This window comes from Streptomyces sp. NPDC001843, assembly GCF_042891955.1.
GTDB lineage: Bacteria > Actinomycetota > Actinomycetes > Streptomycetales > Streptomycetaceae > Streptomyces.
The window spans coordinates 1-53,621 of record NZ_JBIATQ010000011.1 but is presented as its reverse complement, the minus strand read 5'-3'; the positions used below and the strand labels follow the sequence as shown (position 1 = coordinate 53,621).

General features: G+C 71.7%; 56 protein-coding genes, 2 tRNA genes, 5 pseudogenes and 1 riboswitch (1 of these 64 running past the window's edge). Of the genes and pseudogenes, 30 read left to right on the top strand and 33 right to left on the bottom strand.

The window, feature by feature from the left end:
• From ACFYZQ_RS26445 to ACFYZQ_RS26415, 7 genes are all read left to right on the top strand, one after another.
• A protein-coding gene (locus ACFYZQ_RS26445) for a hypothetical protein (protein WP_389152418.1) crosses the window boundary here: on the top strand, positions 1-157 show its 3' portion. It extends 11 nt beyond the left edge of the window; 157 of the gene's 168 nt are visible here — the last part of the coding sequence; its start codon lies off the left edge, out of view; its stop codon occupies positions 155-157.
• Positions 141-926 (top strand): GntR family transcriptional regulator, encoded by a 786-nt coding sequence (locus tag ACFYZQ_RS26440; RefSeq protein ID WP_389152415.1) that lies wholly within the window; start codon positions 141-143, stop codon positions 924-926. The genes ACFYZQ_RS26445 and ACFYZQ_RS26440 overlap by 17 nt, the downstream gene beginning before the upstream one ends.
• Positions 927-1,138: 212 nt before the next feature.
• Complete coding sequence (locus ACFYZQ_RS26435; protein ID WP_389152412.1) at positions 1,139-2,452, top strand: ABC transporter substrate-binding protein; 1,314 nt, start codon at positions 1,139-1,141, stop codon at positions 2,450-2,452.
• Complete coding sequence (locus tag ACFYZQ_RS26430) at positions 2,449-3,429, top strand: carbohydrate ABC transporter permease (RefSeq protein WP_389152409.1); 981 nt, start codon at positions 2,449-2,451, stop codon at positions 3,427-3,429. The genes ACFYZQ_RS26435 and ACFYZQ_RS26430 overlap by 4 nt, the downstream gene beginning before the upstream one ends.
• Positions 3,426-4,319 (top strand): carbohydrate ABC transporter permease, encoded by an 894-nt coding sequence (locus ACFYZQ_RS26425; RefSeq protein ID WP_389152406.1) that lies wholly within the window; start codon positions 3,426-3,428, stop codon positions 4,317-4,319. Before ACFYZQ_RS26430 ends, ACFYZQ_RS26425 begins: the two co-directional genes overlap by 4 nt.
• A 27-nt stretch (positions 4,320-4,346) precedes the next feature.
• On the top strand, positions 4,347-5,669 hold the full coding sequence (locus ACFYZQ_RS26420; protein ID WP_389152403.1) for a glycoside hydrolase family 36 protein: 1,323 nt from the start codon (positions 4,347-4,349) through the stop codon (positions 5,667-5,669).
• Entirely contained in the window at positions 5,666-7,684 is a 2,019-nt protein-coding gene (locus ACFYZQ_RS26415; RefSeq protein WP_389152400.1) for a beta-galactosidase, read from the top strand. Before ACFYZQ_RS26420 ends, ACFYZQ_RS26415 begins: the two co-directional genes overlap by 4 nt.
• A 23-nt stretch (positions 7,685-7,707) precedes the next feature.
• Here ACFYZQ_RS26415 and ACFYZQ_RS26410 read toward each other — a convergent pair whose 3' ends face one another.
• Complete coding sequence (locus ACFYZQ_RS26410; protein WP_389152397.1) at positions 7,708-8,532, bottom strand: DUF427 domain-containing protein; 825 nt, start codon at positions 8,530-8,532, stop codon at positions 7,708-7,710.
• 55 nt (positions 8,533-8,587) lie between these two features.
• Positions 8,588-9,574 carry an aldo/keto reductase gene (locus tag ACFYZQ_RS26405; protein ID WP_389152394.1) on the bottom strand — a complete coding sequence of 329 codons (987 nt, stop codon included), beginning with the start codon at positions 9,572-9,574 and terminating at the stop codon, positions 8,588-8,590.
• Positions 9,575-9,788: 214 nt separating this feature from the next.
• On the opposite strand from ACFYZQ_RS26405, the gene ACFYZQ_RS26400 reads away from it, so the two are divergent.
• Positions 9,789-10,208 carry a cold shock domain-containing protein gene (locus ACFYZQ_RS26400; protein ID WP_389152391.1) on the top strand — a complete coding sequence of 140 codons (420 nt, stop codon included), beginning with the start codon at positions 9,789-9,791 and terminating at the stop codon, positions 10,206-10,208.
• On the opposite strand, the gene ACFYZQ_RS26395 is transcribed toward ACFYZQ_RS26400, so the two are convergent.
• Positions 10,205-10,630, bottom strand: coding sequence for a tetratricopeptide repeat protein (locus ACFYZQ_RS26395; protein WP_389152388.1), 426 nt, complete (start codon positions 10,628-10,630; stop codon positions 10,205-10,207). The two genes, ACFYZQ_RS26400 and ACFYZQ_RS26395, sit on opposite strands and share 4 nt — an antisense overlap.
• A 150-nt stretch (positions 10,631-10,780) precedes the next feature.
• On the opposite strand from ACFYZQ_RS26395, the gene ACFYZQ_RS26390 reads away from it, so the two are divergent.
• The 3 genes and pseudogenes from ACFYZQ_RS26390 to ACFYZQ_RS26380 all read left to right on the top strand — a co-directional run.
• Positions 10,781-11,593: an SAM-dependent methyltransferase gene (locus ACFYZQ_RS26390; RefSeq protein WP_389152385.1), complete on the top strand. Its 813-nt coding sequence runs from the start codon at positions 10,781-10,783 to the stop codon at positions 11,591-11,593.
• A gap of 84 nt (positions 11,594-11,677) precedes the next feature.
• Entirely contained in the window at positions 11,678-12,460 is a 783-nt protein-coding gene (locus tag ACFYZQ_RS26385; protein WP_389152382.1) for a class I SAM-dependent methyltransferase, read from the top strand.
• 178 nt (positions 12,461-12,638) lie between these two features.
• Positions 12,639-12,944 (top strand): annotated as a pseudogene (locus ACFYZQ_RS26380) (alpha/beta hydrolase); the annotation flags it as partial.
• A 103-nt stretch (positions 12,945-13,047) separates the two neighbouring features.
• Here the strand turns inward: ACFYZQ_RS26380 and ACFYZQ_RS26375 are convergent.
• The 5 genes and pseudogenes from ACFYZQ_RS26375 to ACFYZQ_RS26355 form a co-directional block, all read right to left on the bottom strand.
• Positions 13,048-13,755, bottom strand: coding sequence for a hypothetical protein (locus tag ACFYZQ_RS26375; RefSeq protein ID WP_389152379.1), 708 nt, complete (start codon positions 13,753-13,755; stop codon positions 13,048-13,050).
• 12 nt (positions 13,756-13,767) lie between these two features.
• A complete protein-coding gene (locus ACFYZQ_RS26370; RefSeq protein ID WP_389152376.1) occupies positions 13,768-14,127 on the bottom strand; it encodes a hypothetical protein in 360 nt (119 codons plus the stop codon).
• 88 nt (positions 14,128-14,215) lie between these two features.
• A pseudogene (locus tag ACFYZQ_RS26365) lies at positions 14,216-14,798 on the bottom strand (transposase family protein).
• A 95-nt stretch (positions 14,799-14,893) separates the two neighbouring features.
• Positions 14,894-14,987: pseudogene (locus tag ACFYZQ_RS26360) on the bottom strand (IS5/IS1182 family transposase); the annotation flags it as partial.
• A gap of 83 nt (positions 14,988-15,070) precedes the next feature.
• Positions 15,071-15,144, bottom strand: a tRNA-Pro gene (locus ACFYZQ_RS26355).
• A 104-nt stretch (positions 15,145-15,248) separates the two neighbouring features.
• Between ACFYZQ_RS26355 and ACFYZQ_RS26350 the strand changes: the two genes are divergently transcribed.
• From ACFYZQ_RS26350 to ACFYZQ_RS26340, 3 genes are all read left to right on the top strand, one after another.
• Entirely contained in the window at positions 15,249-15,740 is a 492-nt protein-coding gene (locus ACFYZQ_RS26350; protein WP_389152373.1) for a DUF309 domain-containing protein, read from the top strand.
• Positions 15,741-15,803: 63 nt separating this feature from the next.
• A complete protein-coding gene (cobF, locus tag ACFYZQ_RS26345; protein ID WP_389152370.1) occupies positions 15,804-16,577 on the top strand; it encodes a precorrin-6A synthase (deacetylating) in 774 nt (257 codons plus the stop codon).
• 51 nt (positions 16,578-16,628) lie between these two features.
• Entirely contained in the window at positions 16,629-17,069 is a 441-nt protein-coding gene (locus tag ACFYZQ_RS26340) for a hypothetical protein (RefSeq protein WP_389152367.1), read from the top strand.
• Here ACFYZQ_RS26340 and ACFYZQ_RS26335 read toward each other — a convergent pair.
• The gene (locus ACFYZQ_RS26335; RefSeq protein ID WP_389152364.1) at positions 17,056-17,844 is read right to left on the bottom strand and encodes a cobalt-precorrin-6A reductase; all 789 of its coding nucleotides are present in this window, start codon (positions 17,842-17,844) and stop codon (positions 17,056-17,058) included. The genes ACFYZQ_RS26340 and ACFYZQ_RS26335 overlap by 14 nt on opposite strands.
• Before the next feature lie 33 nt (positions 17,845-17,877).
• On the opposite strand from ACFYZQ_RS26335, the gene ACFYZQ_RS26330 reads away from it, so the two are divergent.
• Positions 17,878-18,675 (top strand): TIGR01458 family HAD-type hydrolase, encoded by a 798-nt coding sequence (locus ACFYZQ_RS26330; RefSeq protein ID WP_389152361.1) that lies wholly within the window; start codon positions 17,878-17,880, stop codon positions 18,673-18,675.
• Here ACFYZQ_RS26330 and ACFYZQ_RS26325 read toward each other — a convergent pair.
• Together ACFYZQ_RS26325 and ACFYZQ_RS26320 are read right to left on the bottom strand one after the other, a co-directional pair.
• The gene (locus ACFYZQ_RS26325; RefSeq protein WP_389152358.1) at positions 18,664-19,437 is read right to left on the bottom strand and encodes a sulfite exporter TauE/SafE family protein; all 774 of its coding nucleotides are present in this window, start codon (positions 19,435-19,437) and stop codon (positions 18,664-18,666) included. The genes ACFYZQ_RS26330 and ACFYZQ_RS26325 overlap by 12 nt on opposite strands.
• Positions 19,438-19,523: 86 nt before the next feature.
• Positions 19,524-20,711 (bottom strand): thiolase family protein, encoded by a 1,188-nt coding sequence (locus ACFYZQ_RS26320; RefSeq protein ID WP_389152355.1) that lies wholly within the window; start codon positions 20,709-20,711, stop codon positions 19,524-19,526.
• 134 nt (positions 20,712-20,845) lie between these two features.
• Between ACFYZQ_RS26320 and ACFYZQ_RS26315 the strand changes: the two genes are divergently transcribed.
• The 6 genes from ACFYZQ_RS26315 to ACFYZQ_RS26290 all read left to right on the top strand — a co-directional run bounded on the left by ACFYZQ_RS26315 (position 20,846) and on the right by ACFYZQ_RS26290 (position 23,790).
• Positions 20,846-21,658 (top strand): alpha/beta hydrolase, encoded by an 813-nt coding sequence (locus tag ACFYZQ_RS26315; protein WP_389152352.1) that lies wholly within the window; start codon positions 20,846-20,848, stop codon positions 21,656-21,658.
• Between the two features lie 77 nt (positions 21,659-21,735).
• On the top strand, positions 21,736-22,011 hold the full coding sequence (locus tag ACFYZQ_RS26310) for a WhiB family transcriptional regulator (RefSeq protein ID WP_389152349.1): 276 nt from the start codon (positions 21,736-21,738) through the stop codon (positions 22,009-22,011).
• Complete coding sequence (locus ACFYZQ_RS26305; RefSeq protein ID WP_389152346.1) at positions 22,008-22,493, top strand: Dps family protein; 486 nt, start codon at positions 22,008-22,010, stop codon at positions 22,491-22,493. The genes ACFYZQ_RS26310 and ACFYZQ_RS26305 overlap by 4 nt, the downstream gene beginning before the upstream one ends.
• Positions 22,494-22,545: 52 nt before the next feature.
• Positions 22,546-22,890 (top strand): DUF3140 domain-containing protein, encoded by a 345-nt coding sequence (locus ACFYZQ_RS26300; RefSeq protein WP_389152343.1) that lies wholly within the window; start codon positions 22,546-22,548, stop codon positions 22,888-22,890.
• Positions 22,891-22,892: 2 nt separating this feature from the next.
• The gene (locus ACFYZQ_RS26295) at positions 22,893-23,549 is read left to right on the top strand and encodes an endonuclease (protein WP_389152340.1); all 657 of its coding nucleotides are present in this window, start codon (positions 22,893-22,895) and stop codon (positions 23,547-23,549) included.
• Between the two features lie 49 nt (positions 23,550-23,598).
• Positions 23,599-23,790 (top strand): hypothetical protein, encoded by a 192-nt coding sequence (locus tag ACFYZQ_RS26290; protein WP_389152337.1) that lies wholly within the window; start codon positions 23,599-23,601, stop codon positions 23,788-23,790.
• A 48-nt stretch (positions 23,791-23,838) separates the two neighbouring features.
• Here the strand turns inward: ACFYZQ_RS26290 and ACFYZQ_RS26285 are convergent.
• Both ACFYZQ_RS26285 and ACFYZQ_RS26280 read right to left on the bottom strand, forming a co-directional pair.
• Positions 23,839-24,123: pseudogene (locus ACFYZQ_RS26285) on the bottom strand (LuxR C-terminal-related transcriptional regulator); the annotation flags it as partial.
• Positions 24,124-24,157: 34 nt separating this feature from the next.
• Positions 24,158-25,012, bottom strand: a complete 855-nt coding sequence (locus ACFYZQ_RS26280; protein ID WP_389152335.1) for a Cof-type HAD-IIB family hydrolase — start codon at positions 25,010-25,012, stop codon at positions 24,158-24,160.
• A gap of 181 nt (positions 25,013-25,193) precedes the next feature.
• Here ACFYZQ_RS26280 and ACFYZQ_RS26275 point away from each other — a divergent pair, with 181 nt between their 5' ends.
• Genes ACFYZQ_RS26275 through ACFYZQ_RS26265 form a run of 3 tightly spaced genes read left to right on the top strand, consistent with a single transcriptional unit; the run spans position 25,194 to position 28,352 of the window.
• Positions 25,194-26,597, top strand: coding sequence for a glutamine synthetase (locus tag ACFYZQ_RS26275; protein WP_389152332.1), 1,404 nt, complete (start codon positions 25,194-25,196; stop codon positions 26,595-26,597).
• A gap of 2 nt (positions 26,598-26,599) precedes the next feature.
• A complete protein-coding gene (locus tag ACFYZQ_RS26270; RefSeq protein WP_389152329.1) occupies positions 26,600-27,775 on the top strand; it encodes an amidohydrolase family protein in 1,176 nt (391 codons plus the stop codon).
• 40 nt (positions 27,776-27,815) lie between these two features.
• Positions 27,816-28,352 carry an NUDIX hydrolase family protein gene (locus ACFYZQ_RS26265; RefSeq protein ID WP_388805802.1) on the top strand — a complete coding sequence of 179 codons (537 nt, stop codon included), beginning with the start codon at positions 27,816-27,818 and terminating at the stop codon, positions 28,350-28,352.
• A 33-nt stretch (positions 28,353-28,385) separates the two neighbouring features.
• Here ACFYZQ_RS26265 and ACFYZQ_RS26260 read toward each other — a convergent pair whose 3' ends face one another.
• The gene (locus ACFYZQ_RS26260) at positions 28,386-30,212 is read right to left on the bottom strand and encodes an ABC transporter ATP-binding protein (protein WP_389152327.1); all 1,827 of its coding nucleotides are present in this window, start codon (positions 30,210-30,212) and stop codon (positions 28,386-28,388) included.
• 129 nt (positions 30,213-30,341) lie between these two features.
• Positions 30,342-30,415 (bottom strand) — tRNA-Pro (locus tag ACFYZQ_RS26255).
• A 136-nt stretch (positions 30,416-30,551) separates the two neighbouring features.
• Here ACFYZQ_RS26255 and ACFYZQ_RS26250 point away from each other — a divergent pair.
• Positions 30,552-31,259 carry a transketolase gene (locus ACFYZQ_RS26250; RefSeq protein WP_389152324.1) on the top strand — a complete coding sequence of 236 codons (708 nt, stop codon included), beginning with the start codon at positions 30,552-30,554 and terminating at the stop codon, positions 31,257-31,259.
• A 39-nt stretch (positions 31,260-31,298) separates the two neighbouring features.
• Entirely contained in the window at positions 31,299-32,219 is a 921-nt protein-coding gene (locus ACFYZQ_RS26245; protein ID WP_389152322.1) for a transketolase family protein, read from the top strand.
• Positions 32,220-32,257: 38 nt separating this feature from the next.
• Here the strand turns inward: ACFYZQ_RS26245 and ACFYZQ_RS26240 are convergent, their stop codons facing one another.
• From ACFYZQ_RS26240 to ACFYZQ_RS26195, 10 genes are all read right to left on the bottom strand, one after another.
• Positions 32,258-32,617 carry an MmcQ/YjbR family DNA-binding protein gene (locus tag ACFYZQ_RS26240; protein ID WP_389152319.1) on the bottom strand — a complete coding sequence of 120 codons (360 nt, stop codon included), beginning with the start codon at positions 32,615-32,617 and terminating at the stop codon, positions 32,258-32,260.
• Between the two features lie 40 nt (positions 32,618-32,657).
• Complete coding sequence (locus tag ACFYZQ_RS26235; protein WP_389152316.1) at positions 32,658-33,560, bottom strand: LysR family transcriptional regulator; 903 nt, start codon at positions 33,558-33,560, stop codon at positions 32,658-32,660.
• A gap of 30 nt (positions 33,561-33,590) precedes the next feature.
• Entirely contained in the window at positions 33,591-34,784 is a 1,194-nt protein-coding gene (locus ACFYZQ_RS26230) for a glycine C-acetyltransferase (RefSeq protein ID WP_389153074.1), read from the bottom strand.
• Positions 34,785-34,831: 47 nt separating this feature from the next.
• Complete coding sequence (gene tdh, locus ACFYZQ_RS26225) at positions 34,832-35,860, bottom strand: L-threonine 3-dehydrogenase (protein ID WP_389152313.1); 1,029 nt, start codon at positions 35,858-35,860, stop codon at positions 34,832-34,834.
• 146 nt (positions 35,861-36,006) lie between these two features.
• Positions 36,007-36,594, bottom strand: a complete 588-nt coding sequence (locus ACFYZQ_RS26220) for a GAF domain-containing protein (protein ID WP_389152310.1) — start codon at positions 36,592-36,594, stop codon at positions 36,007-36,009.
• The gene (locus tag ACFYZQ_RS26215) at positions 36,591-37,208 is read right to left on the bottom strand and encodes an ATP/GTP-binding protein (protein ID WP_389152307.1); all 618 of its coding nucleotides are present in this window, start codon (positions 37,206-37,208) and stop codon (positions 36,591-36,593) included. The genes ACFYZQ_RS26220 and ACFYZQ_RS26215 overlap by 4 nt, the downstream gene beginning before the upstream one ends.
• The gene (locus ACFYZQ_RS26210; RefSeq protein WP_389152304.1) at positions 37,186-37,563 is read right to left on the bottom strand and encodes a DUF742 domain-containing protein; all 378 of its coding nucleotides are present in this window, start codon (positions 37,561-37,563) and stop codon (positions 37,186-37,188) included. The genes ACFYZQ_RS26215 and ACFYZQ_RS26210 overlap by 23 nt, the downstream gene beginning before the upstream one ends.
• A complete protein-coding gene (locus tag ACFYZQ_RS26205; protein ID WP_388805836.1) occupies positions 37,560-37,994 on the bottom strand; it encodes a roadblock/LC7 domain-containing protein in 435 nt (144 codons plus the stop codon). The genes ACFYZQ_RS26210 and ACFYZQ_RS26205 overlap by 4 nt, the downstream gene beginning before the upstream one ends.
• A gap of 80 nt (positions 37,995-38,074) precedes the next feature.
• Entirely contained in the window at positions 38,075-39,937 is a 1,863-nt protein-coding gene (locus ACFYZQ_RS26200) for a sensor histidine kinase (RefSeq protein WP_389152301.1), read from the bottom strand.
• Between the two features lie 292 nt (positions 39,938-40,229).
• Positions 40,230-41,492, bottom strand: coding sequence for an MBL fold metallo-hydrolase (locus tag ACFYZQ_RS26195; RefSeq protein WP_389152298.1), 1,263 nt, complete (start codon positions 41,490-41,492; stop codon positions 40,230-40,232).
• A gap of 162 nt (positions 41,493-41,654) precedes the next feature.
• On the opposite strand from ACFYZQ_RS26195, the gene ACFYZQ_RS26190 reads away from it, so the two are divergent.
• Positions 41,655-42,833, top strand: a complete 1,179-nt coding sequence (locus ACFYZQ_RS26190; protein ID WP_389152295.1) for a Glu/Leu/Phe/Val dehydrogenase dimerization domain-containing protein — start codon at positions 41,655-41,657, stop codon at positions 42,831-42,833.
• 55 nt (positions 42,834-42,888) lie between these two features.
• Positions 42,889-43,503, top strand: a complete 615-nt coding sequence (locus ACFYZQ_RS26185; RefSeq protein WP_389152293.1) for a TetR family transcriptional regulator C-terminal domain-containing protein — start codon at positions 42,889-42,891, stop codon at positions 43,501-43,503.
• 44 nt (positions 43,504-43,547) lie between these two features.
• On the opposite strand, the gene ACFYZQ_RS26180 is transcribed toward ACFYZQ_RS26185, so the two are convergent.
• The 3 genes from ACFYZQ_RS26180 to ACFYZQ_RS26170 all read right to left on the bottom strand — a co-directional run bounded on the left by ACFYZQ_RS26180 (position 43,548) and on the right by ACFYZQ_RS26170 (position 47,988).
• A complete protein-coding gene (locus tag ACFYZQ_RS26180; RefSeq protein ID WP_389152290.1) occupies positions 43,548-44,333 on the bottom strand; it encodes an SGNH/GDSL hydrolase family protein in 786 nt (261 codons plus the stop codon).
• A 211-nt stretch (positions 44,334-44,544) separates the two neighbouring features.
• Complete coding sequence (locus ACFYZQ_RS26175) at positions 44,545-45,447, bottom strand: peptidoglycan DD-metalloendopeptidase family protein (RefSeq protein WP_389152287.1); 903 nt, start codon at positions 45,445-45,447, stop codon at positions 44,545-44,547.
• Positions 45,448-45,451: 4 nt separating this feature from the next.
• Positions 45,452-45,609, bottom strand: a riboswitch (cyclic di-AMP (ydaO/yuaA leader).
• A 306-nt stretch (positions 45,610-45,915) separates the two neighbouring features.
• Positions 45,916-47,988, bottom strand: coding sequence for an alpha-galactosidase (locus ACFYZQ_RS26170; RefSeq protein WP_389153071.1), 2,073 nt, complete (start codon positions 47,986-47,988; stop codon positions 45,916-45,918).
• A 171-nt stretch (positions 47,989-48,159) separates the two neighbouring features.
• Between ACFYZQ_RS26170 and ACFYZQ_RS26165 the strand changes: the two genes are divergently transcribed.
• The gene (locus ACFYZQ_RS26165) at positions 48,160-48,957 is read left to right on the top strand and encodes a tyrosine-protein phosphatase (protein ID WP_389152285.1); all 798 of its coding nucleotides are present in this window, start codon (positions 48,160-48,162) and stop codon (positions 48,955-48,957) included.
• A gap of 20 nt (positions 48,958-48,977) precedes the next feature.
• Here the strand turns inward: ACFYZQ_RS26165 and ACFYZQ_RS26160 are convergent, their stop codons facing one another.
• Together ACFYZQ_RS26160 and ACFYZQ_RS26155 are read right to left on the bottom strand one after the other, a co-directional pair.
• Positions 48,978-49,100 (bottom strand): DUF6126 family protein, encoded by a 123-nt coding sequence (locus tag ACFYZQ_RS26160; RefSeq protein WP_388805857.1) that lies wholly within the window; start codon positions 49,098-49,100, stop codon positions 48,978-48,980.
• Positions 49,097-49,720 carry a helix-turn-helix domain-containing protein gene (locus ACFYZQ_RS26155; RefSeq protein WP_389152282.1) on the bottom strand — a complete coding sequence of 208 codons (624 nt, stop codon included), beginning with the start codon at positions 49,718-49,720 and terminating at the stop codon, positions 49,097-49,099. Before ACFYZQ_RS26155 ends, ACFYZQ_RS26160 begins: the two co-directional genes overlap by 4 nt.
• 146 nt (positions 49,721-49,866) lie before the next feature.
• On the opposite strand from ACFYZQ_RS26155, the gene ACFYZQ_RS26150 reads away from it, so the two are divergent.
• Positions 49,867-50,154: a hypothetical protein gene (locus ACFYZQ_RS26150; protein WP_389152279.1), complete on the top strand. Its 288-nt coding sequence runs from the start codon at positions 49,867-49,869 to the stop codon at positions 50,152-50,154.
• 6 nt (positions 50,155-50,160) lie between these two features.
• Here the strand turns inward: ACFYZQ_RS26150 and ACFYZQ_RS26145 are convergent, their stop codons facing one another.
• From ACFYZQ_RS26145 to ACFYZQ_RS26135, 3 genes and pseudogenes are all read right to left on the bottom strand, one after another.
• Positions 50,161-51,543 carry an aspartate aminotransferase family protein gene (locus ACFYZQ_RS26145; RefSeq protein WP_389152276.1) on the bottom strand — a complete coding sequence of 461 codons (1,383 nt, stop codon included), beginning with the start codon at positions 51,541-51,543 and terminating at the stop codon, positions 50,161-50,163.
• Positions 51,543-53,450, bottom strand: coding sequence for a 1-deoxy-D-xylulose-5-phosphate synthase (gene dxs, locus ACFYZQ_RS26140; protein WP_389152273.1), 1,908 nt, complete (start codon positions 53,448-53,450; stop codon positions 51,543-51,545). Before dxs ends, ACFYZQ_RS26145 begins: the two co-directional genes overlap by 1 nt.
• A gap of 37 nt (positions 53,451-53,487) precedes the next feature.
• Positions 53,488-53,621 (bottom strand): annotated as a pseudogene (locus ACFYZQ_RS26135) (4-hydroxy-3-methylbut-2-en-1-yl diphosphate synthase); the annotation flags it as partial.

Sequence of the window (53,621 nt, the reverse complement as noted above, 5' to 3'; positions counted from 1 at the left end):
CGGCCGGTCGACCTGCCGCCCGGTCGGCGTGGACGTACTGCGCGTCACGACCGTACGCGAGGACCGCGAGGACGACGAGCGGCGGGTCGCCGCCCGCCGCCGGCCACCTCCGAACAGCCCTCACCGCAAGGAGGTGTCCGGTGCCCAGGACCGGTGACCGCGCCCGCTCCCTGACCGTCTCCCCGCTCGACTCCCTCGACTTCACCCTGGACCGGAGCAGTCCGGTGCCGCTGTACCACCAGCTCGCACAGCAGCTGGAGGCGGCGATCGGACACGGGGCGCTGGCACCGGGCAAGCTGCTGGGCAACGAGATCGACCTGTCCGTACGACTGGGCCTGTCCCGGCCGACCGTGCGGCAGGCGATCCAGTCCCTGGTGGACAAGGGGCTGCTGGTGCGCCGCCGGGGCGTCGGCACTCAGGTCGTGCACAGCCAGGTCAGACGACCCCTTGAGCTCAGCAGTCTCTACGACGACCTGGAGTCGGCCGGGCAGCGCCCGACGACGCGGGTCCTGCGCAACGAGCGCGTACCGGCGTCCGCCGACGTGGCCGCCGCGCTCGGCATGGCGCAGGGCGAGGAGGTCACGGTCCTGGAGCGGCTGCGCTACACGCACGGCCGGCCCGTGGCGTCGCTCTGCAACTACCTGCCCGCCGCGCTGATCGAACTCGACGACGCCCGGCTGGAGTCGACCGGCCTGTACCGGATGATGCGCTCCGCCGGGATCACCCTCCACGGCGCGCGGCAGACCGTCGGTGCGCGCGGCGCCACCGCCGAGGAGGCGGCCGGCCTCCAGGAGAAGGAGGGCGCGGCCCTGCTCACCATGCGGCGCACGGCGTACGACGACGCGGGCCGACCGGTCGAGTACGGAACCCACATCTACCGGGCATCGCGGTACACCTTCGACTTCCAGCTACTGGTCAGACCGTGACTGTCGCTTTGTGAACGATCCGGTTGGCGGTCGTGTCGATTACGTTTCGGGCAAGAGACGCACGAGACGGACGGAAGCTATTGACGCATGAGCGGATATGCGGCTGTTATTACGCCCACGATGTTCGGTCGAGTTGGTTTCTGATCGGTTTCGAGCACCTTTCGGAGGCCGGCTCTCCCCTTGTCCGAACCCCTGCCTTAACAGGAGCCGCCATGCGCCTCTCGCCCTCCGGTCTCGCCGTGCCGGGTCCCAGCCGCCGTTCCCTGCTCCGCGGAGCGGGCGGAGCCGCCCTCCTCGCCGGTGCCGGAATACCCCTGCTGTCCGCGTGCGGCAGCAGCGGCAGCTCGTCCGACCCCAAGACCGTCAGTCTGGGCTCCAACTCCTCGGACGCGGTGCCCAAGAAGGCGTTCGCCGAGATCTACGCCGCCTTCACGAAGAAGTCGGGCATCAAGGTCGACGTCAACACCAAGGACCACAACACCTTCCAGGAGCAGATCAACTCCTACCTGCAGGGCACGCCGGACGACGTGTTCACCTGGTTCGCCGGCTACCGCATGCAGTTCTTCGCGGCCAAGAAGCTCGCCTCGCCGATCGACGACGTGTGGGCGAAGATCGGGGACAACTTCCCCGACGCGATGAAGCAGCTCAGCAAGGGCGAGGACGGCAAGTACTACTTCGTTCCGCTGTACACGTACCCGTGGGCGCTCTTCTACCGCAAGAGCGTGTTCAAGCAGCACGGCTACGAAATCCCCACCACCTGGGACCAGTTGGTCGCCCTCTGCAAGAAGATGAAGAAGGACGGTCTGGTCCCGATCGCCTTCGGCGACAAGGACGCCTGGCCGGCGATGGGCACGTTCGACCAGATCAACTTCCGCCTCAACGGCTACGAGTTCCACAAGTCCCTGATGGCGGGCAAGGAGTCGTGGACCGACCCCAAGGTCAAGGCCGTCTTCGACCACTGGTCCGAGCTCCTCCCCTACCACCAGGATGGCTTCATGGGTCGCACCTGGCAGGACGCCGCCCAGAGCCTGGTCGCCAAGAAGACCGGCATGTACGTCATCGGCTCCTTCGTGGGGCAGCAGTTCACCAACAAGGCCGACGTCGAGGACCTCGACTTCTTCCCCTTCCCGGAGATCAACCCCGCGTACGGCCAGGACACCGTCGAGGCGCCCACCGACGGCTTCATGGTCAGCAAGTCCCCGAAGAACCACGACGGTGTCGTGAAGCTGATGGAGTTCCTGGGCACGCCGGAGGCCGAGCAGATCTACCTCAAGGCCGACTCCAGCGTGGTGGCCGCCTCCAGCAAGGCCGACACCTCCTCGTACACCGCGCTGCAGAAGAAGGCGTACAAGATGATCAGTGAGGCCAAGAGCCTCACCCAGTTCATGGACCGCGACTCCCGGCCGGACTTCACCTCGACGGTGATGCAGCCCGGACTCCAGAAGTTCCTCCAGAACCCCAAGGGAGTCGACAGCCTGCTGTCCTCCATCGACCGCCAGAAGAAGCAGATCTTCGCCTCCGCATGACCACCGACATCACTCCGAAGAGCCCGGAGGCGGCCCCCGTGCCGCCTCCGGGCCCCGCGCCTGTCAAGAAGCGGGTGCCGCAGGGCCACAAGCGCCTGCTGACCCGCCGTGACCGCGTCACGCTCGGCTTCATGGCCGGCGTGCCCACCCTCCTGCACGTGGCCCTCGTCTGGTTCACGGCCCTCGCCTCGATCGCCCTGGCCTTCACCAGCTGGGACGGCATCGGCTTCGACTCGATCAAGTGGGTCGGGCTGGACAACTTCAAACAGTTGTTCACCGACAACCCGCAGTTCTGGCCCGCCGTCCAGCACAACATCATCTGGTTCGTCGTGCTCATCCTGGTCCCGACGCCGATGGGCCTGTTCCTCGCGGTGCAGCTGGACAAGAAGATCCGCTTCAGCCGCGTCTACCAGACCGCGTACTTCCTGCCGGTCGTGGTGTCGCTGGCGGTCACCGGGTTCGTCTGGCAGCTCGTCTACAACCCCGACACGGGCCTGATCAACAGCCTGATCGGGGCCAACAAGCCGGGCCACTACATCGACTGGATCGGCGACCCGAAGCTCAACCTCTGGGCCGTCCTGATCGCCGCCTCCTGGCGGCACGCCGGCTACATGATGATCCTCTACCTGGCCGGTCTGAAGGGCGTCGACCCGTCCCTGCGCGAGGCCTCCTCGCTGGACGGCGCCAACGAGTGGCAGACGTTCAAGAACGTCATCTTCCCCACCCTGCGCCCGACCAACACGGTCGTCCTGGTCGTCACCATCATCGAGGCGCTGCGCGCCTTCGACCTGGTGTTCGTCTTCAACAAGGGCGCCCAGGGCACCGAGCTGCTGTCGATCCTGATCACCAACAACATCATCGGCGAGTCCAGCCGGATCGGATACGGCTCCGCGATCGCCGTCGTCCTGCTGGTCATCTCGCTCGCGGTCATCATCCCGTACCTGATCGCGACCTTCCGGAAGGAGCGGCGCGCATGAGCACCGTGAACGCCGCGGCGCCGCTGAAGCAGCGCACCCCCGTCCGCCCGGCCCGGGTGCTGCTGCACGTGTTCCTCGTCGTCACCTCGCTGGCCTGGCTGGCCCCGCTGCTGTGGGCGATCCTCGCGGCCCTGCGCCCGTACTCGGAGACCAGCGACAGGGGTTACGTCTCCTGGCCGCACAAGCTGAGCCTCGAGAACTTCAGGAACGCGTTCGAGCAGTCGGACATGATGCACTACTTCGGCAACACGCTGATCATCGCGGTTCCCGCCGTGCTGCTCACGCTGCTGCTGTCGTCGATGGTCGCGTTCTACGTCAGCCGTTTCGACTTCCGGCTGAACGTCTTCCTGCTACTGGTGTTCACGGCCGGCAACCTGCTGCCGCAGCAGGTCATCATCACCCCGCTGTACCGGATGTACCTGCTCATCGACCTGCCCGGCATCACGATGAGCGGCAAGCTGTACGACTCCGCGCTGGGCCTCGTGCTGATCCACGTGGCGTTCCAGTCCGGCTTCTGCGCGTTCGTGCTGAGCAACTACATGCGGATGCTGCCGCACGAGCTGACCGAGGCCGCCCTCGTCGACGGCGCGTCGGTGTGGCGGATGTACTGGCAGATCGTGCTGCCGCTGTGCAAGCCCGCGATGGCCGCCCTGGCGACGTTGCTGTCCATCTGGATCTACAACGACTTCTTCTGGGCCATCGTGCTGATCTCCACCGGCGAGAACATGCCGATCACCTCGGCGCTGAACAACCTCTCCGGGCAGTACTTCACCGACCCCAACCTGGTCGCCGCAGGCGCCCTGCTGACCGCGATCCCGACGCTGATCGTGTACTTCGTACTGCAACGGCAGTTCGTGAGCGGTCTGACGCTGGGCGCGAACAAGGGCTGAGCGCCCCCATTCGCCGAAAGAGATCCCGTGCATCACTCCTTCACCCCGGTCGCCTCGGTCCTCGTGGACCCGCGCCGCGCGCGCGTCCACGAGGAGGGCTGGCAGTCCTGGAGCCCCAGCGGCACCTACGCCCTCGACCAGGCGCCGTACCGCCCGACCGACGCCAACTGGGCGACCGTCTGCTACCGACCGGGCGTCACCGTGCCCGCGGGTGCCTTCCAGGGCGAGGGTCTGCTCGCCCTGGACCCCGGCGACGGCTCCCCGGTACGGCTGTGGGCGGCGGCCGACCCGACCCACGAGGTGCCGTCCGTCCGCCTCACCGTCACCGGCGACCGCGCCGAGGTGACGGCCGACGGCCCGGTGAAGGAGTGGACCGGCACGGACATCCCGTCGGTGCTGGGCGACTGGGCCGGGAGCCTCGGGCTGCCCGCCCCGCGCCCGGCGCCGACGGTGTGGTGCTCCTGGTACGAGTACTTCACGGAGGTCACCGAGGACGACATCCACGAGAACCTGCGCGCGATGGACACCCTCGACCTGCCGATCGACGTCGTGCAGATCGACGACGGCTACCAGCGCGCGCTGGGTGACTGGCTCACCCTCTCCGGACGGTTCCGCTCCCGCGAGGCCATCGCGGACGCGATCCGGGCCCGGGGCCGCCGGGCGGGCATCTGGACCGCGCCGTTCCTGGTGGACCCGGCGAGCGACCTGGCCGCGGAGCACCCCGACTGGCTGGTCCGCGACGCCGAAGGCGGACCGGCGCACGCCGGCCGCAACTGGGGCCACGACCTGTGCGTGCTGGACACCACCCACCCCGAGGCGGCCGCCTATCTGGACGACGTCTTCCGGACCCTGCGCGCCGAGGGCTACGACTACTTCAAGGTGGACTTCCTGTACGCGGGCGCGCTGGAGGGCGTGCGACACGGGGACCACGAGAACATGGACGCCCTGTCCGCCTACCGGGCGGGCATCGGCGTCATCCGGGAGGCCATCGGCCCGGACGCCTACCTGCTGGGCTGCGGCGCGCCGATCCTGCCCTCCCTCGGCCTGTTCGACGCGATGCGGGTCAGCCCCGACACGGCCCCGCACCGCCGCCCCGAGGCCGGTGACTACAGCCAGCCCGGACAGGACCCGGCCGAGTTCACCGGAGCCGCCCGCCAGTGGCAGCACGGCCGGCTCTGGGTCAACGACCCGGACTGCCTGATGGCCCGCCCGGCCGTGGAGACCCGTGAGCGCTGGGCCGCGCACGTGGCGGCCACCGGCGGTCTGATGGCCTCCAGCGACCGTCTGCTCTCCCTCGACCAGTGGGGCGTGGAGACCACGCGCCGCATCCTTTCCGGAGCCACCCGATGAAGCGCACCCTGTCCGTTCCCGGCATCGCCTACGGCGGCGACTACAACCCCGAGCAGTGGCCCGAGGAGGTGTGGGCCGAGGACGTGGCGCTGATGCGCGAGGCCGGGGTGAACATGGTCAGCGTCGGCATCTTCTCCTGGGCGCTGATGGAGCCCGCCGAGGGCGTGTTCGACTTCTCGCGCATGGACAAGATCCTCGGACTGCTGCACGAGAACGGCATCGCCGCCGACCTCGCCACGCCGACCGCGGCGCCGCCCGCCTGGTTCTTCCGCGCCCACCCGGAGGCCCTGCCGGTCGACCGGGACGGCCGCACGCTGTCGTACGGCAGCCGCCAGACGTTCTGCCCGTCCAGCCCGGCCTACCGCAGGGCGGCCCTGCGCATCGCGGACCAGTTGGCACGGCGGTACGCCGACCACCCGGCGGTGGCGATGTGGCACGTGCACAACGAGTACGGCTGCCACAACGCGGCCTGCTACTGCGACACCAGCGCGGAGGCCTTCCGCGGCTGGCTGCGGGCCCGGTACGGGACCCTGGACGCCCTCAACAACGCCTGGGGCACCACCTTCTGGAGCCAGTGGTACTACCACTGGGACGAGATCCTCCCGCCCCGCGCCACCGGCGCCGTGCCCAACCCCACGCACCAGCTGGACTGGCGCCGCTTCTGCTCCGACGAACTGCTGTCCCTGTACCGGGCGGAACGGGACGTGCTGAGCGTGGCGGCCCCGGACACACCCGCCACCACCAACTTCATGGTGAACTTCAGCTTCGAGGCGCTGGACTACTGGCGTTGGGCCCCGGAGCTGGACGTCGTCTCCAACGACCACTATCTGCAGTCCACGGACACCGAGTCGCACATCGACATCGCGCTGTGCGGCGACCTGATGCGCTCCCTCGCGGGCGGGCCGTGGTTCCTGATGGAGCACTCCACGGGCGCCGTGAACTGGCAGCCGGTCAACCGCGCCAAGGGCCCGGGCGAGCTCCGTCGCAACGCCCTCGCGCACGTGGCGCACGGCGCGGACGGCATCGCCTACTTCCAGTGGCGGGCGGCCAAGGCCGGCGCCGAGCAGTGGCACTCGGCGATGCTGCCGCACGCCGGCACCGACAGCCAGATCTGGCGGGACGTGGTGCGGCTCGGCGCCGACCTGAAGGCGCTGGCCGAAGTGCGTGGCAGCACGGGCACGGCCGAGGTCGCGATCGTCTGGGACTGGGACGCCCGCTGGGCCCTGGAGCTGCCCTCCCAGCCGAGCGGCGAGCTGCGTTACCTGGACCTGGTGCGCACCTGGTACGAGCCGCTGTGGCGGGCGGGGGTGGCCGTGGACTTCGTCCGCCCGGACGGGGACCTGTCCGCGTACCGTCTGGTGCTGGCGCCCGGCCTCTACCTGGTGGACGACGCGGGCGCCGCGAACCTCACCTCGTACGCGGAGCGCGGCGGCACCCTCGCCGTGGGCTTCCACAGCGGCATGGTGGACGAGAAATGCCATGTGCGGCTGGGCGGTTACCCCGGCGCGTTCCGTGAGGCGCTGGGCGTGCGCAGCGACGAGCCGTTCCCGCTGCTGCCCGGCGAGAAGGTGGGCCTGAGGGGGGAGGTGCCTCAGGAGGCCACCGGCACGCTGTGGTCGGAGCGGCTGCGCCTGGCGGGCGCCGAGGCGGTCGCCTCGTACGCGGACGGCCCCCTGGCGGGCGTACCGGCCGTGACCCGGCACGCGCGCGGCGCGGGCACCACCTGGTACGTGGCGACGCTCCCGGACCCGGACACCCTCGCCGGGCTCCTCGGCCGGATGCGCGCCGAGGCGGGCGTGGAGCCGGTCCGCTCGGTGCCGGCGGGCGTGGAGGTGGTCCGGCGGCGCGGCACCGACGCGGACTACGTGTTCCTGATCGACCACACCGGACAGGGCGCCGAGATCCCGGTCCCGGCGGGCGCCACCGAACTCCTCACCGGCAAGGAGACCACCGGCTCGGTCACACTGGCCCCGGGTGACATCGCGGTCGTACGGGAGCCCCGCGGGGACGTCTAGGGGAGGGGGCCGCAGGACGGCCCCTAGTGCCTGCCCGCCTCGGTTCTGTCGAAGAGGGCCCAGGTGAACAGGGTGACCGGACGCCGGCGGCGTTCGCCGTCCACCGTGATGTCGACGGCCTCGTTGTAGAAGGCCAGGAGTCCCCTGACCGCGGCCACCGCGGGCAGGGGGTCCGGGTAGCTCCAGACGATGTTGCCCGGCACGTCCGCGTCGCCCCGCCAGGACCAGTACTCGGCGACGCCCTTGTACGGGCATCTGCTGCTGTGGTCGGTGGGGTCCAGCAGGTCGAGGCGGACGTCCTCGCGGGGGATGTAGAACCGCGTGGGCAGTCCCGTCTCGAACAGCAGCACGGGGCGCCGGGTCTCAGCAGCCACCGTGCCGTCGATCTCGACCACGACATGGCGGCTGCTGGGCAGGGCGTCGACGCGTTTGTGCGGGTCGCGGGGGTGGACGAAGATCTCTTCGTCCTCCTCGTACCAGTGGTCGAGGCCCGGTCCGGTGCGCTGGAACCAGGCGAAGGCGATGTGCCCGGCGAGTTCCCGGCCCGGGTACGTCCAGGCCGCGTTGCGCAGCGGCTCGCCGCCGACGGCGAGGTCGTAGAAGACCCGCGACCCGGCGTGCGCGCCAGTCGGGGGGTGCGCCGCCGGGCGGAGGAGGTCCTGGCGGACCTCCCCGCGCGGGAAGGCGTACTGGGGTACGGGCAGTCCGGGCTCCCACACGAGCACGGGGTGCCGGCTGTCCACGACGGTGACCTCGTCCTTCACCCCGCGCACCCAGCGGTCGCTGGGCTCCCACTGGAAGCCTTCCGGGGTGGTGCGGACGGAATGGGCGGTGGGAAGTGTGGTCATGACCCGCTCCTTGGCTCATGAAGGAGCGTACGTCGGTGGCGGACGGGCGGCGCGCTCAGTGGGCGGCGTCCAGGCGGGTCCGCTGCTCCGGGTCGAGTTCCAGTTCCACCGCGGCGAGGTTCTCCTCCAGCTGGGCCACCGAGGAGGTGCCGGTCAGCGGTACGACCGGCAGCGGCCCGCCGATCTGCCAGGCCAGCACCACCTGGTTGGGCGTGGCCCCCGTCTCCCGGGCGACGTCCCCCAGGGCGGCGAGCCGGGCGCGGGTGCCGGGGTGGTCGTACTCCGGGCGCAGCGGCTGGTCCGGGCGGGTGTAGGCGCCCTTGAGCAGTGGCGAGTAGGCCACCAGGGTCAGCTCCGGCTCGGCGCGCAGGTAGTCGAGGAGCTGTGCGTCGGCGCCGCCTAGGCTGCCGTCCGGGAAGAGGTCGTCCGGCACGTCGGTGCGAGGCCTGAGGTAGCTGTGCTCGTACTGGAGCACCTCGTAGCCGGGCCGGCCGGCCGCGGCGGCGAGTGACCGGGCCCGCTCCACCCGCCAGACGGCGTGGTTGCTGACGCCGAGCAGCCCTACGGTGCCCTCCTCCACCAGTGCGGCGAAGCCATCGACGGTCTCGCCCAGCGGGACGGAACGGTCCTCTATGTGGGCGTAGAGCAGATCGATCCGCTCCACGCCGAGGCGTTCCCGGCTGCGCTCGGCCGACTCCCGGATGACCTTCGCCGACAGGCCCTCGGCGTTGTCGACGTAGCTCGTCCCCGGCGCGAGCGGCCTCCCGCCCAGCTTGGTGGCGATCACGACCTCGTCACCGATCCCGCGGCTGCGCCGCCACCGGCCGAGCAGTTCCTCGCTCTGCCCGCCCTGGCCGCCGTCCTCCCAGAAGGCGTAGTTGTCGGACGTGTCGATGAAGTTCCCGCCGGCCTCCACGTACCGGTCGAGGACGGCGAACGAGGTCCGCTCGTCCGTCCTCGATCCGAACGGCATGGCGCCGAGGGCGAGCACGCTCACCTCGCGGCGGGTCGCCGGGTCGGTCCCGATGGTGCGGTACTTCACGCTGCTGCTCCCTCCGTCCGTGCGTCCGGGGTGCTGGGCACGCGGACAGGAGTCTTGGGCTTGAAGTGCACGCGAAGTCAAGGGCCTGGGAGTGGGCGTGGGCGTGGGCGTCAGGGGCGGCGTCCGGGTCGCGGGGACGCGTCTTGTCCGGTTCCGCGCCCGCGCCTATCGTGACCGGCGGGAAGTCCGGTGTGGGGTGGATGAGGTGGTGGTTGTGGTGACTGTCAGGGGCACGGTCGTCTCGTTCGACCGGATCAAGGGCTACGGTTTCGTGGCCGCCGACACCGGCGGTGACGACGTGTTCATGCACGTGAACGATCTTCTGGACGACAAGAACCTGCTCGGTCCGGGCAGCACCGTGGAATTCCTGGTGGAGGAGGGCGATCGCGGTCCGAAGGCGTCGGCGGTGCGGGTCCTGAAACCGGCGCCGGGCCTGGAGCCGGTGTTCGCGCACCGCCGCGGGGCGGACCCGGACGGCGACGACATGTGCGACGTCCTCTCGGCCACGGAATTCGAGCACGAGGTCACCGAGGTCCTCCTGTGCGCCGAGCCCACGCTGACCGGGGCGCAGATCCTGGACCTGCGCAAGCGGATCACGGACCTCGCCCAGAACCACGGCTGGGTCGATCGCTAGGGCGTGGACTCGCCCGAGAACGCGGCGGCCATCCGCAGCCAGGTGTCCGCCTCGTCCCTGCGCCCCTGGCGCTGCAGCGTGCGGCCCAGCATCAGGTGGGCGTAGTGCTCCACCGGGTTGCGCTCGACGATCTCGCGCAACTGCTCCTCGGCCCGCCGCAGCTGTGCGGAGTGGTAGTAGGCGCGGGCCAGCAGCAGCCGGGGACCCGTCTGCTCCGGAACCTCCTCGACGACGGCGGCGAGCAGCTTCGCGGCCCCGATGTAGTCCTTGGCCTCGAACAGCAGCCGGGCCCGCTCCCAGCGTTCGGCGGTGGTCTCCTCGTGCGGGACTCCGGCGCCCTCGTCGAAAAGGTGCAGGGCGCTCGCCCATCGGTCGGGCGCGACACCGCCGGTCGCCGGGTAGCCGTTGAAGTCGCCGGTCATCGTTCCTCCGTTTCCGCAGCCGGGGAACGCCCCTGCGGTCACCCGTATTCCGCCTGGTTCACAACGGCCCGGGGTGCCCGGTTTCCGGTACAGCGATCGGGTGGGGCGGCACAATGACGCCGGAGAACCGCACATGAGAAGGGCGAACACGTGAGCGAGGACCACTCCTCCAGGACCGGACCGGCGCGGCTGAACACGTCCGTGGCGCACAACGCACGGGTGTGGAACTACTGGATCGGCGGCAAGGACAACTACGAGGTCGACCAGCAGATCGGCGAGCAGGTCGCCGGGATGTTCCCGGTGATCCGGGAGGTGGCCCGGGCGGACCGGGAGTTCCTGGGCCGGGCGGTGCGGTTCCTGGCCGGCGAGCGGGGCGTCCGGCAGTTCCTCGACGTCGGCACGGGCCTGCCGACGGCCGACAACACCCACGAGATCGCCCAGCGGATCGCCCCCGACTCCCGGATCGTGTACGTCGACAACGACCCGATCGTCCTCGCGCACGCCCGCTCGCTGCTCACCAGCTCCCCGGAGGGCGTCACGGACTACGTCGACGCCGACGTGCACGACCCGGACGCCATCGTGGAACGCGCCTCAGGGACCCTGGACCTGACCCGCCCGGTCGCGGTGATGATGCTCGGCGTCCTCAACTTCGTGCTGGACACCGGCGAGGCCGCGGACATCGTGCGGCGGCTGATGGCCGCGGTGCCCTCCGGCAGCCACCTGGTGCTGACCCACCCGACGTACGACGGCGACGTGGGCGGCGAGGGCAACGTGGCCGCCATGGAGTTCTGGAACGCCCACGCCACCCCGCCGATCACCGCCCGCGGCCGAACCGAGATCGCCGCGTTCCTCGACGGCCTGGATCCGGTGGAGCCCGGCCTGGTGCCCTGCTCGCAGTGGCGTGCCGATGGGGCGGCCGCGGCGCCGGTGCCGCAGTTCGGTGCGGTGGCCGTCAAGCCCTGAGAGCCGTGGTGCACCGTCGTGCGCACGTTATGGGACAGCCCTACACATGCAGCAGAATCCCCAGCCGCGTTAAGGTGCAGCGTGGTGGCAGAAGACTTCGACCCGGTGGCACACAACCGCGTTGCCTGGGACCGCCTGGTCGACAGCGACAACGAATGGTCCCGGCCGGTCGGTCCCGAGGTCATAGCCCGGGCGCGTGCAGGCGACTGGTCCGTGGTTCTCGTCGGACACGAGCCGACGCCGCGCGACTGGTTTCCCTCCGAACTGGCCGGTGTTCGCGTGCTCTGCCTCGCTTCCGGCGGGGGCCAGCAGGGCCCCGTACTCGCAGCAGCGGGTGCCACGGTGACAGTGTTCGACAACTCGCCCAAACAACTGGCCCGCGACGACGAGGTCGCCGCTCGTGAGGGCCTGGTGCTTCGCACCGTACTCGGCGACATGCGCGACCTCGGAGTCTTCGACGACGCCGGCTTCGACGTCATCGTCAACCCCGTGTCGAACGTGTTCTGTCCCGAGCTGACACCGGTCTGGGAGGGGGCGTTCCGCGTCCTACGCCCCGGCGGGACACTCTTGACCGGATTCATGAACCCGGACGTCTACATCTTCGACGAAGTGGCGCTCGACCGGCAGGAGCTGGTGGTGCGTCACCGGCTCCCCTTCAGCACGCTCGACCTCTCGGAGACTGACCGGATACGCGCCTACGGAAGCGGTCCGATCGAGTACAGCCACTCACTGACCGAGCAGATCGGTGGCCAGCTGGCCGCCGGCTTCGTCCTCACCCACCTCAGCGAAGCGCCGCACCATGCGGACATCACGGCGCAGTACTTCCCCGGCTTCATAGCGACCCGCGCGGTCAAGCCACCCAGGTAAGGGCCGTCCTGTCAGCCGCAGGCGGGGTGGCGATGTGGGCGTGGACCATGCCGTCGGTGACACGATGGCGTACGTCGATGTCGAGGGCCCAGTGGTGCACGGCCCACTCGGCTCGCTCGCGCAGCCGCGCGTTCGGTGGCCCGGTAGACCAGTCCCGTGACGGGCCACGCCCAGCCCCATATTGTGCCTGGACAACAGGCAGCGGCCCACGCTCACCGCTATGAAGCGGCTGTTGCCCCCGCTTCGAGCGGATCTCCCCAGTCTTCGGCCCGTTCCTCGCCTGGGACACCACCGGCGACCCGGCGACGCCCTGCGAGGGCGCACGGCGGATGGCCACCGAACTGGCCGCGGCGTCGGGGGCGAACTGACCTGGAAGGGCGACGGCCATGGCGCGTACGGCAACGACAGCGACTGCGTGGACTCCACGGTCGACGCGTACCTGCTGCGGGGCAAGGTGCGGGAGCACGGCACGGTCTGCTCCTGACCGCACCGGCCGGCCCGACATGCCGCCGCACGACGGCACAGGCCATACCCACCGGGACGCCCGGGGATGTGGCCCTGTGCGGAGCGCCGGATCGCGAGGCGGGTCAGTTCAAGTGGTGGCAGAGGTTCTGAAGGCGCATCGCGGCGTCGGCGAACTCGTCGAGCGTGGCGGTAGGAAGCTCCATGGTGGCGAACTCCTGGATCCTGCTCCGCACACTCGCCGTCACGTCCAGGCGCTCCGCGAGCACGTAGAGGCTCTCCCGCATGGATGCGCTGTCCCTCGTGGGGTCTTCGGGCCATCGCGCCCGCACGACCACGAAGATCCTCGCGATCAGATCGGCCAGATTGAACCAATCGAATTCGTCGCCAACCGAGCGTTCGCGGAGCGCATCGGTGACGTCGTCGACCGCTGCGGCGAACGCGAACACCGCTGCCACGAACTGCTCCCCGGGGGGCGCTGCGGCCACGTCGTCGGCACGAGCGCGGATCGCGTCGAGCCGGTACTGAGGGATACCGATCCGTTGCAGCCCCTCCAGGAGTTCGGACAACGCCTCGGAGGGGTGGGAGTCGGCGATCGGCGGGATCATGTTGAACTTCACCCCCGCACTGCTGCCGATCTTGAAGTAGAGGTGCCGCCTGGCCCGGTTGGTCGACGCGGTCGATCCCACATCGATGTTGATCTGCGTACCCCCGGGCCCGATCTGCAGTCCGGTCCCCTGCCGGGCGTCGATCCGCGTGCCCTCGATCCCGGTCTGCTGCTCGGTCGCTCGTCGGGCGTCGGTCTGCGGCGGGTTCCCGTCGTAGCTGTCCACCGGCTGCGGCCCTCAGTTGTATGTGTTGATCTGAATGGACTGGTGGGCGAACTGCAAGCCCTTGACGCCGCGCGCATCGACCCGGTATGTGCCTCCCGCGCCGACGAGCGCCCAGAGGGCTTCGGCCGCCGCCAGCAGTTCCTGGTCCCGGTCGGCGCCGGAGGCGGTCAGCTCCTCACGCAGCCATGCCGCCCAAGCGGTCGGCTCCATTTGTTCGGCGTCCGGCACATCCGTGCCGCGCGCGGACAACCGGCGGCGCACGGCCTCGTGGAGTGTGGCGTACGCGTCCCGGACGGCGCCGCTCGCCGTGTCGGTCAGACCCGCCGACGCCCCGGCGGCCAGCGCCGCCATCACCAGTTCCACCCCGACCATCAAACCCCCCCGTTGTAGTCCAGGCTCAGTATTCCATGAAATTTCCTTCCCATGAAGGGACTTGACGGTAATTCAGGGCATCGAGGCATCACCGAAACGGGCAGGGGTGGAGCCGTGACCGCGTGGCGATCGGCGCCGGTCCGGCACCGCCGTGGGCGGCCTGGACGATGACGCCGATGCGGCGGGTGGGGTAAGCCCGCAGCCGGGCGTGATCGCGGTTGAACTGCTGTTAGCGCCGGCTGTTCGCTGTTGTGGTAGGAGGGGGTGCGAACGGTGCCGCCGGCTCCCTGATAGGCCCGGTCGGCGAGCACGAGGACGTGCCGGGTCAGGCACGCCTGGACGAAGCCGTGGGCTCGCGCTGCGGTCAGGGCTTCATGCAGGCCCGGCGCCCAGGAGGCCGGTATCTCGACGGTCTCGTCGACATAGCGCCAGGCGGTTGCCTGGGACACCCCGGATGCGGCGCCAACCTGCTGATACGTCTCGTTCTCACGCGGATGCGCCAGGGTGAGCAGGGCCTGCTTGAAGCAGCTCAACTTTCCCCTATCGCAGTTCACCTCCTTCGGGCGTGGATGAGCCAGGAGACATGCCCGACAAGCTCATGCGGGACATCGAGCGTGGAAGGGTACGGAACCAACAGGGCCGTCGGTCGCCAGTGCGATGAGTGGAATCACCGCGCCAACGACGAGGGGCCTGCCTCGTCACCGGACCCGTTGCCCAGCCCATTTCACCCGCCAACATGGGGATGAAAGAGGTTCAGTGAGCGTTTTCAGCGTCGCCTCTCCAGGGTGAGGACGGCTTTGGCGATGGCGGTCACTGCGGTTCGGGCTGCAACGGCTTCTGCGGAAGATCTGCCAGGACCGGCCTGGGTCAGTGCGGCCCAATGACAACTCAGGGGCCGTCCCGGATTTCTCCGGAACAGCCCCTGGCCTACGACTCTCTCGAGTCGGGACGACAGGATTTGAACCTGCGACCCCTTGACCCCCAGTCAAGTGCGCTACCAAGCTGCGCCACGTCCCGGTGCGCTCGCACACGGTGAGCCGTGTGATCGCGCGGACAGCACTTTACCGCACCCCGGAGGGGCGGCCGAAGGGGGCACCCGGACCGGGGGGAGAATCGGACGTATGGGCAACAGGCGGGACCGGGACAGTGAGGGGCGGGCGCGGAACGCGCGGCCACGGGACGGGCTGGGGCGGCCCCTGCCGTACGGCGCGGAGGGGGTGGCACGGCAGCCGGAGGGCGTCGTGCGGACCCCGGAGGAGACCGTCGGTGAGGCGCAGGCGCTGCTGGCGGCCGGAAGGCCGTTCCACGCGCACGAGGTGTTCGAGGACGCGTGGAAGTCCGGACCGGAGGGTGAGCGCTCGCTCTGGCGGGGGCTGGCGCAGCTCGCCGTGGGGCTGACGCATGCCGCGCGGGGGAACGCCACCGGCGGTGCGCGGCTGCTCAGGCGCGGCGCGGGCGCCGTCGAGGAGTGGGCGGGCGGGGGGCAGCAGCAGCCCTACGGGATCGATCTCGCCGGGATCGTCGCCTGGGCGCGGGAGCTGGCCGAGACCGTGGAGCGGGGCGGTGGCCCGGTCGACGCTCGGGCGCGGGCGCCCCGGCTGCGGGCGTCGTAGCGGGGTGTGAACCACCCCCAGGCGGTTCACCCACTGTCAGTGGCATACGGCAGACTCGGGGCCGTGCGAAAGATTCATGTCATCGGTATCGGCGCGGGCGACCCCGACCAGTTGACCCTGCAGGCGGTCAAGGCGCTGCGGAGCACCGACGTGTTCTTCATCCTCGAGAAGGGTGAGGCGAAGTCGGACCTGACGCGGCTGCGCCGGGACATGCTGGACGCGCACCTACCGGGAAGGGCGTACCGGCTGGTGGAGGCCCGTGATCCGGAGCGGGACCGGAGTGCGGGCGGTACGGCGTACTCGCCGGCCGTGGAGGACTGGCGCAGTGCCCGGGCCGACATCTACGAGCGGCTGATCGCCGACGAGCTGGGCGAGGAGGAGACCGGCGCGTTCCTGGTGTGGGGCGATCCGGCGCTGTACGACAGCACGCTCGGGATCCTCGAGGAGGTGCTGGAGCGGGGCGCCGTGGCCTTCGAGTACGACGTCGTGCCCGGTGTCAGCAGCGTCTCGGCGCTCGTCGCCCGGCACCGCACGGGGCTGAACCGGGTCGCCCGGCCGGTGCAGATCACCACCGGGCGGCGGCTCGCCGAGGGCTTCCCGGAAGGCGTGGACGACGTGGTGGTGATGCTGGACGCCCGTCAGACCTTCCGGCAGTACGCGGGCGACGACATCGACATCTACTGGGGGGCCTACATAGGCACCCCGGACGAGATCCTCGTCTCCGGCCCGATCGCCGAGGCCGCCCCGCGTATCGAGCGGTTGCGGGCCGAGGCCCGGGAGCGCAAGGGCTGGATCATGGACACCTATCTGCTGCGCCGGAACCCGAAGGACGCGTGAGGCCTCGCAAACGGGATGCCTGGGAGGAGGGGCGTCCTTCATACTCCCGGCATGTCTCCCGTACCCGTCCGCTTCCACGACACCGGCCTCACGGCCTGCCGGTTCCGGTCCTCGATGCTGGTCCGCTGCCCGCGCTGTGCGCGGATCGCCCACGCCGAGGAACGGCCGGAGCTCGCCCGGGAAGCGCGGCACCGTCTCGTCTGCCGGTCCTGCGGTCTGTCCCGGAACTCGTGGCTGGTCGACGGGCACTGGCCGGCGCTGTGGTTGCGGACCACCACCCGGCACGGCGAGCTCTGGGCGTACAACCTCGAACACCTCGACCTGCTCCGGAGGTTCGTGGCCGCCTCGCTGCGGGAGCGGGCCCCCTGGTACGAGCACGGGCGGAAGATGACGTACGTGGCCCGGCTGCCCGCGTGGGTCAAGAGCGCCAAGAACCGTGACGAGGTGCTGCGCGCGATCGACCGGCTGCGGAGGTCGGTCACGGCCGGTTGAGGCCGGACCGGGCCGGCCCCTCCAGCCGGCTCAGCCGTTCCCGTACGGCCGCCACGTCGGGCAGCGCGGTCACTCCCTCCGGGAGAGGCGGGCGTCGTACGACGACCACGGGCAGCGCCAGTTGGCGGGCCGCCGTCAGTTTGGCCGCTGTCGCCTCTCCCCCGCTGTCCTTGGTGACCAGGACGTCGATGCGGTGGCCGCGCAGCAGCCGCAGTTCGTCGGCGACCGTGAAGGGGCCGCGCGCCAGGAGCACTTCGAGGCCGGCCGGCATCGGTGGCTCGGGGGGCTCCACGGACCGTGCGACGAAGTGCAGGTGGTCGAGGTGTGCGAAGGCCGCGAGGCCCAGGCGGCCGGTGGTGAGGAACACCCGGCGGCCGAGGCCGGGCAGCGCATCGGCCGCCGCGCCGAGCGAGGGCACCGGGTGCCAGCGGTCGCCCTCGACGGGCCGCCAGCCCGGGCGGCGCAGGACCAGGAGCGGGACCGAGGCGGACGTCGCGGCCCGCGCCGCGTTGGCGGTGATCCGGGCGGCGAAGGGGTGGGTGGCGTCGACGACGGCGTCCACATGGTGTTCACGCAGCCAGTCCGCCAGCCCGTCCGCCCCGCCGAACCCCCCGATCCGCACCTCACCCTCCGGTGCACCGGGCCGGGTCACCCGTCCGGCCAGCGAGGTGGTGACCCGGAGAGCACCGCGCGCCGTGAGCTCGGCGGCCAGCCGGCGGGCCTCGGTGGTGCCGCCGAGGATCAGGACGTGCGGGGCCGTGGCGTGCGGGGACATGGCGTCAGGGTACGGGGCGGCTATCGTCCAGGCATGGAGTCCGTGCGTGGTGTGCTGATCGACATCGACGGGGTACTCACCGTGTCGTGGGAGCCGCTGCCGGGTGCCGTGGAGGCGCTGCGGGAGATCCGCGAGGCCGGACTCGCCGTGGCGCTGGTGACCAACACGACGTCCCGCACCCGGGCGTCGATCGCCCGGACGCTGTCCGAAGCCGGGTTCCCCGTCACCGGCGAGGACGTCCTCACCGCGCCCGCGGTCACCGCCGCCCATCTCGCCGAGCGCTTCTCCGGCGCCCGGTGCGCGCTCCTCAACAGCGGGGACATCGAGGAGGACCTCGTCGGCGTCACGCTCGTCGACGAGGGCGCCGTCCCCGACGTGGTGGTCGTCGGCGGCGCCGGTCCCGAGTTCGGCTACGCGCAGCTCAACCGGGCCTTCGGGCACCTCCAGCGCGGGGCGCGGCTGGTCGCCATGCACCGCAACCTGTACTGGCGGACGGACTCCGGTCTGCAACTGGACACGGGCGCGTTCCTCGCCGGGCTGGAGAAGGCCTCGGGGGTCGAGGCGGAGGTCACCGGCAAGCCGTCGCCGGCCTTCTTCGAGGCCGCGCTGTCCCGGCTGGGGGTCGGCGCGGACCAGGCGCTGATGGTGGGCGACGACATCGAGTCGGACGTACTCGCGGCACAGCGTGCGGGGATCACCGGCGTGCTGGTGAGAACCGGGAAGTACCTGCCAGAGACGCATGAGAGGGCGAACGGCACCCCTGACCACGTCCTGGACTCGTTCGCGGACCTTCCGGGGCTGCTCGGGCTGCGCGAGGGATCAGCGCAGTAGCAGCTGCACCCCGCCCACGACGGTCGCCGCGATCACCAGTTGCTCGAACAACCGCTGGTTGATCCTGTTCACAGCCCATTTGCCGATGAACGCGCCCGGCACGACGAACAGCGCGAGCGCCGCGTCCAGCAGCAGCGAGCGGCCGTCGATCAGGCCGAGGCCGACGCTGAAGGGCACCTTGGAGACGTTGACGATCAGGAAGAAGAAGGCCGAGGTCCCGAGGAAGCCCAGCTTCCGGAAGCCCGCGGACAGCAGGTAGAGGGACATCACCGGGCCGCCCGCGTTGGCGACCATCGTGGTGAAGCCGCCGAGCACACCGTACGACCGGGCCTTGATCCGGCCCGCCCGGCTGCCCACCGAGTCCGGCTCCTCCTCCGCCTCGGAGCGGTGCCGCCGCCAGAGCGTGACGGCGGCCATCAGCAGCAGGATTCCGCCGATCGAGGTCCGTACGACACCGTCGTCCGCCCACATCAGGAACAGGGTGCCGACGATCACTCCGGCCGCCACCGCGGGGAACAGCCGCCACAGCGTGGGCCAGTGGGCGTGCCGCCGGTAGGTGAGGACGGCCAGCACGTCGCCCGCGATGAGCACCGGCAGCAGCACCCCGGTGGAGGCCCGGGCGGGCAGCACCGCGGCGAAGACGGCGAGGCTGACCGTGTTGGCCCCGCTGACGGCGGTCTTGGAGAAGCCGACGAGCAGCGCCGCGAAGGCCAGCGCGGTGAATCCCCACCCGGATATGTGCCAGAGCGTCATCGTGTTCATGCCGGGCCGATGCTATGCGCACGCATGTGATCGCGTAAGCACCGTCTCGCCAGTCGGCCCCGACCCGCCCGCGAGTCCTGCCGTCGCTAATGCCGCTCCACCAGCACCGCGGTCCCCTGTCCCACCCCCACGCACATCGTCGCCAGCCCGCGCGTCGCCCCCGTGCGGCGCATGCGGTGGAGCAGCGTGGTGAGGATGCGGGCGCCGGAGCAGCCGAGGGGGTGACCGAGGGCGATCGCGCCGCCGGTGGGGTTCACCAGGTCGGGGTCGATGCCGAGGCGGTCGACGCAGGCGAGGGCCTGGGCCGCGAAGGCCTCGTTGAACTCGGCCTCCTGGACGTCGGCGATCCCCCAGCCGGCCCGGGCGAGGGCCCTCTGGGTGGCGGGCACCGGGCCGATGCCCATCACGTCCGGGTGGACGCCCGCCGAGGAGCCGGCCACATAGCGGCCCAGGGACTCGAGGCCCAGTTCGTTCAGGGCCTCCTCGCTGACGAGCAGGAGGCCCGCGGCGCCGTCGTTCATCGGGGAGGCGTTGCCCGCGGTGACCGTGCCGCCCTCGCGGAAGACGGGCTTCAGCCGCGCCAGCTTCTCGTAGGAGGTGTCCTCGCGGACGCATTCGTCGGCCTCGACGACGACCCCGTCCGGGCGCTCGACGGGCAGCAGTTCGTCGTCGAAGTGGCCGTCCTTGCGGGCGGCGGCGGCCAGCCGGTGGCTGCGCAGCGCGAACTCGTCCTGGCGCTCGCGCGGGATGCCGTACCGTTCGGCGACCTCCTCGGCCGTCTCCCCCATGGACAGCAGCCCGTGCAGGTCCTTCATCGCCGGGTTGACCAGCCGCCAGCCGAGGCGGGTGTCGGCGGTCTCGATGCGGTGCGGCAGGGCCTCGTCGGGGCGGGGCAGCACGAAGGGGGCGCGGCTCATCGACTCCGAGCCGCCCGCGAGCACGATGTCGGCCTCGCCGGCGGCGACGGTGCGGGCGGCGAGGGTGACCGCCTCCAGTCCGGAGGCGCACAGCCGGTTGACGGTGGCGCCGGGCACCGTCTCGGGCAGGCCGGCGAGCAGGGCGGCCATGCGGGCGACGTTGCGGTTGTCCTCGCCGGCCTGGTTGGCGGCACCCCAGTAGACGTCGTCGATCCGGGCGGGGTCGAGCGAGGGCACGTCGGCCAGGAGGCGGCGGACGACGGTCGCCGCGAGGTCGTCGGGGCGCACGGAGGACAGGGCGCCGCGCAGTTTGCCGATGGGTGTGCGGCGGGCGGCCGCGAAGTGGACGGGACGCAACGGAAGGACTCCTGACCGACGACGTTGTGGATCAGCACCCAGTTAATTAGCACCGCTAGTTTTGGACTATAGACCGCTGACCGGCCCGCTGGGAAGATCCCCGGGTACCGTTCACCGACGCAGCCGGAGGAGAAATGGCCGACGCCCGCGAGCACGTCCTCACCGGAACCCGGGGCACGATCAGCGTCCGCGCGTGGCAGCACCCCGAGCCGCGGTACATCGCCCTCGTGGTGCACGGGTACGGCGAACACTCCGGCCGGTACGGGGAACTGGCGGGTGTGCTCACCGGACACGGCGCGGCGGTCTACGCGCCGGACCACCGGGGCCACGGCAGGTCGGCGGGTGAGCGGGTGCTGATCGAGGACTTCGAGGACGTCGTCACCGACGTGGACGGTGCGGCCGGCCTCGCCCGCGCGGCCCACCCCGGTCTGCCGCTCGTCCTGCTCGGCCATTCGATGGGCGGCCTGATCGCGGCCCGGCACGCCCAGCGGTACGGCGACGGGCTCACCGCGCTCGTGCTCTCCGGGCCGGTGATCGGCTCCTGGGAGCTGCCGGGACGTCTGCTCGCCCTGCCGGAGATCCCGGACACCCCGGTCAGCCCGGCCGCGCTCTCCCGTGACCCGGCGGTGGGCGCCGCGTACTCCGCCGACCCGCTGGTGTGGCACGGCCCGATGAAGCGGCCGACGCTGGAGGCGTTCGTACGGACCCTGGAGACCGTCGACAAGGGCGGCGACGTCGGCGCTCTGCCGGTCCTGTGGCTGCACGGCGCCGACGACCGGCTGGTCCCGCTGCCCGGCAGCCGCTCGGGGGTGGAGCGGCTGACGGGGGGCCGGGCGGCCGAGCGGATCTACGCCGGCGCCCGGCACGAGGTGTTCCACGAGACGAACCGTGCGGAGGTGTTCGCCGACGTGACGCGCTTCCTCGACGGCGTGCTCCCGCGGCCGTAGGAACAACCGCGGGAACAGCTGATCCGGCCTGCTCGGCACCGCGTTTGCGGGTGTGAGCGCGGGGCACCCGCGCCCCCATGGAGTGGTTGCGCGCTGCCGCCTGCGTGGGTGAAGACCCCGAACTGTTCTTCCCCGTGGGCACCACCGGACCGGCGCTGCGGGACACCGCGGCGGCCAAACGCGTGTGTGCCCGCTGCCCGGTGACCACCCAGTGTCTGACGTACGCGCTGGCGTACGGCCAGACCTCCGGTGTCTGGGGCGGTACCTGCGAGGAGGAGCGCGACGCACTGCTCCGTGCGTCCAGGGACGACAGAGAGCTCGAGAAAGCCGAGAAAGGAAGAAGCGCCCCATGACCGTGGTGAAGAGCACGCTGCCCGAGGAAGCGCTCGGGGTCACCGGCCAGGCCCTCCAGGACACCCTGGTGGACCTGCTGGGTCTGTCGCTGATCGGTAAGCAGGCGCACTGGAACATCGTCGGACCGCGGTTCCGGTCCATCCACCTCCAGCTCGACGAGGTGGTGTCGGCGGCCCGCGACTACGCCGACACGGTCGCGGAACGCGCCGCCGCGCTGGGCGTGGCGCCGGACGGGCGGCCGGAGACCATCGCGGCGACCTTCGCGCTGCCCGGCACCAAGGACGGCTGGCTGCGCGACACGGAGGTCGTGCGGCTGCTGGTGGAGTCGCTGGAGGCGGCGATCGGACGGCTGCGGCAGCGGATCGAGGCGACCGAGAAGGCCGACCCGGTCACCCAGGACCTGCTGATCGGCATCACCGCCGACCTGGAGAAGCAGCGCTGGATGTTCGAGGCCGAGAACTGGCCGCGCGACGACAAGTGAGCGGCCCGGGGCCACGCGCTGAAGCACACGTACGTACGGAAGGGGACACGGCATGGCCGACGCCCTGGAAATGGACGCGCTGTGGGAGGACTTCCACCGCGTGGTGAACATGACCTCGGCGGAGCTCGCCGCCTGGCTGCGGGTGCGCGACGCGGACGAGGACGCGGAGCCGCTGCCCGAGGACGCGGGCACGCCCACCGGGCAACATGTGCTCGCGATCCTGCAGAAGCGGCGCACGGACCTCGACGACGACGACATCCGTGTGATGTACAAGGTCGTGGACCGGGTCACCGACCTGGTGGACCTGGAGAACGAGCCGGAGCCGGAGAACTCCCCAGAGGACACCCGCCGCCGGCACCAGCTGATGACGCTCGGACACGACCCGCTCAAGCCGTAGCCATGAGCAGCGCCGAACGGTCGGGACGGATCCTCGCCGAACTGGTCTCCGCGTACGGGCGGACGTACGCGCAGGAGGCGGGGATCCGGCTGAAGGACACGCCTCAGCCGCTGTACCGGCTGCTGGTGCTGGCCGTCCTGCTCAGCGCCCGGATCCGCGCCTCGGTCGCGGTCGCCGCGGCCCGCGCCCTGCACGAGTCGGGCCTCGACACCCCCCGCCGGACGGCCGACGCCGACTGGCAGGACCGGGTGGACGCGCTGGGCCGGGGCGGCTATCGGCGCTACGACGAACGCACCGCCACCCAACTCGGCGACGGAGCCGAGTTGTTGATCGAGCGGTGGGGCGGCGACCTACGACGGATGCGCGCCGAGGCGGGCGGCGACGTCGGCGAACTCAGGCGCCTGCTGCAGGAGATACCGGGGCTGGGGCCCGCGGGCGCCGACATCTTCCTGCGCGAGGTGCAGCAGGTGTGGCGGGAGGTGGCGCCGTACCTGGACGGCAAGGCGCTCTCCGGGGCCGAACGGCTGGGGCTGCCGAAGGACCCCGGCCGGCTGCTGGAGCTCGCCGGCGACACCGAACCCGCCGTGCTCGCGGCCGGCTTGGTGCGCGCGGCCCTGGACAAACAGGTGACCGAAGACAGCCTCCGCCGCGCCGCATGATCGTGCAAGACTGCTCGCAGGTCGCGTCTACGTCGACAACGACCCGATCGTGCTGGCCCACGCGAGCGCCCTGCTGCGCGGCACCCCGGAGCACGGAGTACCTGCAGGCCGACGCCCGCGAGCCGGCCACCATCCTCGACAGGCCTCCAGCGTCCTCGACTTCGGCCGGCCCGTGGCCCTGTCCCTGATCGCCCTGCGACCGTACGGCGGGGCGTGGCGGCGTACGCGGCGGGCGGAGTGACGCTCGTCGCCCGCCGCGTGGAACGCCCGTCTCGTACGCGAGAACCACCGCATGGGTGCGGTTGTTGGCGTTCGGCTTCGCCAGGACGTTGCCCACGTGGGTCTTGACCGTCTCCGGGCTCACCGTCAGCCGACGGGAGATCTCCTGGTCGGACAGCCCTCGGCGATCAGCCCGAGTGTCTCCCGCTCTCGGCCGCCGAGGGGGACCCGGGCTCCCTCGCCGCCCCTGACAACGACGTTCGGTTCCGGTGTCCGGGAACAGATGCGGGTCGCCCGCGGCCACCAACCGGATGGCATGGGCGCAGTCTCCGGCTGGGCCGGGCCCACCGCACATGAGCCCGGGTACTCAGGCGCACCGCATGGTCGACTCAGATGCCGAGCACACGGGCGACGGTGCGCAGCACCCCGTTGTCGTTGTTGGACGGGGCGAGGTGGCGGGCCCGGCGGACGACCTCGGGGTGGGCGCCCGCCACGGCGAAGGACCAGTCGGCCGCGTCCAGCATCTCCAGGTCGTTGAGGTAGTCGCCGAACACCATGGTCTGCGCGGGGGTGATGCCCAGCTCCCGCTGCAGCCCGCGCAGGGCGGCGCCCTTGTTGGCGGTGGCGTTCATGACGTCGACCCAGTGCTCACCGGAGACGACGACCTGGTGGGTGGCGGTGAAGGCCTGCAGCGCGGGCGCGGTGGTCCGCTCGGCGGAGCCGAAGTCGAACAGGGCCACCTTGAGCACCTCGTCGTCGACGGCGGTGAGGTCCTCGACGATCCGGTTCTCCACGTAGTACCTGCGGACCTCGGCGAGGAAGGCTTCGTCGGTCCGCTCCACGTAGGCGGACCGCTTGCCGCAGACCACGGCGCCCACGTCCACGCCGTCGGCCACCAGCCCCCGTACGGCGCGCGCCAGAGCGGCCACGACCGGCCCCTGCAGCGGGTCCGAGCTGAGCTCGACGCCGTCCCGGACGACGTAGGTGCCGTTCTCCGCGATGAACACCATGCCGTCGGCGACCTCGGCGAACTGCCGGGCCAGGGTGGCGTACTGGCGGCCGCTCGCCGGGCTGAACAGCACACCGCGCCGGCGTAGTTCGGCCAGCATCGGCCACAGTCCGTCCGGGATCCGCTTGTCGTCGTCCAGGAGTGTGCCGTCCATGTCGGTGACGACGAGCCGGATGTCGGCGGGTCCGGCCGGGAGGCCCGGGTCGACGGGGAGGGACTCGGGGGTGGCGGGCATGTCGTGCTTCCGGTCGGGGTCGGGTGTACGTCGGCCAAGTGTTCCTCATACGGCGTACGGACCCCGAACCGGGCCGTGCCGGGCCCCGTCGTCCGGCCGTGGTACCGCGGTTCGCCGGGGTGGCCGTGAAAACCTGACCCAGGCCCCACGCAGATCCCTTGTCCGTCGAGGAGGAACGCCGATGACCACCCTTGCCGACCCGGTGCCGGGCGGGCGTCCCGGCGAAGTCCAGCGGGCCACCGCGCTCGCCGCCGAACTGACCGGGCGTGGCGTGCACGGCGTCGTGCTGTCCTATGTCGACACCGCGGGCATCGGCCGGGTGAAGACGGTCCCGGCGGCCCGGCTGTCCGCGGCGGCGGCCTGGGGGGTGGGTATGTCGCCGGTGTTCGACACCTTCCTGGCCGACGACTCCATCGTCACCACCGCTGTCCTCGGCTCCCCGGACGGCGACCTGCGCCTGTACCCGGACCTCGAACACCTGGTGGTGCTGGCCGGGCAGCCCGGCTGGGCGTGGGCCCCGGTCGACCGGATCACCCAGGAGGGCGAGCGGCACCCCGGGTGCTCGCGGACGTTCCTGCGCCGGATCGTCACGGAGGCCGCCGAACGGCACGGCATCACCTTCCGCGCTGCCGTCGAGGTCGAATGGGCCGTCGGTGCCGGCCCGGAGTCCGACGGGGAGTTCGTCCCGGCGGTGTCCGGCCCCGCCTACGGCGCCGTCCGGCAGATCGAGCTGAGCGAGTACGGCGCCGACCTGCTGGCGGCCTGCGCCGCGCAGGGCATCGACGTGGAGCAGTTCCATCCCGAGTACGCGGCCGGGCAGTTCGAGCTGTCCGTGGGCGCGCTGGACCCGGTCGCGGCGGCCGACCGGAGCGTGCTGGTGCGGCAGACCGTCCGGGCGGTGGCCCGGCGGCACGGTCTGCGCGTCTCCTTCGCGCCGGCCGTGTCCGCCGAGGGCGTCGGCAACGGCGGCCATCTGCACCTGTCCTGCTGGCGCGACGGCCGCAATCTGCACACCTCCGGTCCCGGGCCGTACGGCATGACGGCGGACGCCGAGTCCTTCGCGGCCGGGATCCTCGCGCACCTGCCCGCCCTCACGGCGGTCACCGCGCCCAGCCCGGCCAGCTACCTCCGGCTCAAGCCCTCGCAGTGGGCGGGGGTGTTCACCGTCTGGGGCCGTGAGCGGCGGGAGGCCGCGGTGCGGGTCGTCACCGGTACGACGGGGCACCAGGAGCAGGCGGCGAACCTGGAGGTCAAGCCCGTCGACCTGGCCGCCAACCCCTATCTGGCCCTCGGCTGCGTCATCGCCGCCGGGCTCGACGGCGTGGCGTCGGCGGCGGCCCTGCCCGCGGAGACCACCGGGGACCCGGCACGGTTCGACGCCGAGGAGGCGGCGGCGCGGGGGGTGCGCCGGCTGCCCACCTCGCTGCCGGAGGCCGTCGCCGAGTTCCGCGGTGACGAGGTGCTGCGGGCGGCGCTCGGGGATGTGCTGGCCGACGCGGTGGCCGCCGTACGCCTCGGGGAGGCCGCCGCCGTGGACGGGCTGGACGACGCTCACGTGGCGACGGCCTACCGCTGGAAGTACTGACCGTGCCCGGCCCCGCGTCCGGACCGGTCGAGGAGGCGCTCGCCGCGCTTCCCCTGGTCGACCACCACTGCCACGGCGCCCGCACCGCAGATCTCGGTCCCGACGCGTTCGCCTCCCTGCTCACCGAGGGACGGGCCCGGCCCGGAAGCGACGTCTCCCCCTTCGACACGCCGGCCGGAGTGGCCGTACGCAGGCACTGCGCTCCCCTGCTGGACCTGCCCCGGCACACGCCCGCCGCCGACTACACGGCCCGGCGGGCGGAGCTGGGCTGGCGCGAGGTCAACAGACGGTTCCTCACGGCGGCGGGAGTGGAGGTGTTCTGCGTGGACACCGGGTTCGCCCCGCATCCCGTCACCTCCCCGGCACAGCTGGCGGACGCCTCGGGCGGCGCGGCCCACGAGGTGGTGCGGCTGGAGGGCGTGGCCGAGTCGGTGGCCGCGGCGGGCGTGGGGGCGGGCGAGTACGCGAGCGCGTTCCGGGCGGCCGCGGACAGCGCCGTCCGCCGCCCCGGGGTGGTGGCTGTGAAGTCCGTGGCGGCCTACCGCACCGGCTTCGCGCTGGCCCCGGAGCGGCCCGCCGGCTCCGAGGTGACCGAGGCGGCCCGGCACTGGCTCACACGAGGAGGACGGCTGACCGACCCGGTGCTCGTGCGCCACCTGCTGTGGACCGCCGTGGACCTCGGCCTGCCGCTGCAGCTGCACACCGGCTTCGGCGACGACGACATCCGGCTGCACCGGGCCGACCCCGCCCTCCTGACGGACTGGCTGCACCTGATCCGGGGCACCATCCCGGTACTGCTGCTGCACTGCTGGCCCTACCAGCGCCAGGCCGCCTATCTGACGGCCGTCTTCGAGGAGGTGTACCTCGACGTCGGACTCGCCCTCCACCACGCCGGCCCGTCCCGGTCCCGGGCGATCCTGGAGGAGGCCCTCGAGATCACACCGTTCCGCAAACTCCTGTACAGCTCCGACGCGTACGGTGTGGCCGAATTCCACCACCTCGGCGCGCTGTGCTTCCGCCAGGGGCTCGCCGCACTGCTCCAGGAACGGGTGGACGCCGACGAGCTGAGCCTGCCCGACGCCCTGCGGATCGCCGCCTGGACGGGGCGGGACAACGCCCGCCGCCTGTACGGACTGCCCGCCGCCGGGTCGTCACCGCCCCGCCCCTTCTGTGACTGAGGCCACGCCGTATCCGATCCCCGGAAAGTATGATCAAGCAATGTCTGACATGACCGAAACCACGCCCGGCTGGCTGACTTCCGACGAGCTGGAGATGGCGCGCGCCCGCATGCCGATCCTCTATGTCGAGGCCGTGCCGGTGCGTGTCGACGACAGCGGCGAAGTCACCAGCATCGGACTGCTGCTCCGCATCGGGCCGGACGGAACGGTCAGCCGGACCCTGGTCTCCGGCCGTGTCCTGCACCACGAGCGGGTCCGCGACGCCCTGCTGCGCCACCTGGAGAAGGATCTCGGCCCGGTGGCGCTGCCCCGGGTCCCGGCCTCGCTGCAGCCCTTCACGGTGGCCGAGTACTTCCCCACCGCGGGCATCACCCCGTACCACGACCCGCGCCAGCACGCCGTGTCCCTCGCCTACATCGTCCCGGTGGCCGGTGACTGCCGCCCCCGGCAGGACGCGCTGGACCTGGTGTGGTTCAGCCCGCAGGAGGCCGCGTCACCGGCCCTGCAGAGCGAGATGCCGGGCGGGCACGGGGTGCTGCTGAAGCAGGCCCTCGCGTACGTGGGCCATGTGTCCTGAGCCGGGCGGGCCGTCCGGCCGGTGCGGAGCCGATCAGTCCGGCAGGGCGCCCAGGTCCGCCCGCGCGAGACTGTCGTCGAGGAAGCCGCCCGACTGGTGCTGCCACAGCCTGGCGTAGGCGCCGTCCGCGGCGAGCAGTTCCTTGTGCGTGCCCTGCTCGATGATCCGTCCGCGGTCGAGGACCACGAGGCGGTCCATGCCGGCGACCGTGCTCAGCCGGTGCGCCACCACGAGTGCCGTCCGCCCCTCCATGAGCCGCCACAGCGCCTCCTGGACGAGGATCTCGCTCTCGGAGTCCAGGGCGCTGGTCGCCTCGTCGAGCAGCAGGACCGGCGCGTCGCGCAGGATCGCCCTGGCGAGCGCGACCCGCTGCCGCTGGCCGCCGGACAGCTTCACACCGCGCTCGCCCACCATGGTGTCGAAGCCGTCCCGCAGCGCGTCGGCGAACTCCGTGACGTGTGCGGCCTCGGCCGCGCGGCGGATCTCGGCGTCGGTGGCGCCCGGCCGGGCGAACGCGATGTTCTCCCGCAGGGTGCGGTGGAACATGGCCGGGTCCTGCGGCACGTAGGAGATCAGACTGCGCAGGTCCTTCTGGCGGAGCCTGCTGATGTCCTGGCCGCCGATCAGGATCCGGCCGTCGTCGATGTCCGTCATCCTCAGCAGCAGCCTGGTGAGCGTGGTCTTGCCGCCACCGGACCGGCCGACGAGACCGATCTTCGCCCCGTCGGGCACCGCGAGGTCGAGGCCCTGGAACAGCGGCTCGGCGCCCGCGTGGGCGAAGGTCACCTTCTCGAAACGGATGTCGGCGGCCTCCGTCAGCAGCGGCTGCGGCTCGGGCGGGTCGAGCACGGTCGGCGGTGTCAGCAGCAGTTCGGTGAACTGCGCGGCCTCCGTCATCGAGCTCTCCAGACGGCGGTAGATCTGGTTGAACTCGAACATGATCCGCGTCGCGTTGGTGTAGTACGTGAAGGCGACCACGACCGCCTCCACCCCGTGCTCGCCCCCGCCGAGCGTGACCGCGAGCAGCAGGCCCAGCACGTTGGTCAGCACGGACATCGGAGCGACCAGCGTGTCGATGCGCAGGTTGCCGTAGTCCCACGACCTCAGCGTGAGCCGCCGGGACTGAGCGACCCGCAGACGGTGCTCGGCGGCCTCGCGGTCCTCGGCGGCGAAGGCCCGGACCGTGTCCATGTTCATCAGGCTGTCGGAGACATGGCCCGACACCCGGGCGATCGCCTCCTCGCGCAGGTTCACCAGCGCCTGGCGGCGCCGGACGAGCGGCGCCACGCACACCGCCGTCAGCGCGATCATCACCAGGAGTCCGACGACGAGCAGCGGTTCGTAGCGCCACAGCACCACGGAGCCGAACGCCAGCGGGACGAACCTGCCCACGATGTTGAACGCCAGCGTGTCGACGAACTCCTCGAAGCGGACGGCGAAGCTCAGCACCCGCTTGGTCAGCGACCCGGCGAAGTTGTCGTGGAAGAACGCGGCGTCCTTGGCGAACAGCTCGTCCATGCCGACGATGTACAGGTGCTCGATGCCGAGGGCGTCCAGGCGGTTCAGACAGTGCAGGCCGACACGCCACAGGGCCTCGGCGAGCAGCAGCACACCGGCGAAGCCGAGGACGTAGGGCAGCGTCGCACCGATGCCGGCACCGGAGTCGTCGGCGATACGGCCGACGAGCTTGGCGACGACCAGCGGCGCCAGGTAGTTGATCCCGATGTTGCCCAGCGCCGGCAGCAGCATCGCGGGCACCGTCAGCCACCTCAGGCGGCGCAGTTCTCGTCCGTAGTAGCGGAGGGCGAGGAGCACGGAGCCCCTGCCCGGCGGCGTCCTGTGTAATTCACGCGGTCCCATGGCACAGCAATGTCCCGCAGCGCCGACCGCGCGGTCCAAGCATTTTCACCCAAATGCCGCATCGGCCCTGGAAACGGCGGGAGGCCGCCTCCTCGAAGAGAAGACGGCCTCCGGCTGCGACTCCAAAAGTCGGGACGACAGGATTTGAACCTGCGACCCCTTGACCCCCAGTCAAGTGCGCTACCAAGCTGCGCCACGTCCCGGTGCTCGTTGACCTGGGAGTTCCCCGGTCGAAACGCGCACGGAAACCATACCGCACTCGGGTCGGTGATCGCGCACACCTTTGTCGGCGGCCGACGGCTTGACCTCAACTTCGGTTGAGGTTGCACGATCGTTCCCATGACGATCATCCAGGAAGAGCGGCGCACGTACACCTACGCCGACCTGCCGGAACTGATGAGCCTGATGACCGGCGACGAGAAGCACGGGCCGGCGGCGACCTCGACGCTGGACGTGCTGTGGGTGCTGTACGACCGGGTGCTGCGGGTCACGCCCGAGCGGATGGCGGACCCGGCCCGGGACCGGTTCCTGCTGAGCAAGGGGCACGGGCCGATGGCGTACTACGCCGTGCTCGCCGCGAAGGGCTTCCTGCCGGTGAAGTGGCTCCCGGGCTTCGGCGGTTACGACTCGCCGCTCGGCCATCACCCCGACCGGGTGCTGGTGCCGGGCGCCGAGATCGGCAGCGGTTCGCTGGGGCACGGGCTGCCGATCGCCGTGGGCACGGCGCTGGGCCTGCGCGCCCAGGGGCTCGGCGAGCCGCGGGTGTGGGCGCTGATCGGGGACGCCGAGCTGGACGAGGGCAGCAACCACGAGGCGATCGCCTTCGCCGGGCCCGCCGGACTGGACCGGTTGCAGACGGTCGTCGTCGACAACTCTTCCGCCATCCATGCCCGGCCCGGCGGTATCGCCGCGCGCTTCGAGGTGGCCGGATGGTCCGCCGTGACCGTGGACGGGCGCGACCACGAGGCGCTGCACGCCGCGTTCACCGCGCCGCATCCGGGCCGCCCGCACGTGGTCGTTGCCCGCGTCGAGCCGAAGTACGCCTGACACTCGAAGCAACCCCCCGCGAAGAAGGGCCTGCCCGCCATGGACAGCATGCGTGACCGTTTCGCACCCGTCGTCTCCCGGCTGCTCGACGAGGACCCACGGGTCGCGGTCGTCCTGGCCGAGATCGGCGTGGACGCCTTCGCGGAGGCGTCGCGCCGGCATCCGCACCGGGTGATCAACGTCGGCATCCGTGAGCAGCTCCTGGTGGGGGCCGCGGCAGGGCTGGCGCTCACCGGGCTGCGGCCGGTCGTGCACACCTTCGCCAGTTTTCTCATCGAGCGGCCGTTCGAGCAGGTCAAGCTGGACCTCGGGCACCAGGACGCCGGGGCGGTGCTGGTGAGCGCGGCGGCCTCCTTCGACTGGCCGGCCGGCGGGTACACGCACATGGCGCCCGGCGACGTGGCGCTGCTCGACACCCTGGACGGCTGGACCGTGCACGTCCCCGGCCACCCCGACGAGGCGGAGACGCTGCTGCGGCACGCGGTCGCCGCCGGCGACGACAAGGTCTACGTCCGTCTGTCCGTGCAGGCCAATCGGCGGGGGCTCCCCGTCGACGGACAGCGGTTCGTCACCGTCCGCGAGGGCCGAGTGGGCGTGGTGGTCGCGGTCGGGCCGACGCTGGACACCGTGCTCGCCGCCACGGAAGGCCTCGACGTCAGCGTTCTCTACGCGACGACGGTCCGGCCCTTCGACGCGGCGGCCCTGCGCCGCGCCACCGGGGCGGCCGGTCCGGACGTCGTGCTGGTGGAGCCGTATCTCGCCGGGACGTCGACGGCCGCCGCGAACGACGCCCTGTCCGATCTGCCGCACCGTGTGCTGGGCCTCGGTGTCGGCCGCCGCGAGCTGCGCCGGTACGGGACGCTCGCGGAGCACGTCGCCGCGCACGGGCTGGACGCGGCGGGTCTGCGGGAGCGGATCGGGGGCTTCCTCGAGGCGGCCGCGGTGGCGACGCGAGGGTGACATGGGGATGACACGGGGGTGGCACGGGGGTGGCACGGTCACTCCCCGACCGGCCGTCCCAGCTCCGGGTGGGCCTCCAGCAGCCGGGGCGGGGCCGCCTGGCGCCAGGAGTCGGCCAGGATGTCGTGCAGTTCGGCCTCGTCCTCGAGGGCGGCGAGCCGGGCGCGGACCCATGCGAACTGGGCTTCGTGACCGGCGATCCAGAACTTCTCCGGCTCGGCCAGCACGAGCTCGTCGCGCTCCTCCTTGGGGCAGCGCACGGCTATGGAGGTCTCCTCCTCGGGCAGCGTGGCGAACATCTTCCCGGCCACCCTGAAGGTGGGCATGCTCCAGGCGGTCTTCTCCGTGGTGTCCGGCAGGGACAGGGCGATACGTCGTACGTCTTCGGCGTCCGGCATGCTCCGCACCGTAGCCCCTGCTACTGACAGTCGAGCGGCCCTACGCCCGCGCCGCCTCGGCCAGTGCGTCCAGTACCGGGCGGATCAGCGGGTGTTCCTCGGCCCCCCGCCGCACGGCGGCGAAGACGCGCCGGGTGGGGGCCACACCGTCGACGGGGTGGACGACCACGCCCGTCAGGTCCATGCCGCGCAGGGCCGAGCGCGGGACGAGGGCCACGCCGACATCGGCCGCGGCCAGCGCGACGACCGCACGGAAGTCGTCGGAGGAGTGTTCGAGACGGGGCTGGAAGCCGGCGCTCTCGCAGGCCAGGACGACCACGTCGTGGCACGGGTTGCCCGGGTAGGGACCGATCCACGGGTCCTTGGCCAGGTCCGCGAGGGGCACCTCGGCGGTCTCGGCCAGCCGGTGGGTGACCGGGACCACCGCGTCGAACGGCTCGGCGTACAGCGGGACGTGGGTCAGCCGGGGATCGTCGGCGGGCGGCGCCCCGCGGTACTCGACGGCGACCGCCACGTCCACCTGCCGGTCGAGGACCATCGGCAGGCTGGCGTCGCCCTCGGCGTCCTGGACGCGGATGCGGATGCCGGGCGCCGAGGAGGCGAGACGGGCCACGGCCGGCGCCACGACCTCGGCGATGCCGGTCGCGAAGGCGGCCACGGTGACCGTGCCGGCCTCCCCCGAGTCGTAGGCGGCCAGCTCGGCCTCCGCGCGCTCCAGCTGGGCGAGGACCGCGTTGGTGTGGCCGAGCAGGATCTCCCCGGCCGGGGTCAGCCGTACGCCCTTCGCGCTGCGCTCGACGAGCCGGTGGCCGGTCTCCTGCTCCAGCGCGGTCAGCTGCTGGGAGACCGCGGAAGGGGTGAGGTAGAGCGCGGCGGCCGCCGCCGTGACCGTGCGGTGGTCGGCCACCGCACGGAGGATGTGGAGCCGCCGTGCTTCGATCATGCGGCCGATTATCCCAGGTGTCCGCCCTGGTCAGGCCTCCAGCTCGGCGCGCGCCGCGACGAACGCGTCGACCGCGCGGTTCACGTCCTCGGTGGAGTGGGCGGCGGACAGCTGGACACGGATGCGGGCCTGGCCCTGCGGGACCACCGGGTAGGAGAACCCGATCACGTACACCCCGCGTTCGAGGAGCAGTTCGGCCATGCGGCCGGCCCGGGCCGCGTCGCCGATCATCACCGGCGCGATGGCGTGGTCGCCGGGCAGGACGTCGAAGCCCTCCTCGGTCATCCGGCGGCGGAACAGCGCGGTGTTCTCGTTCAGCCGGACACGCAGGTCGTCGGCCGACTCCAGCAGGTCGAGCACCTTCAGCGAGGCCGCCGCGATCACCGGGGCGAGGGTGTTGGAGAACAGGTACGGCCGTGAGCGCTGGCGCAGCAGGGCGACGATCTCGGCGCGGGCGGCGACGTAGCCGCCGGAGGCGCCGCCGAGCGCCTTGCCGAGGGTGCCCGTGACGATGTCGACGCGGTCCATGACGCCGTGCAGTTCGGGCGTGCCGCGGCCGGTCGGGCCGACGAAGCCGACGGCGTGGGAGTCGTCGACCATGACCATCGCGTCGTAGCGGTCGGCGAGGTCGCAGATCTCCGCCAGCGGCGCGACGTACCCGTCCATGGAGAACACGCCGTCGGTGACGATCAGGCGGCGCCGGGCGTCGGACGCCTCCTTGAGCTTCGCCTCCAGGTCGGCCAGGTCGCGGTTGGCGTAGCGGAAGCGGCGGGCCTTGGACAGGCGGATGCCGTCGATGATGGAGGCGTGGTTGAGGGCGTCGGAGATCACCGCGTCCTGCTCGCCGAGGAGGGTCTCGAAGACACCGCCGTTGGCGTCGAAGCAGGAGGAGTACAGGATCGTGTCCTCCTGGCCGAGGAAGGCGGACAGCCGCGCCTCCAGCTCCTTGTGCACCTCCTGGGTGCCGCAGATGAACCGCACGGACGCCATGCCGTAGCCCCAGCGGTCCAGGGCGGCGTGGGCGGCGGCGACGACCTCGGGGTGGTCGGCGAGGCCGAGGTAGTTGTTGGCGCAGAAGTTGAGGACCTCGCCGGGTCGGCCGCCGGCGGTGACGTTGACGGTCGCGGACTGCGGGGTGCCGATCACACGCTCGGGCTTGTGCAGGCCGGCGGCGCGGATCTCGTCGAGGGTGGCGCGCAGGTCGTCGCGCACGGAGTCGAACACGGGGAAGCTCCTGGGGGTGCTCGCGGTGGGGGCGTACGGAGAGGAGGTCACGCGGTCCAGTCGAGGATGACCTTCCCGCCGCGGCCGCTCGCCGCGTCGGCGAACGCCGCCTCGAAGTCCCGGTAGTCGTACCGGCCGGTGATCACGGGCGCGAGGTCGAGGCCGCCTTCCAGCAGCACCGACATCGCGTACCAGGTCTCGAACATCTCCCGGCCGTAGATGCCCTTTATGGTGATCATCTTGGTGACGATCCGGGCCCAGTCGACCGGGAACTCCTCGGCGGGCAGGCCGAGCATGGCGATGCGGCCGCCGTGCGTCATGTTGGCGATCATGTCCCGCAGGGCCTCGGGGCGGCCGGACATCTCCAGGCCGATGTCGAAGCCCTCGCGCAGGCCCAGTTCCCGCTGGCCGTCGGCGATGGTGGCGCCGGAGACGTTCAGGGCGAGGGTCGCGCCGGTCTTGCGGGCGAGGTCGAGCCGCTCCTCGCTGACGTCGGTGATCACCACGTTCCGGGCGCCCGCGTGCCGGGCCACGGCGGCGGCCATCAGGCCGATCGGGCCGGCGCCGGTGATCAGGACGTCCTCGCCGACCAGCGGGAAGGACAGCGCGGTGTGCACGGCGTTGCCGAACGGGTCGAAGATCGCGGCGACGTCGAGGTCGACGGGGACGCGGTGCACCCAGACGTTGGCGGCGGGCAGGACGACGTACTCGGCGAACGCCCCGTCGCGGCCCACGCCGAGCCCGACGGTGGCCCGGCACAGGTGACGGCGCCCGGCCAGACAGTTGCGGCACTTGCCGCACACCAGGTGGCCCTCGCCGCTGACCCGGTCGCCGATCCGGACGTCCGTGACGTCCCGGCCGGTGTCCACGACCTGGCCGACGAACTCGTGCCCGACCACGAGCGGGGTGCTGATCGCCTGCCGCGCCCAGCCGTCCCAGGACCGGATGTGCAGATCGGTGCCGCAGATCCCGGTCCGCTGGACCTTGATCAGCACGTCACCGGGACCGACGGCGGGCTCGGGCACGTCCGTGAGCCACAGCCCGGGCTCCGCCTTTTCCTTGACCAGCGCCTTCAACGCTACGGCTCCTGTGGGTGCGGTCCCGGTCCACGGCATGCCAGAGGCACCCGCGTCCGGGGAGAGGAGTGGATTCGCACAGCAATCTGCCCTACGAGGCGCACCGGGTCCATCGAGGATTTCTTAAGCGGCGCCACAGCTCGGCTTCACACGACCGTCACAGCGTCAAGCCCGTCGTCCGCGCCCCGTTCGAGTCGTACGGCGAGTTCCGCGGCCCGCGCCTTGATGGCCTCCAGGCCCGCCTTTCCCCAGCGCCGGGGGGTGACGTCGGCGACGCACACGGTGCCCAGCGTCATCCCGGTGCTGTCGAGGAGCGGGGCGCCCAGGTACGAGTGGATGCCGAACTCGTCCACGACCGGGTTGCACGCGAACCGCGGATAGTCGCGGACGTCCTCCAGGACCAGTGCCTTGCGGCGCACCACCACATGGGGGCAGAAACCGTGGTCGCGCGGCAGCCGGCGGCCGACCTCGGGCCGCGTGCCGTCGGCCTTCGGACGCGGCCCGGTGACCGGCGTGCGCAGGCCCGCGAAGAACTGTCCTTCCTCGCCTATGAAGTTGACCATCGCGTACGGCGCGTCGGCGAGCTCCGCGAGGTGCGCAGCGAAGGCGTCGAGGGCGGGCTCGGGGCGCTCCCCCAGGCCGAGCCGGTCCAGCCGCCGGACGCGGGCGGGGGCCTCCCTGTCCTCGGGGGTCAGCAGCAGGCCCCTGACCGGGCGCGGCGGGTCGTAGCTCATGACCGGGCCCCGGGTGACATGGGGGCGCCGTGGCTCGGTGCGTGCCTGGGGGCATGGGCGATGAGGTGGCGTACGAGGGTGAGCAGGGTCTGCACGCCGGAGGAGGAGATACGGGCGTCGCAGCGGACGACCGGGATCCGGGGGTCGAGGTCGATGGCGGCGCGCACCTCCTCGGGGTCGTAGCGGTACGACCCGTCGAACTCGTTGACGGCGACGATGAAGCCGAGTCCGCGCTCCTCGAAGAAGTCGACCGCGGCGAAGCACTGCTCCAGGCGGCGGGTGTCGGCCAGGATGACGGCGCCGAGCGCCCCCTCGGACAGCTCGTCCCACATGAACCAGAACCGCTCCTGCCCGGGCGTGCCGAACAGGTACAGCACGTGTTGCGGATCCAGGGTGATACGGCCGAAGTCCATCGCCACCGTGGTCTCGACCTTGTTCTCGATGCCGTGGAGGTCGTCGGTCGCGGCGCTGACCGTGGTGAGCAGTTCCTCCGTGCTGAGCGGCGCGATCTCGCTCACCGCGCCCACGAAGGTGGTCTTGCCCACCCCGAACCCTCCGGCCACCAGGATCTTCAGTGCGGTGGGGAACGGGTCAGAGCTGTCGTCGTAGTCCATCGAGCACTGCCTCCAGAAGGGACCGGTCAGTGGGGTTGTGGTGGAAGGCGGGGGGCTTGGTGGTGAGCGCCCCGCAGTCGACGAGGTCGGAGAGCAGCACCTTGGTGACCGCCGCCGGGAGCCCCAGATGCGCGGCGACCTCGGCGACCGGGACGGGCGCCCGGCACAGTTCGAGCGCCTGGGCGTGTTCGGGGCCGAGGTAGCCGAGAGGGGTGGCTCCGGTGGCCATCACCTGCGACATCAGGTCGAGAGCGATGGTGGGCCGGGTGCGGCCGTTGCTGACCGTGAAGGGGCGCACCAGCCGTCCGGCCGCGTCGTCGAGCCAGGGCCCGTCGCCGGCCGCGGCCGCGCTCAAGGCCTCGTCGCCGGGGGTTCGACGGAGTGCCGGCGGGGCGCTGTCACCAGGTAGGGGCGGACGCTCTTGACCAGCATGGCCATCTCGTAGCCGAGCACGGCCGCGTCGGCCTCGCGGCCGGCCAGCACGGCCAGGCAGGTGCCGGAGCCGGCGGTGGTGACGAACAGCAGGGTGGAGTCGAGTTCGACGACGACCTGCCGGACCTCTCCGCCGTCACCGAACCGGACGCCGGCGCTGCGGCCGAGCGAGTACAGACCGGAGGCGAGGGCGGCCATGTGGTCGGCGCTGTCGGGATCGAGGCCGTGGACGGACTTCACCAGCCCGTCGCAGGACAGCAGCACCGCGCTGGTGGTGTGCGGTACGCGCTGGACGAGTCCGCTCAACAGCCAGTCGAGGTCGGATACCTGGGCGGTCGGCGCATCGCTCGCCATGGTGGATCGACTCCTTGGGGTACGAAGGGTACGAAGGTCTGCGGGAGCGGTTGGGGTAGGGGCTGGGCTACAGGGGGAGGTCATCCGGCCGGTGCGCTCCCGTCGGGCCGGAGACCGGCAGGGGTTCCGGGGGCGTGCGGGCGGGCCTGGGCCAGGAAGGAGACCGGCTCGGTACGGTCTGTCTCCGCCTGCCCCGAGTGGGCTTCGGCCTCTTCCAGGTGCTGCTGCGCCTCCGCCAGGCCGATCCCCCGTTGGAACGCCGCCATCAGGCCGGGGTCGTGGCCTTCGAGGGTGTCGCCGTCCTGGCGGGGGGCCGGGCCGCCCCGCAGCTGGGGCGCGATGTGCTCCTGCGCACGGCGCCGGGGAAGCTGGGGCTTGCCCATGGTGCCGCGCACCGTGCCGCCGCCGCGCGGGACGGGGGACGCGCCCGTGTTCTCCGCGATGCTGCGTCGCTCGTCGGGCCGGATGCCGGGGGTGGCCCGCGCGGGTGTGGGGCGCGCCTCGTGGGCACCGCGCACCGGCAGCGGTGCCGGCGCGGGTACGGGTGCGCCGTCGTCCGCCCCGGCCGGCCCGCGGTGCGCGTGCCGTCCCGGACCGGTCGGATGCTCCGCGGCGGTGTCCTGGGGACCGGTCTGCCGGACGGCACCGGGCCGCGGCGGCCGCTGGGCGACCGGCGCGGGCGGCGGCACCGGGGTCTGCCCCGTGCCCACGTGTCCCGCGCCCGGCGTGTCGTCCGGTGCGGTGCCCAGGAGTTCCTGGGGCACGACGAGGACGGCCTGCACGCCTCCGTAGATGTTGGTCTGCAGCCGGACGGTGATGCCGTGCCGCCGCGCGAGCTGCGAGACCACGTAGAGGCCGATGCGCCCGTCCGCGAGCAGGCTGGCGACGTTGACCTGGTCGGGGTCGGCGAGCAGGGCGTTCATCCTGGTCTGCTCCTCCACCGGCATGCCGAGGCCGCGGTCCTCGACCTCCACGGCGAGGCCGGAGGTGACGAGGTTGGCGCGGAGCAGCACCTGGGTGTTCGGGGCGGAGAACAGCGTGGCGTTCTCGACGAGTTCGGCCAGCAGGTGGATGACGTCGGCGACGGCGTGGCCGCGCAGCCGGCCGTCGACGGGCGGGACCAACCGGACCCGTGAGTACTGCTCGACCTCGGCGATGGCCGAGCGCAGCACCTCTGTCATGGGGACCGGGTGGCTCCACTGCCGCCGGGAGACGGCGCCGCCGAGCACCGCGAGGTTCTCGGCGTGCCGCCGGACGCGGGTGGCGAGGTGATCGACGTGGAAGAGTCCCTTGAGCAGGTCGGGGTCCTCGATCTCGCTCTCCAGCTCGTCGAGGATCGAGATTTCCCGGTGCACCAGGGACTGCAGCCGCCGGGCGAGGTTGACGAAGACCTCGAGTTTCTGTTCGCTGCCCGCCCGGCTGGAGAGCTGGGCCGCCTGGACGACGGCGGTGACGGCGCCGTCGTGGGCGCGGGCGAGGTCGGCGGCGAGCAGTTCGAGGTCGTCGGCGTCCTTCGGGGGCCCGCCGCGCGTCCCTCGCGGGGGCGGGTTCTCGCCGCTCCGCAGCGACTCGACCAGGGTCCGCAGATCGGCCTCGCCGCGGGCGGCGCTGCGGCGCAGGGCGCCGACCCGGTCGCTCACCGAGCGGGCGGCCCGGTCGGCGGCGACGGCGGCGATCAGGATGCCGGCGACGGTCACCGAGACCGCTCCGGCGAGCACGGCCCACAGGGTGGGGCCGGGGCGGACCGCGGCGGAGCGGACGGTGACCAGGACGGCCGCGCTGGCGCTGAGGGCGACCGCGACGGGCGGCAGCACCGCGAGGCGCAGGAGCTGTGGCCGTATGGGGGTCTCGGGCAGTGCGGGAACGGGGCGGGCGACCGGCCGCCCGTGCCGGCCGCCCTCACGGCGGTCGGCACGCGCGGCCGGTGCGCGGAGGTGAGACATGGGTGTCCTCGTACTGGTCCTCGTACTGGTCCGTCGGGCCCGTCGCGGCCCTGCGTCGTGCAACGGACACTCACCGTAGTCGCCTCTGCATCATGTGCGGTGGGCAGTTGACAAAGTCCCCCGGAGATGGTCCCGCTCTGGTATGAGCTCTCGTACGACAGACCGATAACCCGGCCGGGTGCACCGAAAAGGGCCGCGCATTAACGGTCCAGACTGGTCCAATACGGTCGGGAAGAGACGACGAGGGCCGGGGAGTCCACATGACTCCCCGGCCCTCGCGGATCCGGTGTGCTCAGCCCGCCGGAACGGTCTCCGGGTCCCCTTCGTCCTCGGCCGTGCCGCCGGGGGCGTCACCGGCCGTGTCGGCCTGCGCCCTGGCCGCCGAGTCGGCGGTGGCCTTCACGGCCGCCTCCACGACCACGTCCGGCCAGCCGCCCGCCGGGGCCTGGGCCACCCCGCGCCACCACGGCTGGGACGGTACGGTCTCGGCGGTGGGCTCGAAGGGCTCGCCGGGGCGGGGCAGCGCGGTGCGGGCGCCGGCCGCGCGGGCGGCGGCCACGGTGCCCTCGCCGGGGTCCGACCACGCGTGGGTGGCCAGGTTGAAGGTGGCCCAGTGGATCGGCAGCATCACACCGGATTCGGCCAGGCCGCCCTGCAGGTCGAGGTGGGCGCGCATGCCCTCCTCGGGCGTCATGTGTATGTCGGGCCAGAACTCGCTGTAGGCGCCGATCTGGATCATCGTGGCGTCGAACGGGCCGTGGTCGGCGCCGATGCCCTTGAAGCCGTCGAAGTATCCGGTGTCGCCGCTGTGATAGATCCGGTGCTCGGGGCCGGCGACGGCCCAGGAGGCCCAGAGGGTGTGCTGGGTGTTGCGCAGGCCGCGGCCGCAGAAATGGCGGGCGGGGGTCGCGGTCAGGGTGAGGCCGCCGACCTCGGTCGCCTCGTGCCAGTCCAGCTCCCGCAGCCGGCCCTCGGACACGCCCCACTGTTCGAGGTGGGCGCCGACACCGAGCGGGACGGCGAAGAGGGTGTCCGTCCCGGCCAGCGCCTTGATCGTCGGCATGTCCAGATGGTCGTAGTGGTCGTGGGAGATGACCACGACGTCGACCGGGCCGAGCGCGGCCAGGGGCAGCGGCACCGGGTGCAGCCGCTTGGGTCCGGCGAACGGGAACGGGGAGCATCGCTCGCCCCAGACGGGGTCGAACAGCACGCGCTGTCCGTCGATCTCCGCGAGCACGCTGGAATGCCCCATCCAGGTCAGCCTGAGGCCGGTGGCGGGCGGCTTGGCGAGGTCGGCGACGGTGGTGGGGTGCACCGGAACCGTGCCCTGCGGGGAGCGCCGGGGACGGGTCTCCTTGTCGAAGAAGACCTTCGCGAAGTCCAGGGTGGAACCGGAGGGCCGGGTCCGGGCGGTGCCTCCGGGGTTCTGGAAGACGCCGTCCTTGAAGTGGGGCGATCTGCGGATGCGCGCGAGGCGCTCACCGCCGGGGTCCGCGCCGAAGGCCGCGGGCCGCAGCGCGCGGAGCCCGGAGCTCAGGGAACCCAATCCGGTCACGGTACCTCCAGGTGGAGTCGGCGAGGTCATCCATTATGGTCGGCCGCCCCGGCGACCGGGGACGGCCGGGGTCCGGTTCCGCTTGCCCGCCCACCGGAGCCCCGATACTGTCGGACACTTCCCCCGTACTGACCAGCTGTTCAGTAGCCTCCAGGAGCCCGTATGACGCCCCCCCTGATGTCGTTGGTCTGGACGGACCACGTCACCGGACGCCAGGGTTTCCTGGTCGTCGACCGGCTGGTGCGGGGCGTGGCCAGCGGGGGCCTGCGGATGCGGCCCGGCTGCACCCTCGAGGAGGTGACCGGGCTCGCCCGCGGCATGACGATGAAGGAGGCCCTGCACTACGACCCGGGGAGCCGGTACGTACCGCTGGGCGGCGCCAAGGGAGGCATCGACTGCGATCCGCGGGACCCGGGGGCGTACGGGCTGCTGGTGCGCTACCTGCGTGCGATGCGGCCGTACATCGAGAGCTGCTGGACCACGGGCGAGGACCTCGGTCTCACCCAGGACCTGGTCGACCGGGCGGCGGCCGAGGCGGGGTTGGTGTCGTCCGTGCAGGCCGTGTACCCGCTGCTCGACGACGAGGCGGCGGCCCGGCGGCGGCTGGCGGAGGCCTTCGCCGTCGAGGTGGACGGCATCGGCCTGGACGAACTGGCGGGCGGCTGCGGGGTGGCCGAGTCGGTGCTCGCCGCCCTGGACCGGACCGGGGTGCCCCGCGCGGGGACTCGGGTGGCGGTGCAGGGGCTGGGCACCATGGGCGGGGCGACGGCGCGTTTCCTCGCGCGCGCGGGTCTGCGGATCGTGGCCGTCGCGGACATCAAGGGAACGATCGCGAATCCGGCCGGCCTGGACGTCGAGGCGCTGCTCGCCGCGCGGGACGCGTACGGCACCGTGGACCGCGCCGTGCTGCGGCCCGGCGACCGTGAACTGCCCGGCGGGGCCTGGCTGTCCGCCGAGGCGGAGGTGCTGGTGCCGGCGGCGGTGTCGTACGCGATCGACGCGGCCGACCAGGACCGGATCACCGCACGCTGGATCGTCGAGGCGGCCAACATGCCGGTGCTGCCGGAGGCGGAGGAGGCGCTGTCCGCGCGTGGGGTGACCGTGCTGCCGGACGTGGTGGTCAACTCCGGCACCAACGCCTGGTGGTGGTGGACGCTGTTCGGGGACGTCGGCCCGGACGCGGAGGAGGCGTTCGCCCACATCCGGCGTTCGATGCGCGCCCTGGTCGATCTGATGCTGGCGCGCGCGGAGGCCGAAGGGACGACTCCCCGGGCCGCCGCGCACGCCATCGTGGCCGACCGGCTGCCGGTGATCACGGAACGTTTCGGGTGGTACCGCTGACCGGACGGCCGGACCGTGTCGCTGCGGCGCCCGGGCGACCGATTAGGGTGACCGCGTGGCGAGAGTGCGGTTGAGCGTGGCGGAACGGCGGGGGGAACTGCTGCGGGCCGCCGTCGAGCAGATCGAGGCGCGGGGTGTGGCGGCGGTGCGGATCGCCGACGTGGCCTCGGCGCTCGGCGTGAGCAACGCGCTGGTGCTGTACCACTTCTCGACGAAGGAGAAGCTGGTCGCCGCCGCCTTCGCGCACGCTGCCGAGGGCGATCTGGCGCATCTGCGGGGGCTGCTGGGGCGCCGTACCTCCGCGCTGCGCCGACTGCGGGCCGCCGTGCGCTGGTACGCGCCCACCGGTCAGGCCAAGGGCTGGCGGCTGTGGATCGAGGGCTGGGCGGTGGCGCTGCGCGAGCCCGCCCTGCGGGAGGTCACCCGGGATCTGGACCGGCAGTGGAAGGCGGCGATCGCCGAGGTCATCGCCGAGGGTGTCGACGCGGGAGAGTTCGTCTGCCCGGACCCGGCCGCCGCGGCCCTGCGCCTGACGGCTCTGCTCGACGGCCTCGCCGTCCAGTTGACCTCCTACGCGGGCGCGGTGCCCCGGTCCCGGACCCAGGAGTGGGTCGACGAGGCACTGGCCCGCGAACTGGGGGTGTCACGGGAGGCGTTGACCGGGCGTTAGCGCTCCGGGCGGGGCGGCGCCGCCGGCCCCGCCCGGAGCCCCGGTCAGGCCACCGAGGCGATGCGCGTCCTGATGTCGTCCGGGGACAGCGCGCCCTTGGCCGTCACATGATCGCCGGAGGACTCCCCGCGCAGACGGCGGCCGATCCACGGGACCAGGTACTCGCGGGCCCAGTGCACGTCGTCGCGGCGGATGTCGAGGGCGCCCCGGGCCGGGAGCGGGGGCCAGGGCTGCTCCGGGTCGGCCGGGACCTCGAGGCCGAGCACCTGGCCCGCGCGCAGGGCCACGCGCGTGTGCCCCTCGGGTGAGAGGTGCAGCCGGTCGTGGTCCCAGGCCCGCCGGTCCTGGACGGCCCTCAGGGACCACAGGTCGAGGACGGGACAGCCGTACCGGTCGGCGATGGCCCGGACATGGCCGTTGTACGTGGCGATCTTGCCGCGCAGATGCTTGAGCACGGGCACGCCACGGGTGTCGAAGCCGGTCGTCACCATGACCGTGCCGGCGACGGAGGCGAGCTGTGCCACCGCCAGCTCGAAGCGCTCGGCCACCTCGTCGGGATCGGTGCCGGGGCGGAGGATGTCGTTGCCGCCCGCGCAGAAGGACACCAGGTCCGGGGCGAGTTCGACGGCTCGCGGGAGCTGTTCGGCCACGATCTGGTCGAGCAGCCTGCCGCGTACCGCGAGGTTGGTGTACCTGAAGTCGCCCTCGGGCCGCCGGTCCGCGAGCAGCACCGCGAACCGGTCGGCCCAGCCGACGAACGCCCCGTCGGGGCCAGGGTCGCCCACGCCCTCGGTGAAGCTGTCCCCCACCGCCACGTACGACCCGATCACTGATCTGTTGTCACTCTTCGAATCGTCTGCCACATCGGACCATGATTCACCTTCCGATGTGACCTACGCGACCGTAATAAAGGCTTGACGGGCGGTGAGATAACCCACTTCGCCGACATGCGCCAGACGGGAATACGCCAACACGGGACGCACCGAAGGCCGGACCCGGGGATCGGGGGTCCGGCCTTCGGCGACCTGAGCGGCCCGTGGATCAGGCGACGGCGACGCCGTGCGAGCGGAGGTAGCCGACCGGGTCCACGTCCGAGCCGTAGTTCGGGGTGGTGCGGATCTCGAAGTGCAGGTGCGGGCCGGTCACGTTGCCGGTCGCGCCGGAGAGACCGAGCCGCTGCCCCACCGTCACCGTCTGGCCGGCCGAGACGGAGATGGAGGACAGGTGGCCGTACTGCGCGTAGTGGCCGTCGGCGAGCCTGATCACGACCTGGTTGCCGTAGGCGCCGCCCCAGCCGGCGGAGACGACCGTGCCAGCCCCCACGGCCTTGACCGGGGTGCCGGTCGGGACGACGAAGTCGACGCCCGTGTGGTAGCCGCTGGACCACATGCCGCCCGGCACGTGGTAACCGGTTCCTATGGTGGCGCCCACGACCGGGAGGGTGAAGCCGGTGGAGGCGGCCGACGCCACGGAGGACCGCGTGTCCGAGCGGGTCGCGGACCGGGGCGTGGACTGCGAGGCGGAGGGTCGGGTGGACGTGGCGGACTCGGTGCCGGTGTGCGCGGCCCGCTTGCCGATGCTCAGCTTCAGACCGGGGTGGATCAGCGAGGGATCGCTGCCGACGGCCTCGCGGTTGTCCGCGTAGAGCCGGTGCCAGCCGCCGCTCACGTTCTGCTCGTCGGCGATCTTCGAGAGGTAGTCACCGGCCCGCACCGTGTAGGTGTGCACGCCCGACCGGGCCGCGGAGGTCTCCTTCTGGGCCACCGGCACGGCCTGGACGGCCCCCTTGGGGGCGGACTCCTTGGCGGTGGACGCCGTGGCGGCATGGGCGCCGCCGGCTCCCATGAGGGGCAGGGCCAGCGCGGCGCCGCCGGTTCCGGCGACGGCGATCGAGCGGGTGAAACGCCGGTTCTTGGGACGGCGGTGCTTACCCTTCGCGGGCATGGCGAGTTCCTCTCCGGCGCCTGCGAGGTGAGCTGTCGGGTTCGGACTGGAGCTGCCCGGCCGCGCGCGGCGCGGCTTCACCCCGAGCCGTTCCGGAGACCGGAACAGGCAGTGTTGCCTGGTGGGTCCCCCGCTCCTGCCGTGCACGGGTGAGTGTCTGCGGGCCCCGGGCGGCGGCAGGATTCGGCGTTCCGTCCGGAGTGGTGGCGAAGGTAAGCGAGCGGGGCGCGAACGGACAAGCGAGTGGTTCCCGTCGACCGCGTTTGGCTTGATCCGTTTTGGGTAACCCCTGTCACCCTCCGTGAGCCCCCTCCGGGGTCACTCTTCAATTCCCCGGAAATCCCTACCGATTACGTGGACATGACGCGTGACGGACAGTCATGGATATGACGCTCCTCACGGAACGTACCTCCATGACCCTCTATTTCAGGCCTGGTTACCACAAAGAGCCCAATTGGGGCACAAGCATCAGATGCGGCGCAGGCGGACAACGGCCGCATCCAGATCGCCACGCAGGCGGGTGTCCAGTCCATGGTGCAGCAGCACGGCACCTCGGTGGACTTCGCCCGTTTCGCGGCATTCGTACGACGCCGTCGGATCGAGGCCGCGCAGCCGCACCGCCGGGACCGGCTCGCCGTACCGCTGCGCCTGGAGCCACGCCAGCACGACCGACTCGTCCCCGAGGGTGTACTGCACCGCGCTCAGCCCGCCCTCCGGCGGTCGCAGCCGGTACAGGTCGCCCTGCTGCACGACCGGGCGGATCTCCTTGTACAGCTCCACCCACTGGCGTGCCTCGGCGAGTTCCTCCTCCGTCCACTCAGAGAGGTCGCCGCCGACGCCAAGCACCCCGGCCATGGCGCTCACGAACCGGAAGCGCAGGCTGCTGACCCTCCCGTTGAGCTGGGTGTTCGGACTGTCGGTGACCCAGGCGGCCATCACCCGCGCGGGGTGGATCTGACTGAAGCCGTGCTGGATGGCGAGCCGGTCCAGCGGGTCGGTGTTGTCGGAGGTCCACACCTGGTCCGTGCGGCTCATCACGCCGAGGTCGATCCGGCCGCCGCCGCCCGAGCAGGACTCGAACGCCACACCGGGATGCGCCGCCCGCAGCCGGTCGAGGAGCGCGTAGAAGGCGCGGACGTGGTCCACCCACAGCCGCTGCGGATACGGCTCGCCCGGCCACCCGGCGTCGGTGAAGCAGCGGTTGAAGTCCCACTTCACATAGTCGACGGGGGCGCTGGACAGGAGGCCGTCCAGCTGCTGCCAGAGGTACTCCTGGACGTCCTCGCGGGCGAGGTTGAGGACGAGCTGGTTGCGGAACTCCGTCCGCTCGCGCCCGGATTGGTACTGCACCCAGTCGGGGTGGGCCCGGTACAGGTCACTGTCCGGGTTGACCATCTCCGGTTCGACCCAGATGCCGAACTGCATACCGAGGGCGTGCACATAGTCCGCGAGCGGCTTCAGGCCGTTCGGGAAGCGGTCGGGGTTGGGCGTCCAGTCGCCGAGCCCGGCCCGGTCGCTGGTACGGGCGCCGAACCAGCCGTCGTCGACCACGAACAGCTCGACACCGATCGCGGCGGCCCGCCGGGCGAGGGTCGCCTGCTGCTCCTCGGAGATGTCGAAGGTGGTGGCCTCCCAGGAGTTGAACAGGACGGGCCGGTCCCGGTCCGCGTCCGGGATGACGTGGGCCCGCTGGTAGGCGTGCCAGGCGCGGCTGGCGCCGCCGAAGCCGCCGTCGCTCCACAGGCCCGCGAAGACGGGCGTGGTGTAGGACTCCCCCGGCGCCAGCGTCAGCAGGCCCGAGTCGTCGTAACCGGCGCCGCCGGTGATCTGGACGCGCGCGTCCGGAAGTTGGGAGACCGCGATCCGCCAGGACCCCGACCAGCCGAGGGCGCAGCCGTAGACCTCGCCGTGCTCCTCGCCGGCGTCGGTGTGCAGGGCGACCCAGGGCAGGTGCTGGTGGCCGGTGTGACCGCGGCGGCTGCCGATCACCTTGTCGCCGTACGTGAGCGGGGCGCTGGTCAGCAGGGACTCGGCGGCCCAGCGGCCGTGCAGCTGGGACAGTCGCCAGCCGTCCCGGTCGGGCAGGGTCCAGGTGGCCGCGTCGGCGCGCAGCAGCTCCACACGCGCGTCCCCCTCGTTGCCCACGGTCACCCAGCGCTCGAGGACGTCCCCGCGCATCCGGTAGTGCAGCGTGAGCGACACCCCGTCGTCCCTGAAGCGCAGCCGCAGCTCGTCGCCCTCGGCGTCGTACGCCTCGAAGGCCCACTCGGTGCCGCGCCGCTCGTCGGTGCGCACGGACAGGGCGGGCCGCACGAAACGGGGGCCGCCCTCGACCGGGTACTCCTCGCGGCCGTCGAGCGGGGACTCGAAGGGCCGGTAGCCGGGCAGCGGGCGCACCGCGAGGGCCTCCGCGTCGGCGAGCGCGATGCGCGGGCCCCAATGGAGGTGCAGCAGTTCGTGCTCCTCGGTGAGGTGCAGCGCGTAACCGCTGGTGGGCCCCGTCAGGAGCCAGGTACGACCGTTTTCGGCGATGTCCACCATCGAGGCCTCACAGGTGCCGACAGATCCGCTCAAGCATCAACATCATCACGGGCCGACAGCACCGGAGGCAACGCCTGTGGACAACTCATTGCCCGGGAAAACCGATGTCGTATCGTCGACCGGGTGCCCGCCGGCGAGCCGAGACGGCGGGAGCGACAGCGAGGAGCCCACGTGACGCAGCAGGTCCCGTCGACCGAGCCGGAGCTGACCGGAGTGCGCAACTTCCGGGACGTGGGGGGCATGCCCACGGTGGACGGACGCCGGGTGCGACACGGGGTGCTGTTCCGCAGCGGGCATCTCGCGCACGCCACCGAGCAGGACGCGGCCTTCCTCGCCTCCCTGGGCCTGCACACGATCTTCGACTTCCGCAACGCGGCCGACAAGAAGCTCGAGGGCCCCGACGTCGAGCTGCCCGGTGTGCGCAATGTGAACCTGCCGCTGAGCGACCCGGCGGACGGCGCGGAGTTCTGGAAGCTGGTCCGCGACGGCGACCTCGACCAGTTGCGCGCGATCCTCGCGGACGGCAAGGCGGAGAACCGGATGATCGTCTCCTACCGCAAGATCGTGCGGGAGCGCACCGCGGAGCACTCCAAGGTGCTGCGCGCCCTGGCCGAGGACAGCGTCCCCGCCCTGATGCACTGCGCGGCGGGCAAGGACCGCGCGGGCATCTCCGTGGCCGTGACGCTGCTCGCGGTGGGCGTGGAGCGCGACGCGATCGTCGCCGACTACCTCGAGTCGAACGCGAAGCACCGCCGCTACAAGGTGCGCCGGGGCGGCAGCCCGGACAGCGCGTACACCCCCGAGGTGATGGAGTTGCTCAGTCCGCTCTTCGACGCGCGCGCCGAGTACCTGTCGGCGGCCTTCACGAGCCTGGAGGAGACCTGGGGCGGGGTCGACACCTACCTGGAGCAGGGTCTCGGGGTGACCCCCGAGGTCCGGGAGCGGCTGCGCGAGCGGCTGCTGGACTGACGCCTGCCGGACGGCGGCGGTCAGCCCTTGGCGCCCAGCGCGAACAGCAGGTAGAGGAACGCGGCGAAGAGGTGGCCCACGGCGATGTAGATGATCAGCCGGACCCACAGGGAGCGGGGGAACTTCGTCTCGTAGTCGCTCATGACAGCTCTCCGGTGAGGGGCCCCAGGCACAGTGCGGCCGTGGGGCTCTGCAGCAGGGTGTGGACGAACAGCAGCTCCACCCCGTCGTGGTCCTCGGCGGCGAGGCGGTGCGGGGTGAGCGAGTCGAAGTGCGCGCTGTCGCCGGGCGTCAGCAGGTGCGCGGTGTCGCCGAGGCGCAGTCCGAGTCGGCCCCTCAGCACGTAGAGCCACTCCTCGCCGGGGTGGACCCGCACGATGTCGCCCTGCGTGCCGTACGGCACCCGTACGCGCAGTGCCTGCATCCCGCGCCCGGGGGCGCCGGCCTGGAAGTACGTCCAGCCGCCCGCCCGGGTCGGCTCCATGTCGGCGGCGCGCACGACGGCGTCCCGGTCGGCGACGCTCTCGCCGAGCAGCTCCGAGACCGTCGTACCGTAGATACGGGCGAGCGCGAGCAGCATCGGGAGCGAGGGCTGGCGCCCACCGGTCTCCAGGCGGGAGAGGTGGGCGGGCGAGAGACCCGCGGTGCGGGCCGCGGCCTCCAGGGTGAGGCCGGCGCGCCGGCGCAGGGCGCGCAGTTGCGGCGCCACGGCGGGCAGGTCGTCGCCCTGGCCCGCCGGCGGCGCGGCTTCTGAGGCGTTCATGCCTCCATTCAGCCTCGGTTTTACCTGTGAGGCAATTCCTTTGCCTGTGAGGCAAACCGAGGTCTGCCTGCGGACTTCCCTCTGCTCCTTGTACCCGTGCTAGCCTCGACGAGTATTTTGAACGTGTTCAAGACTGCGGGGATCAGATGACCACACGTTCCACGCCCTCCCACGCCGACGCGCCCGCCGCCGCCCTCGGCCCCCTCGCGCTCATGCTGGGGCTCGTGGCCGCGGTGAGCACGTGGCCCACGCTCACGTTCATGCTGCTGCCCTGGTCGCTCCTCGCCGGAGGACTCGCCGTCACCTTCGGCGCCATGGGGCTGTACTACGCGGGGCGCGGTGTCGGCCGGCTGTGGACCTCCGCCGCAGGCCTGGTCCTCGGAGCGACCGGGCTCGCCGACCTCTTCCTCCTCTTCGTGGTGCTGCCCGGCTAGGGACCGTCAGCGGTTGGCCACCGCCTGCTTGATCAGTGTCTTGCCGAAGTCCCACACCAGGCCGCCGCTGTGCGCGTCGTCCATCACGGCGCTGAAGGCGTCGACGAACCGGTCCACCTCCCGCTCGCCGATGACCAGCGGCGGAATCAGCTTGATGACCTCCAGGTGGTCGCCGGAGACCTGGGTGAGGATCCGGTGCCGCTGGAGCAGCGGGACCACCACCATCTGCGCGAACAGGCCCTTGCGGGCTGCCTGCAGCATGGTCCAGCGGCTGCGCAGCTTCAGGGAACCGGGCCGGCCGAACTCGATGCCGATCATCAGGCCTCGGCCTCGGACGTCGGCGAGCAGCTCGTACTTGTCGATCAGCGCGGTGAGCCGGGATTTGAGCTGCTCACCGGTCGCGCGGGCGTTCGCGACGATCTGCTCGTTCTCCATGACGGACAGCACGGCGAGTCCGGCCGCCATCGCCTGGGCGTTGGACCCGAAGCTCGCCGAGTGGACGAGCACCCGGTCCATGGACGAGTAGACCTTCTTGAAGATCCAGTCCCTGCCGAGGGTCGCGCCGACCGGGACGTAGCCGCCGGACAGTGCCTTGGCCACGCACACCAGGTCGGGCTCGACGCCGTCCTCGTGCTGGTAGGCGTAGAAGTCACCGGTGCGGCCGAGACCGGTCTGCACCTCGTCGGCGATGAGCAGGGCCTTGTGTCTGTGCAGCAGCTCCTGGGCCGCGCGCAGGTAGCCCGGCGGTGCCTCGTGGACGCCCTTGCCCTGGATCGGCTCGACGACCAGGGCGGCGACGTCGCCCTTCTTCAGCTCGCGGGCCAGGGCGTCCAGGTCGCCGAGGGGGACGGCGGTGTCGGGCAGCAGCGGCGCGAAGCCGTCCCGGAAGCCGTTCTCGCCGTTGACCGACAGGGAGCCGGTGGTCAGTCCGTGGAAGGCGTGCTCGCAGTACAGGATCCTGGGTCTTCCGGTGGCGTAGCGGGCGAACTTCAGGGCGGTCTCCACCGCCTCCGTGCCGCTGTTGCCGAAGAACACCCGGTCCAGGTGCGGGCTGTGCGCGAGCAGCCGCTCGGCCAGCAGGCCGGGCAGCGGCTGGCAGTCGAAGCGGGTGAGGTCGGCGAGCGAGGCGTCGAGCACGTCGTGCAGCGCCTTGCGGACGACCGGATGGTGACGGCCGAGGCCCATCACCCCGAACCCGGCGAGCATGTCGAGGTAGTCGTCGCCGTCCGCGTCCCAGAAGTAGGCGCCCTCGGCACGCTCGTAGACCTTGTCGAAGCCGATGGTGTGCAGCATGCGCGGGAGCTGGTGGTTGAGGTGCCTGGTGTGCAGCTCGTAGCGCTCGGCCCCGCGCTCGGCCAGCAGCGCGCCGAGGTCGAACTCCGTGGTCATTAAGGTTTCTCCTGTTTCTGCTCGCCCTGCCCGCCGGCGTCCCTGACCGCCAGGCTCGCGCTGATCCGTCCGGCCACCTCGACCGGTGTGAGGCCGATGTCGGCCAGCACCTCACCGCGCTTGGCGTGCGCCAGGAACTGCTCGGGGATGCCGAACCGCCGTACGGGAACGTCCACGTCCGCGTCGCCGAGGGCCAGGGCCACGGCGGAGCCGACGCCGGCCGCACGGCTGTTGTCCTCGACGACCGCGACCAGCCGGTGTTCGGCGGCGAGCCCGGGCAGCGCCGCGTCGACCGGCTTGACCCAACGGGGGTCCACCACCGTGCAGTCGATGCCGCGCGCCGCGAGCAGGTCGGCCGCCTGGAGGCACACCGGTGCCATGACGCCGACGGCGACGAGGAGTACTTCGGGCCGTTCGGCCCGGTGCAGGACGTCCATGCCCCCGACACGGCCGACGGCCGGGATCTCGGGACCCACCGACTCCTTGGGGAAGCGGACCACGGTCGGCGCGTCGTCGACGGCGACGGCCTCGCGCAGCTGGGCGCGCAGCTGGTCGGCGTCCCGCGGGGCGGCGATTCTCAGACCGGGGACGACCTGGAGGACGGACATGTCCCACATGCCGTTGTGGGAGGGCCCGTCGACGCCGGTGACCCCGGCCCGGTCGAGGACGAAGGTGACCCCGCAGCGGTGCAGGGCCACGTCCATCAGCAGCTGGTCGAAGGCGCGGTTGAGGAAGGTGGCGTACACGGCGACGACCGGGTGCAGTCCCCCGGTCGCCAGGCCCGCCGCGGACACGGCCGCGTGCTGCTCGGCGATGCCGACGTCCCACACCCGGTCGGGGAAGCGTTCGGCGAACTTCCCGAGGCCCACCGGGTGGAGCATGGCCGCCGTGATCGCCACGACGTCCGCCCGCTCCTCACCGATCCGCACGATCTCGTCGCCGAACACCGAGGTCCACGACGGGCCGGCCGACGGCACGAGCGGTGCGCAGGTCAGCGGGTCCATCACGCCGACGGTGTGGAAGTGGTCCTCCTCGTGGGCGAGCGCGGGTTCGTAGCCGCGGCCCTTCTCGGTGAGGCAGTGGACGAGCACGGGCCCGTGGAAGCGTTTGGCGCGGCGCAGCGCCGACTCGACCGCCATGACGTCGTGCCCGTCGATCGGGCCGACGTACTTCAGGCCCAGGTCCTCGAACATGCCCTGCGGGGCGAAGGCGTCCTTGAAGCCCTTCTTCGCGCCGTGCAGGGACTCGTAGACCGTGCTGCCGACCACCGGGGTGCGCAGCAGGACCTCCTTGCCCCAGGCCAGGATCTTCTCGTAGCCGTCGGTGGTGCGCAGGGTGGCCAGGTGGTTGGCGAGGCCGCCGATGGTCGGCGCGTAGGAGCGCTCGTTGTCGTTGACGACGATGATCAGCGACCGGTCCTTGGCGGCCGCGATGTTGTTCAGTGCCTCCCACGCCATGCCGCCGGTGAGCGCGCCGTCGCCGATGACCGCGACCACGTGCCCTCTTCCGCCCTGCACCGCGCGGGCCTTGGCGAGTCCGTCGGCCCAGCCGAGCGCGGTGGAGGCGTGACTGTTCTCGATGACGTCGTGCTCGGACTCCTCACGGGAGGGATAGCCGGACAGGCCGCCCTTGCCGCGCAGCTTGGAGAAGTCCTGACGTCCCGTCAGCAGCTTGTGGACGTAGCTCTGGTGACCGGTGTCCCAGAGGATGCGGTCGACCGGCGACTCGAACACTCTGTGGAGCGCGACGGTGAGTTCCACCACCCCCAGGTTGGGACCCAGGTGTCCGCCGGTTCTGGCCACCGCGTGTACCAGGAACTCGCGTATTTCTTCGGACAGTTCACCGAGTTCCGCCTCGGACAGCGCTTTCAGGTCGCGTGGTTGCCGGATGGTTTCCAGAATCGTCACGATCGGGCCCCCTCTCGGTCCGTACCTTGCTTCGGACTCACTTCATCTGGTCGGCGAGTTTCAGGGCTTCCTCGACGAGGGTCTCCACGATCTTCGACTCCGGGACGGTCTTGATGACCTCGCCCTTGACGAAGATCTGCCCCTTGCCGTTGCCGGAGGCCACACCGAGAT

Excerpts from the sequence above, each read along its gene's own strand:
- ACFYZQ_RS26220 (WP_389152310.1), bottom strand. The coding sequence starts at position 36,594 with ATGAGCTACGACCCGCCGCGCCCGGTCAGGGGCCTGCTGCTGACCCCC.
- ACFYZQ_RS26435 (WP_389152412.1), top strand. The coding sequence starts at position 1,139 with ATGCGCCTCTCGCCCTCCGGTCTCGCCGTGCCGGGTCCCAGCCGCCGT.
- ACFYZQ_RS26235 (WP_389152316.1), bottom strand. The coding sequence starts at position 33,560 with ATGATCGAAGCACGGCGGCTCCACATCCTCCGTGCGGTGGCCGACCAC.
- ACFYZQ_RS26305 (WP_389152346.1), top strand. The coding sequence starts at position 22,008 with ATGACCGTGGTGAAGAGCACGCTGCCCGAGGAAGCGCTCGGGGTCACC.
- ACFYZQ_RS26330 (WP_389152361.1), top strand. The coding sequence starts at position 17,878 with ATGGAGTCCGTGCGTGGTGTGCTGATCGACATCGACGGGGTACTCACC.
- ACFYZQ_RS26325 (WP_389152358.1), bottom strand. The coding sequence starts at position 19,437 with ATGAACACGATGACGCTCTGGCACATATCCGGGTGGGGATTCACCGCG.
- ACFYZQ_RS26215 (WP_389152307.1), bottom strand. The coding sequence starts at position 37,208 with ATGGACTACGACGACAGCTCTGACCCGTTCCCCACCGCACTGAAGATC.
- ACFYZQ_RS26205 (WP_388805836.1), bottom strand. The coding sequence starts at position 37,994 with ATGGCGAGCGATGCGCCGACCGCCCAGGTATCCGACCTCGACTGGCTG.
- ACFYZQ_RS26275 (WP_389152332.1), top strand. The coding sequence starts at position 25,194 with ATGACCACCCTTGCCGACCCGGTGCCGGGCGGGCGTCCCGGCGAAGTC.
- ACFYZQ_RS26245 (WP_389152322.1), top strand. The coding sequence starts at position 31,299 with ATGGACAGCATGCGTGACCGTTTCGCACCCGTCGTCTCCCGGCTGCTC.
- ACFYZQ_RS26145 (WP_389152276.1), bottom strand. The coding sequence starts at position 51,543 with ATGACCACGGAGTTCGACCTCGGCGCGCTGCTGGCCGAGCGCGGGGCC.
- ACFYZQ_RS26170 (WP_389153071.1), bottom strand. The coding sequence starts at position 47,988 with ATGGTGGACATCGCCGAAAACGGTCGTACCTGGCTCCTGACGGGGCCC.
- ACFYZQ_RS26265 (WP_388805802.1), top strand. The coding sequence starts at position 27,816 with ATGTCTGACATGACCGAAACCACGCCCGGCTGGCTGACTTCCGACGAG.
- ACFYZQ_RS26175 (WP_389152287.1), bottom strand. The coding sequence starts at position 45,447 with ATGCCCGCGAAGGGTAAGCACCGCCGTCCCAAGAACCGGCGTTTCACC.
- ACFYZQ_RS26295 (WP_389152340.1), top strand. The coding sequence starts at position 22,893 with ATGAGCAGCGCCGAACGGTCGGGACGGATCCTCGCCGAACTGGTCTCC.
- ACFYZQ_RS26315 (WP_389152352.1), top strand. The coding sequence starts at position 20,846 with ATGGCCGACGCCCGCGAGCACGTCCTCACCGGAACCCGGGGCACGATC.
- ACFYZQ_RS26160 (WP_388805857.1), bottom strand. The coding sequence starts at position 49,100 with ATGAGCGACTACGAGACGAAGTTCCCCCGCTCCCTGTGGGTCCGGCTG.
- ACFYZQ_RS26250 (WP_389152324.1), top strand. The coding sequence starts at position 30,552 with ATGACGATCATCCAGGAAGAGCGGCGCACGTACACCTACGCCGACCTG.
- ACFYZQ_RS26340 (WP_389152367.1), top strand. The coding sequence starts at position 16,629 with ATGTCTCCCGTACCCGTCCGCTTCCACGACACCGGCCTCACGGCCTGC.
- ACFYZQ_RS26280 (WP_389152335.1), bottom strand. The coding sequence starts at position 25,012 with ATGCCCGCCACCCCCGAGTCCCTCCCCGTCGACCCGGGCCTCCCGGCC.
- ACFYZQ_RS26240 (WP_389152319.1), bottom strand. The coding sequence starts at position 32,617 with ATGCCGGACGCCGAAGACGTACGACGTATCGCCCTGTCCCTGCCGGAC.
- ACFYZQ_RS26430 (WP_389152409.1), top strand. The coding sequence starts at position 2,449 with ATGACCACCGACATCACTCCGAAGAGCCCGGAGGCGGCCCCCGTGCCG.
- ACFYZQ_RS26200 (WP_389152301.1), bottom strand. The coding sequence starts at position 39,937 with ATGTCTCACCTCCGCGCACCGGCCGCGCGTGCCGACCGCCGTGAGGGC.
- ACFYZQ_RS26395 (WP_389152388.1), bottom strand. The coding sequence starts at position 10,630 with ATGACCGGCGACTTCAACGGCTACCCGGCGACCGGCGGTGTCGCGCCC.
- ACFYZQ_RS26190 (WP_389152295.1), top strand. The coding sequence starts at position 41,655 with ATGACGCCCCCCCTGATGTCGTTGGTCTGGACGGACCACGTCACCGGA.
- ACFYZQ_RS26300 (WP_389152343.1), top strand. The coding sequence starts at position 22,546 with ATGGCCGACGCCCTGGAAATGGACGCGCTGTGGGAGGACTTCCACCGC.
- ACFYZQ_RS26150 (WP_389152279.1), top strand. The coding sequence starts at position 49,867 with ATGACCACACGTTCCACGCCCTCCCACGCCGACGCGCCCGCCGCCGCC.
- ACFYZQ_RS26370 (WP_389152376.1), bottom strand. The coding sequence starts at position 14,127 with ATGGTCGGGGTGGAACTGGTGATGGCGGCGCTGGCCGCCGGGGCGTCG.
- ACFYZQ_RS26155 (WP_389152282.1), bottom strand. The coding sequence starts at position 49,720 with ATGAACGCCTCAGAAGCCGCGCCGCCGGCGGGCCAGGGCGACGACCTG.
- ACFYZQ_RS26425 (WP_389152406.1), top strand. The coding sequence starts at position 3,426 with ATGAGCACCGTGAACGCCGCGGCGCCGCTGAAGCAGCGCACCCCCGTC.
- ACFYZQ_RS26350 (WP_389152373.1), top strand. The coding sequence starts at position 15,249 with ATGGGCAACAGGCGGGACCGGGACAGTGAGGGGCGGGCGCGGAACGCG.
- ACFYZQ_RS26260 (WP_389152327.1), bottom strand. The coding sequence starts at position 30,212 with ATGGGACCGCGTGAATTACACAGGACGCCGCCGGGCAGGGGCTCCGTG.
- ACFYZQ_RS26410 (WP_389152397.1), bottom strand. The coding sequence starts at position 8,532 with ATGACCACACTTCCCACCGCCCATTCCGTCCGCACCACCCCGGAAGGC.
- ACFYZQ_RS26310 (WP_389152349.1), top strand. The coding sequence starts at position 21,736 with ATGGAGTGGTTGCGCGCTGCCGCCTGCGTGGGTGAAGACCCCGAACTG.
- ACFYZQ_RS26335 (WP_389152364.1), bottom strand. The coding sequence starts at position 17,844 with ATGTCCCCGCACGCCACGGCCCCGCACGTCCTGATCCTCGGCGGCACC.
- ACFYZQ_RS26415 (WP_389152400.1), top strand. The coding sequence starts at position 5,666 with ATGAAGCGCACCCTGTCCGTTCCCGGCATCGCCTACGGCGGCGACTAC.